Genomic DNA, 57,671 nt, shown 5'->3' with positions numbered 1-57,671 from the left:
ATGCATAGGCAAAAAATTCAGGTTTTAAATTGCCTTGAATGAGTCCATGAATAAACAGAGTCACTAAAAGTGCAAGTGTTGTACTTAGATAGATGACCAGTTTTGTATTTGTCTTCAAAGAATTAATGAAGACTTGCTTATTGAAATGTATTGATAACATCCCCATTCCTCCTGTCTGCTCGACAAAAACCACATTGTTTTAGTCTGGATTGGTTTATTCAGTTGTACCATATCTAATTATTATTTCAAGAGCAAACACCTCTATTATTCAAAATAATTATGACATATTTATTACAAATGATGATTATTTTATAAAAAATGAAAATATGAGTGATTTTTTATATAAATGATGTAATTGTTGTGGAGTTAGTGTGAGCCAGTTATCAAAATAAAATACAATAACTGAATAGGTCTTGGAAGTACTTTCGACTAAAGTTGAAAAAAATTATGCAATATTTATGCAAAAATCGAAAAAAATGACTATTTTTTTCAAAATAATTCGATTTTGACATGGAGAGCGGTTCATTCATGTAAAAAATGCAACAACGCGACTGAATTTATCTGTGTTCAATGAAAATTTAGTTTTAGTATTTTTAGTCAAATGCTTTTTTATACATAGCGCAAAGTTTGATTCGATCTATTCAAGTGCACTGATCACATGCTTGAAGCACTAAGATGGATCAAACAACGCTTTTAAAATTGTGTCGCAAACAATAACGGCCTGTGGGGTAAACATGACAATTATTGATCACTGTTAAAATAAGATTTGGGTAAAATCAAATTTTAAGGATGATAATTAAAAAGCTTTATTTTTTAATTTTATCAATTACGACACAGATGATTAACACGATCAATGATGGGATCACCCATGCTAGATTCTGTTCATTTAACGGTAAGTTTTGAATCATCAAAGGTAAGCTGTCTTTAAAGCTTGTGACTTTAATTCCTTCAATAAGACCAAATAGAAATGCAACGCCAGTAACAGGTGCGATAACCGTGGTTGGTTGATTGAATTTACCCCAAAAGAAGCTTAATAGAATGACCACAATTGCCGGTGGGTAAATTGCACTGAGTACAGGGACTGAAAAAGCTATTAGTTTGGTTAAACCTAGATTTGAAATCACCAATGAAAATAACACTAAAATAATCACTAAAACTTTATATGGGATTTTCGTGAGTTCAGAGAAGTATTCAGCACATGCACAGGTTAAGCCAATCGCGGTAACCATACATGCAATAAAAATCAAACCTGTCAGGAATAAAGAACCTAAGTCACCAAAAGCATGTTGAACATAAGCATGCAGGATCACTGCGCCATTTTCAGCATTTGGAGCAGCATCATGACTGCCTAAACCAAGTTTAAATAAGCTGAGATAAACCAGCGTTAAACCTACACCAGAAATCAAACTTGCAATAATGGCATATTTGGTTACGAGCTTTTTATCTGTTACACCACGAGAGTGGATGGCATGAATAATCACAATACCGAAAACCAAAGCGCCTAAAGTGTCCATGGTTAAATAACCATTCACAAAACCTTCAGAAACAGGGCTGGTAGCGTAATTGTTGATCGCAGGAGAAATTGAACCAGTCGGGATCAGAAATGCTGCAATACCTAAAATTGCCAGTGCAATAATTTTTAGCGGTGCAAGAATATGACCCACTGTATCCAATAATTTATTTGGATAAAGAGAAACTAAAGTTACAAATGCAAAATAGATAACACTATAAATAAATAATGCTGTACCACCATTTCCAAAGTATGAGGAAAAACCAATTTCATAAGAAACAGTTGCAGTACGAGGTGTAGCAAATAATGGCCCAACCGAGAGATAACACACAACCGTCAGTATTAAACTTGCGACTTTACCTAAAGGCGAGCTTAAAATCGCAATAGAACCTTCAGTTTTAGAAAGTGCCATAATGGTAATAACAGGTAAGCCTACAGCTGTGACTAGAAAACCTAGCGCTGCGAGCCATACATGTTCACCGGCTTGTTGAGCAACAATGGGTGGAAAAATAATATTGCCTGCCCCAATAAATAAGGCAAAGGTCATAAAGCCTAAAGCAATAATATCCTTTGTACGGAGATTAGTCATAAACTGTGGTTGAAAAAGCAAAACAGCGATTTTAGTAGAAATAGCTTATTTTTTGTATTTTATTTTATGGATAATATTCCCGTTTTTTATAAATTTTAACCAATTAGTCATATTGATTATATTTATGTGGATGATTCACAGTTAATTTTCAAAAATTGAAAAAATCAAAATTTTCAAAAAATATAGAATAGATAAAATCATCATATGGAAAGATTATACTTATTCTAGAATTTATGTGCTTGATTTTGCATTTTTATTGAATATGATAGGCGGTAAATTGCCCTAAACGTATTGAAAAGGCATATAATATTTTTTCACTTTTGCGGACAGATCCAATGAAAGCTTCTACAGTCACCATTAAAACCGAACAAGACCTTGAAAAATTAAGAGTGTCGGGGCGTTTAGCTGCTCAAGTTTTAGCAATGATTGGTGAATATGTGAAGCCGGGCGTGACGACTGAGTATTTAGACGATATTTGCAATGATTTTATTGTCAATACGCTAAAAGTGATCCCTGCAAATATTGGATATTATGGTTATACCAAAACCACCTGTATTTCTCCAAATGAAGTGGTCTGTCACGGTATCCCATCAAAACATAAGGTTTTAAATGATGGCGATATCATCAATATCGATGTTGCGATTATCAAAGATGGTTATTTTGGTGATACCAGCCGTATGTACTATGTGGGTACAGTTAAACCTGAAGCGAAAAGACTGGTTGAAACGACTTATGAGGCAATGGTGGCTGGGATTCATATGGTCAAACCCGGTGCAACACTCGGGGATATTGGCCATGCGATCCAACAAGTTGGGCAACGTGAAGGGTATACGATCGTTCGTGAATATTGTGGTCATGGGATTGGTAAGATTTATCATGAGCAACCTAACGTATTACATTATGGTCAACCCAGACAGGGCTTAGTGCTTAAAAAGGGTATGGTTTTTACCATTGAACCGATGATTAATGCAGGGAAATCCAGTGTCAAAGAGCTGAAAGATGGCTGGACTGTGGTTACTGCGGATAAGTCATTGTCAGCACAATGGGAGCATATGGTTGCTGTCACAGATACAGGCTTTGAGTTGCTTACTCCTTGGCCTGAAGGCACTGGCAGCTACCCTGAAATTTAATCTTTAGACTTTGGTCTAATGAATGAATTATGCTCGGCGATTTATTGTTTTTTCATCTTTAAAAATGAGATTTTTTTCACTTTATTTACTGGAAATGCGGATCTTTTAGTGAATATTTTCGTTTAAGAAATATTCAATAAGTGTTTTTAAGTATTGGTTTAAATATTAACCAATCGCTAAGATAGCTTCCAGATTCTCGCTGTAGTTTCTATTGTTGTTTCAAGCTTTCTAGCTTACCCATCCTAGGGTAAGCTTTTTTTTTGTCTATCGCTTTTCAATTTGCTTTGATTCGACGATTGCAAATTTAAAATAAGATGAATGAGCCTCCATTCATCTTATTGATCAAAATGCTATTTTTTAAGTTTAAAGTTTAAAATAAACGAAACAGCGAAGCCAAATAGTAGTCCCCAAAAAGCTGAACCAATCCCAAAAAACTGAACACCTGATGCACTGAATAAGAAGGTGAGCAGTGCTGCTTCACGATCTTTGACTTCATGAAATGCAATCGCAATATTATGACTAATCGTACCAAACAAGGCGATCCCCGCTAATGCCACAATAAAAAGATGTGGAAAAGACATCAATAGACTTGTCAGTGTTGCCGCAAATAACCCCATCAAAATATAAAAGAAACCACAGCTCATACCAGCAATATAGCGCTTCGCAGGGTCTGGGTGAACTTGGTCATCCAGACTGACAGCAGCACTGATTGCGGCAATATTCACGGTATAACAGCCAAATGGTGCAAGCAAAGTCTGCGCTGTACCAGTCCAACCAATAAGTTGGTTAACATGGGGTTTATAGCCATAACTTTTAATCATCGCAATCCCTGGTAAATACTGAGATGCCATATTGATCACAAATAAAGGCAGTGCCAATCCGAGAATTGCAGACCATGTGAACTCAGGTGTCATCCATACTGGTTTTGCCAATCCCCAATGTAAGGTTGGAACATGAAACTCCATAAAAAATGGACAAATGATGATTCCAGCGATCACGGTAATCACAATACAATAACGAGCCCATAGCCGTTTAGTGATGATATAAACCGCCAAGAGGCTGAGTATAAATGCCCAGTCATTTTGCATACTGGCAAATAGAGCAATACCAAACTTGAGTAATACGCCTGCCAGCATGGCACTGGTCAAACTCTGAGGAATATACGAAATAATTTTTTCAAATATGCCTAAAAAGCCTAGTGTGGCAGTCAGTAAACCACTCACCAAGAAAGCACCAATCGCTTCATAGAGTGAGTAGCCGCTGGCAGTGGCAATGATGAGTGCAAGTGCAGCGGTCGACCATGAGGTGGCAACAGGATATTTGAATTTCCAAGAAAGAATTAATCCTGAAAGACCTATACCTAAACCGAGTGCCCAAAACCAAGAGGTAATTTGTTCAGGGTTTGCGCCAAGTAATTGAGCCGCTTGTATAACGAGTACAGCCGAAACACTGATACCAATTAAGAAGGTAATGAAACCTGCAAATACAGCAGGTATAGAGAAGTCTTGGAGTAACTTTTGCATGATCCTTTGCTTTTAAATTTGATTGAATGGTTGAAAATGCAACCATCATACATGGATCATTTTAAAGCTTATAGAGTTAATTGGAATTAAATAGCAAAAGGAAAAATAAAATTGAATAAATTATCATTTTGGGAGAATTTGGCTTTTTTAATCTAGAACGGTCTTGGTTGAAAACAATGTATAGTCAAACCACCTAATTATTCATATAAGTGATTTGCATCAATTCATTTTTGGTACTTTTGAATCATAGTTGGTGATCCTATCGTGAGGCGACATGGATGTCGCCGTTGGGCGGGGGTACAGGACGTACCTCTCGCCCAGCAAAAGATTTTTGTCCCTTTTTATCTCTAAAAAGGGAGGCATCGCCTACGCAAAGGTATTTAAACGTTGAATGTAAGGTGTGGCATTGCAAGCTTTTTATAATCAAACATTTTTGTCATGCAGTTGATTTGATTAAAAATATTAATTGAAAGAAGTTGTATTCTTGTGTCTGAGTTTTTTGACAGGTTGACTATAGATTACCCATTGATAAAGGTTAGATATTACCTCGAATAGAAAGCGCAGTTTATCCAAAAGAACGATCCAAAAAGAATGCTTTAATCAGGAGATTTATTGAGCTAAATCAGTTTACATGGTTGAAACGGCAAGCTTGATTCCAAAAGCACAGAACAGTAAGCCTACACAAGCAACACAACCTGCAGCAATTTTGTAGCGTGTATTGAAAAAAGTGGCGAGTTTAACCCCTGAGAAGATCAAGATCGTCAAATAACTCATACTGATGATTTGCAGAATCACTGAAAGTGCCGCAAAACTTAAAGCAGGGTAAGGGTAATCAGGATCAACAAATTGAACAAAGAACGAGAGATAAAATAAAATTGCTTTTGGGTTGAGTAAGCTAATGGTTAGTGCTGTTCGAAATGGATGAAATTGTTCGTGAGTTGCAGTATTCGATGTATTTGTTTGCAGCGTTTGTGGTTTGCTCTGCCAAGTTTTGATACTTGCGATCAGTAAACGAATACCGAGATAAGACAGATAGCTTGCACCTACAACTTTGAGAATGATAAATAACCATGGAAAAGCGTGTAGTAAAGAGGCAGCACCTAAAACAGTGCAGAGAATCAGGATTAAATCTCCTGTAAATACGCCTAAGGCACCGATATAGCCCGTTTTAATCCCAAATCGAGAGGCAATTGACATCACATACAATGAGTTAGGACCGGGTAAAATGACGATAAAAATAGTCCCTAGTATATATGTCACAATATCGGTAATACCAAACACAACATTCTCACTGTATAAGAAAAGCGAAATAAAAAAGCCGAGTGTTTATGATAACAAACTCGGCTTTAGAGTGTGAGCGATTTTAGTGCAATTTTAACCAAAAGCGCATCTACAATTTAGATTTATATAAATCATTCTAAATACATAGATTAGTCAATAAAATCAGCATCTAGGCCAAAAGATTGACGCAATAATAATGCAAGTTGTTCACGCGCTTTGATAAAACCGTCAATCCCGCTTTGCAATAATTGGAATGCCATTAAATCAGCTTCCAATTGTTGTTTAAATTCTGCTTTAGAGATCTCTTGATGTTCTTGAGCAGTCTGGTCCGTGTCTAAGCTGAGTTGAGAAACCACATGACGTTGGTCATTTTTCAATTTTTCAAGCAGACCCGGTGCAACGGTTAAAAGGTCACAACCTGCTAAACCTAAAACTTGGTCAATGCTACGGAAACTTGCGCCCATCACTTCAGTTTTGATTTGATGCTGTTTGTAGTAATGATAAATTTGTTTAACAGACAATACGCCTGGATCTTTCTCAATTGGATAGCTCTCTACATTTTCAGCTTTTTTAAACCAATCTAAAATACGGCCGACAAATGGAGAAATCAAAGTAACATTGGCATCTGCACAGGCTTTGGCTTGGTGTAAACCAAAAAGCAGGGTTAAGTTACAATGAATGCCTTCTGCCTCTAGCACTTTCGCTGCCTGAATACCTTCCCATGTAGAGGCAATCTTGATCAGAATACGGTCTTGGTCGATCCCATATTCTTTATACAATGCAAGTAGCTCTTTAGCCTTGGCAATGGTTTCTTCGGTATTATAGGAAAGGGCTGCATCCACTTCTGTTGAAACACGACCTTCGACAATATTTAAAATTTCGACACCCAGTTTGACGGTGAGAATATCGATGGTGCGTTCGACGAGCGCATCTAATTCATAACCTTCTTTTTTTGCTTGAGCATAGGCATCTTCAATCAGTTCACGACTTTCAGGCTGTTGTGCTGCTGCTGTAATGAGTGAAGGGTTAGTCGTTGCATCCAAAGGGCGAAATTGTTGAATTGCGTTTAAATCACCTGTATCAGCAACGATAGTGGTTAAGCGTTTTAATTGATCTAATGCAGATTGTGTCATTACCGATTATTTCTTAGTTAAAATATTTGTGATTTATTTATAACACAATGCGATTTGAGCAAAAGAGGAAAATGTATTGAAAGGCCTATTATTTTGTATGAATTCTTTGATTTCGAATGTGATTAATCAAAAAACGAGCAGCTGAGCCTAAATTGCTCTCACGACTCCAGACTAAGTCGACAAAATATTCAAATTTTGGTGTGAAATCGAGCAAATCTAAGATTTTTAACTTATGTTTGAGCTCAGGATTTTCATTAAACATTTCCAAGGGAAGTACACCCCAACCCAGTTCTTTTAAAATTAAAGCACATGCTGAGTGGTGATTGTCTGTCCGCCAATAGTTTTTAGAATAAAGCAGTTCGGGTTTAATGGTTCGATCACGACTTGCCACGACAATTTGTCTGGATTGTAGGATTTGTTCAAAAGTAACTTGTTTATGTGCTGATAATGGGTGATGAATAGCTGAAACAGGGACCAAGGCTTCTTTTTTAAATTCGACAAATTGCTCACGGCTTTCAAGTATTTCACGTTCAAACATCAATGCCAGTTGAGCCGTCTGATTCATCAGCATTTTCAGCGCATCTTCTTGTGGTGCGGAGAAGATATTAATTTCTAAAGTTGGAAAATGCTCTCCCAACAGTGCAATGTATTCAGCCCAGTCTGTATGCAGTAATTCTGAAACCACCACGATATTTAATGAGGATTCCAAGCCTTCGCTAAGTGCAATCGCTTGTTGTTTCCACTGATTCATTTCTACCAGTAGTTGTTCAGTTTTTTCATATAAGCGCTGAGCTTGAGGTGTAGGGATTGGTTCACGTCCCACACGATTAAAGAGTTTTAGATTTAAGTCTATTTCCAAGTTGGCGATAGACATACTGACAGCGGAGGGGACTTTGCCAAGCTGGCGGGCTGCTGCTGAAAATGAACCTGTTTCCATCACTGTTTTAAAGATAGTGAGTTGTTCTTGGTTAATATTCATGCGCTTGGCACCATTCTGTTTAGTTTTTCAGTTATTAAATTTACTCCAATTCACGCAACCTTTCAATAAAATTGAAAGAACCTGACTCGATTGATCAATATTATAAAAATATAATGCATCCATCGAATCAAGAAAGAGTAGTTTTAAATGATGATTTCCAAAAGAAGGGTTATTCATGCATTAAGCTATGAAGTCATCCTGTTGGTGATCATAGCGATTGCATTAAGTTTTATTTTTGAAGTGCCAATGGAAGTTACTGGTGTATTAGGTGTTGCAATGGCCGTGACTTCAGTGGTTTGGAATATGGTGTTTAACCATTTCTTTGAACAATTTGAACGTAAGAGAAAACTTAAACGTACCATTGGTGTACGTATTTTACATGCCATTGGTTTTGAGGGTGGTTTGATGTTAGCCACGATTCCAATGGTTGCTTACGCAATGGATATGTCTTTGTGGCAAGCAATTTTATTGGATTTTGGAATGACCACCTGTATTTTGGTGTATACCTTTATTTTCCAATGGTGTTATGACTTGATTGAAGAGCGTATGGGGGCAAAGCCTGTACATTCTTAATTAAGCCTGCAATGCATTTATTTTAAATTTTAGTGAAAATTTCAAATGTGTTGCGATAGAGATCCCCTTAGTTTTATTGAAAAGTAAGGGGATCTTTTTTTATAAAAATTTAATTAAATCAATTTTCTGGAAAATTTGTTTGATTATAAAAAACTGCAATGCCACACCTTACATTCAAAGTTTAAATGCCTTTGCGTAGGCGATGCCTCACTTTTCAGAGATGAAAAGTGACAAAAATCTTCTGTTTGGCGAGGGGTATGTCCTTTACCCCCGCCCAACGGCGACATCCCTGTCGCCCCACGATAGGATCACCATCTATGATTCAAAAGTACAAAAATGAATTGATAACCAATTGTTACTCAAAGTTCATATAAAAACATAAGCTTCATTTATGATCAGTTGCTTGATAGAAGTCACTTGTATAAATAATTAGGTGGTTTGACTATAAGGAATAAAAACTAGGTAAAACATAATCAATAAAATAAAAACCCGTTACACGATCACAGCTCAGTTTAAACAAACTTTTGCAAAAGATAATTGAATTCAATTTGTTTTGTAAAATTGTTCGCCTACAATAGTGACTGTTAACATTTCATAAATGGCTTGCGTTGTCGCAAACATAGAAGAAGTGTCAACAGACCCTAATAAATTCAATATATGTAAGAGATGGATTGAGGCAAATATGGTGCAGACAGTTCAGGAGCAGCTGCCACATAGACACCAGCTTGCTGCTCAAGAATTACTTCAGGTTTCAGCAAATTTAAATAAGATTTATCTTGATCAATTTGACTATTTGTCCGAGATTACTGCGCACAACTTTTTCCAGTTTGATCCACAGCAGCATAAATTCAGTCTGGCAAATCAGTTACTCAATATCTACTTTGATGAAGAAAAGGGTTTAATTTTTGCTTTAAATTTTGAAAAGTTACCACGTTGTTTAGAAAATAAAATCAATATCAATCGTTTTGTTCAATATTTCTCAGAAAATATTTATTTTTATACAACAAAATATCATGAGATACATCCAACTGATTTAAAGACCAAAGCCCAAATCATCCGCCAAACGCTGATTGAGCAGGTTTTCGAGTGGGTGGATGGTGAAAATCGGGTAGAGCAGTATTTATATAATATTAGTGAAGCAGATGCAGAGCGTATTGATCAAATTTTGCTGCACTATGAATATTTTGATTATGCCTATGTTTCTGATTTTGCCAAATATGGTAAAGCGATTCCTTTAAGTGTTGAAATTAACATTAAGCATTTAGTGCTGATTAATTCTGTATTGGGTCAAGAGTTTTTACCGATTCAGTCATTGCTACCCAAATTTCAACAGGCCATTTTTTCTTTAGATCAGTTTATTCCAGCGCATTATTTGCGTATTTTAAAGATTTTTCACCCAGAATCATTACGCTTACACGAAATCAGTCAGTATTTTGCAAGTTATCAACTACTGGCTGTACATGCTCAAGAACAACCGCAAATGCTTGCTTATGCAAAATATATGAAACGGGGCTTTTGGCAATATCAGGATTTATTGAGCAAGCAGCACTTTTTACAAAAAGATGCTGAATATTGGGAACAGGATCAAGTTCCACAATTTCCAATTTGTAGTCTTAAGCGCACTGCAAATTGGCTCTTTAAACAAGATGAACAGGTCAATGATTGGATGAGTCGACATATAAAGGATCCCAATGTCAGGATCACGATCACAGCATTAAGTCTGATTGATACTTCAAAGATTTATCCTGAAGTCACTCTAAGTGTTTTAAAGTATTTTAAAAATATTGCAGCACGGCTATTTTTAATTGAATGCCATTCTTTTGCAATTACAAATGAATGGCAAAATCATCCAAAGAACAATCGTTATGATTTTTTAAAAACAGAGATTGAAAATAAATCGAATAAGAAAATAATTTCTAATTCTTATTTATATATCGAAGAATGGTTGGATTTCGCTGCGTTGATGTTAGCGGATCAACCACAGATGTATAAAAAAATATACCTTAAGATAAATCGTATCATTCAAGCATTTATGCTGTTTGTACAACACATTGCTCAGGGCTTGCCTAAGCAACTGATTAAATTTATTGATCCGCAACGACAACAACATGCTGAATTTTTTATTCAGTTGCAAAAGCACAATATAACAGTCGATGATTTCCGTAAAAAACTGAAACACATGCAGATCGGTCGTGCATCTAACCATAGTATTTACGACAGCTTTGTTTTGGATTATGTGATGCATTTATTTAATGATCATCACGATATTGAGCGGAATGTCACTTGGTCTGGTCTATATCAGCAAGCACAGCGTTGGCATCAACATCATTATTTTGTTGATACCTTGTCGACACTTAAAGAAAAAATAGATGTAGAGCATTGGGATCGCGTTGCACCAATGCAAAAGATTTATTTTGAAGAGTGGTGCTATGAGGAACTGAATAGCTTAAAACGAATTATTCAAGAGTCGTTGGTGTTTAAACACTGTTTGGCATTGTCCTATTGTGCGCGGATCGCAGATCGTGAATATGTAGCATTTCATGTATCGAAAGTTGATGATGCGACTCAGGAAATGACTTTAGGTTGTTATTATAAATTAGGACGTTTGGTCTTTGATCAATTGCGTTTACCCAATAATCATATTCCTGATGAGTTTTATATATTGAAAGCTCAAGCTTTTATTGAAGATGTAAATCAGCATTTAAAATGGAAAAGCAGTATTCAACCCAATGAAGAATTGGGAAACTTATAGTTTGACGTAGATGAATTTTGAGTGAGCGACTTGGCTTTAATTCACTTTTCATGATGCATTTGGCTTAACTTTTTATGTAAAAATCGTTAGGCTATAGCCGTCCCATCCTGTTTAGGTAATTCAAGGCTGTTATGAAACAAGAAACTGCACTCAAACTTATGAAAGCGGGTGAAAATGTCTTTTTGACTGGATCTGCTGGTGCAGGAAAAACCTATACGCTTAATCAGTACATCAATTATTTAAAAGCACGCAAAGTCCCTGTTGCAATTACAGCATCTACGGGGATTGCAGCAACACATATGAATGGCATGACGATTCATACTTGGGCAGGCATTGGGATCAAAGATACGCTGACGGATGATGATTTAAAGCGTATGAAAGAGCGTAAATACTTAAAAGAGCATTTAGAAAATGCCCAAGTCTTGATCATTGATGAAATCTCAATGTTACATGCCAAACAGCTTAATTTAGTCAATCAAGTTTTAAAATATTTTAAAGAATCTGATGATGCTTTCGGTGGTATTCAAGTGATTGCAGCTGGAGATTTTTTTCAGCTGCCGCCTGTAGGAAAAAATAGCGAACTAAATCGAGATAAATTTTGTTTTATGTCAACCGCTTGGGTTGAAGCAAAATTCCGTGTTTGCTACCTGACAGAGCAGCACCGTCAAGATGATTCAGCTTTAAATGATGTACTCAATGCAATTCGTGCCCAGAATATTCAGCCACAGCATATTCAAGCGCTACAAGATACCCGTAATCAAGACATTGGTGATACCTACACACGCTTATATACCCACAATATGGACGTGGATAGTATCAACTTTCAGCATCTCAATGCGATTGAAGGCGATGATCATCAATTTGTAGCGGTCACAGATGGGAATGAAAAGCTGATTGAGACATTGAAATCTTCTGTACGTGCACCTGATGAGTTGACGCTTAAAAAGCATGCCAAAGTCATGTTCGTTAAAAATAACTTCGATATGGGCTATATCAACGGTAGTTTAGGTGAAGTCATTGGATTTGAAGAAGACGATGAACTGGGGATGTTGCCTAAAGTCAAAATGACTGATGGTACAACCTTATTGGTTGCGCCAGAAACATGGTCTGTTGACAATGAAGGTGGTAAAACCATCGCCAGTCTACAACAAGTGCCATTACGGTTAGCTTGGGCGATTACTATTCATAAATCACAAGGGATGACCTTGGAAGCTGCGGAAATCAACTTAAGCCATACCTTTGAAAAAGGTCAGGGTTATGTGGCTTTATCCCGGCTTAAATCGATTCAGGGTTTAAGATTGTTAGGTTTTAATGATCAGGCGTTGGAACTGGATAGTCTTGCAATTAAAGCAGATCGCCGTTTTCAAGAGTTATCCAATGAAGCCGAAGTGCATTATGCAGATTCAGATTTAACCACACAGCACAATGCCTTTATTCGTCATTGTGGTGGTACGTTAAATACCACTGAGATTGAACGTAATGAGAAGAAGCTGGCGCGTAATAGTGGTAAAACCAATTATGCTTCAGCAACACTTGATGAAACGCGTGAATTGTTTGAAAGTGGCTATGAGATTCAGGATATTGCGGTTGAACGTGGATTAACTCCTGCGACAATTATCAATCATTTGGCTCGTTTACATCGAGAACAAGGTTTGGATATCTCGATTGCAAATCCTGGTGAAGAAGTTGTAGAAAAAATTCGTGTGATTTATAAAAAATTAAAGAAACGCCAAGATCCAAGTCATTTTAATGATGATGGTGCGATTAAATTGCGTCCAATCGTTGATTTAACCAGTCCTAAAATGGGCTATGATCAAGTACGTTTGGCATTGTTATTTGTTGAGTGAACCAAATCAAATTTATAAATTATGCATATTTATTGTTTATTTGAAATTGCTGAAATTTCAAACATTCAAGTTGGTCTGCAAATATTTATTCGTAATCATCTTGCTTGATATCATCACTCTTTAAACTTAATCTTTAAGAAGTTAAGCATTATGCACTCAATAATATGGATGTTATTGAGTGTTAAGACTATGTGGTAAATGTTGAGCTCTGTTTTCGATCTTTAGGATTTCATATTTAGAAATTTATAAAATGCATGCAGCATAAAGTATAAATGATAATGTTTTTTACACTAAAATATTGCTGATCTTTATAACCACAGCAACATATGCCGAAACTGAAAAACAAGTCGCCTGTAGTAAATTTAGAGAGATCGCTTATTATTTTGTTAATCAGCAACCAAATGGAAAATCAAAAGCTGAACAAATCGCTTTTGTTGATACTTATGGTGAAAAAACGGGTGATGAAACAGAATACTTAAAAATAATGTTGAATTACATCTATGAAAATATTGAAATAGTCGCAGACATAAACAAACAAGAAAGTATTGCAAATTATTTTGGTGATTTGAATTACGCGCAATGTATTGAAAAAATATAAGCCATATTTCAAACTAATCGCGTTAATTTTACAGTTTTTTTATATGATAATGCTATAATTCTGACCAATATCCAGTACTTTCAAACGGTTAATACGATGCCACAAATGTTTATTGATTATTCTGACAATATTCAGAATTTAGATAAAAAGAAATTGATGTTGGGTTTAAATCATGCATTGTTTGATACAGGCTTAGTGAGTGAAGCACATGATATTAAATCCCGTATTCAATCAGTTTCGGATTATTTGATTGGCTTTGGGGATGAAAGCGGCGAGCAGAGTAATCAAGCATTTATTTTTGTACGTTTACAAGGTCTAAGTGGTCGTACTGAACCACAAAAAGACTTAATGACTGAAAATTTATCGCAATTTTTACAGTCATTTGAAGGTTATTCTGCACAGGGTTTAGAAATTCAGCTCTGTGTAGAGTTTGCTGAAATGCCACGAGAAATTTATAAAAAAGTTTTTGTGCAAAAATAATCAGATTGGGGCTTAAAAATAAGCCCCAATCTTTTACTTATTCACTTCTGAGTTCGCATATTGCTTTAACCAGTTTTGGATATCGCGCTTGTAACTCAGCACCATTGAGTAAATCTCTTTCAATCTCGCCAGCTGCAAAATCATAGTGATGTTCTGGATATTGTAAATATACCGCATCACGAATCTCAGACTCTTCTTCATTTTCATGATGAACGCTATATGCCTCATCAGCAACATAGAGTAGACCCTCAGCCCAAGTATCGCCTATATCAAAACTATATTTTCCGCTAACAAAGTTTTGAATATCTTCTTGTATGTCATCAAAGAATTCCTTACCTTTGAGGATTAACCAACATCTAAAATAAATAAAACCATCATCTGATAGATAAGCATCGAAATTGAAAATACCATCTTTTTCAGTAAAATCAGATTCTAAAATTGTCGAGAGTTCTGCGATTTCAGCACTATAGAGTTGTGAGAGTTTGAGCTGGAGTGTTTTTTCGAAAGTAATCAGTTGTTGTTTATCTAATTGAGATAAATATTGCACAAGATCTTGTAAATGCTGGTCAATATCATAGTCAGACCAGTGAGCATCTTTGTTATGATTCGACTGGTCTATTGCGTCCCAAAACAATTTTTCTTCTTCTCGTAATGACATCAGTGATTCCATAGGTTTAAGCTTAATTTTAATGCTAAAAAGTAAATTTATATGTTTAGTCTAAAGACTTAAAACTTCTATGTCTGCATATTGCCAAATTTTATCTGCACTCATTTGATATATTTCATCTAAAAATGCGACATTAAAGCTTCCAACAGCTTGGGCTTTTTCAAAAGCCAGTTTTCCTGCAATCGCAAAATGGATATGTGCAGAGATTGTTGCAATCGTGGCTGTTGTGACTGCACTATACGCAGCAATTAATGCCCCTAAAGCGCAACCTGTTGCCGTGACTTTAGGCTGTAAATAGCTTCCACCATTGACCTGAATCACGCTATTGAGCTGTTTAGAAAGGATAAAGTCAGATTCACCAGAAATTGCAACACATTCGGTATGGGTTAAAAGTGCTAAAGCCTGTAAATACACTTCATTGCTTGACACAGTACTGTCTACACCTTTGGATTCAACTTGATTACCTGCAAGTGCACTGATCTCTGAGGCATTACCACGAATAACAGTCGGTTTAAGCAAAACCAATTGATCAACCATTTCACTGCGCCATTTGAGAAATGCACCATAACCAACAGGGTCGAGAACCCACGGTGTATTTTTACTTGCTACAGTTTGTGCTGAAATTTGCATGGCCTGCATTTGTTCAGAGGTCGGCGTTCCCACATTGATACTTAATGCCGCAGCAATAGAAGCAAAGCTTTCAGCCTCAAATGGGTTATCAATCATTGCAGGGGAAGCCCCAGCAGCCAGTAAGACATTGGCAGCATAATTTGCTGCAACACTGTTGGTGATACACTGGACTAAGGGCTGTTGAGTTTGTAACTCAGTCCAAGCATCCACAACTTTTTGTAAAATGACATCAGTGTGGGTATGAAGTTGATCCGTTTGAGAATGTGTAATATTTTCAGGATGATTCATAAATGCTCCTTACTGAGTAAAGTAGTGGTCTTGGTGTTTGCAACTGCGACAAAATAATGTCACATAATTTTGTGCATCATACTCAACCGTTAATTCGTTTGAGCCACAATACATACAGCGCTTTTGTGAATAGAAATTTAAGCGTGGTTCAATCTTTTTCCAAGATTTCCACACAGGTTGAAAGAAGATACCTTCATCGTAGCCTAAAAACCGATAAAACAGTATTTCACTCATCCTACTTAATGGAATATTCGGTGGACGTGGCAGGGTTGAGGTTTCCCATTTTTCTGCAATTGCACGTTCTCGATATTGTTGCACTGTTTTTTTGAGAATATTGGTATTAATAAAGTTTTCGTTACGAACTTGTAGCGCCTTTTTTTGATATAAATATTCAAGCGCAGTTTGAATGAGATAGAAAATTTGCCCAACGGCTAATGTGTCGAGTAGGTGATAACAGAAGATTTGGAAGTTTTTATTGCCCGAAATCTGGATACCCCACGTGCGACAATAATGTTGGGTAAACTGTACAATTTCTTGATACAGCACAACATAGAGTGCATTTTTGACTTCTTCGGATGTTTTAAATGGGATACCTTGGCTTAGATTTTCATAGAACCAATGGCGTAGTTGTGTTGCGATACTAAACATACTCGGTTCGGAATAACCATCCAAACGAACATTGATATAGTATTGATGTGCATCATCACTAAAATCTTTGGCAACAAAAACATTGTCTTTAATCAGTTGATTGAGAAGTTGACTTTGAAAATAGTAATTGGGGGTAATGGGATGATATTTAATCACTTCCCAATCAATAAACTCTTGATGGTTGGTATTTTCATGCACCTGATTGTCTAAAATACTCAGTAAAAATAATTTATGTAAAAAACTGAGCTGGTCTAAACCTAATTCAAAATTATCTTTTTTCTTTAGCTTACGAGTTTCTTGCAAGCGAGTTTCTTTAATCAGTTTACGCCGTTTGCTTTGGCATGTTTCACAATGACAGTTGCGTTGATTGTTTTGAAAAACTTGATGATTGCAATGGCTACATTGGTGAAAACTGACTTCTTTCTCAAATTCTTCAGCTTCAACATAATACATACTTGCCTGACAAAGTGGGCAAAATGTACTTTCATCCAGCTGTTTTTGCAGAATTTGAAGCATAGAGATAAATATATAAATTATTAAGGACTTTTCATTATACACATCTATATAGGTGAAAGCTGATTGCTTAAAATGAATGTTTTATAAAATATACATATTTGATGATGATTGAACCCATTGTATGATTATTCAATGATATTCAAAGACTAAATCTCAACGATTGAATCCAGTTGAGTGTAAGTTTAGATGTTTCGGAATGGGATCATTTTTTAATCTTTTCATCTGGACTGTACGTAGAATGCCGTTATGGTATTTTCTTGCTCAAAGCACTTAAAAATATTCAAATTGATCCGATTGAGAGCCGTTATATGGGGCGCTTCGTTGCATCAAAACATATTGACCATTCAGAAGTATTGCAGGATAAAATAGCGCAGTCTGGTTTACATTATCATTTTGAAAAGCAAATATTTATAATCCCTTTGTAAAAGCAACAATGTGGGACTTTGGGGAAATAAAGCTTGTATGGTTTAGCAGTTTAAATGCGGTAAATAGAACGTATCTATTGATTCTATTTACCGATAAAAGGTGATTTAAACAATAATCCTAACGCTTAGCTGCCTTAGTAAGCAGCAGGGCACGGTAATTCAGAATCCTCAAAATGCTCCATTTTAGCTTGAAGCAATGCCTTGGCTTTTTTAGCTGGAACTTTGTGCTGTCCTAGCATTTCATATTGTTTTAAAAGCGCAGTCACTTCACTGGTTTTTAAAGGAATGCCTTCACAAGTCATAAACATCGCAATAACCTGATGATCTAACTTAGCTTTATCCAGCATTTGCATCGTTTTAATGTTTTCAACACGGACTATATGGTCTTTAAAAATCATGTTGCACCTCATTTTTTGTTGAGTATTTTTATTGTGCGATATACACAACATTAAACAAGCAAGAACTGTGCTCAAAATGTAGTCGCTTTGAAAAAAGTGTAATGTTGTGCATCGAGGTGTTTAATGATTTATCGCGCACCTACAGGTTGGTACAATCCATTACCTTTACCAATATGTGATTGATAGATTGGAATCCATGGTGCGAAGAATATATTTTGTTTCCATTCATTTAGCACATTAAAACCGTTACGTGCAATTGCGATACGATGTTGTACATTGGCCAGATTGGTTGCTGTGAATGGTGCGCGTATAATCAGATAGGGAGTGAAAATTAATTTAAATTTATTGATGCCCACAAAGATATCACCACGTAAGCCTAAATTTTCTAAACTGAGTGACAACATAAAATCATTAAGTTTAGCAAAATCACGCATTAATGGCTTATCCCACATCGGTTGTAAAATTTTCTCCTGTTCATGAATGCCAAAGCTAATGGCTGCATTTGTAGCCAGTTTTTTAAATTTTGATGAATAAATACCTGATCTAAGCGCTTCTTCATCCGCGATTTTTTGTAATTGAAATGCTTGTGTCAAGGTAGATCCGTAGCCAGTTAGTTGTTGCGCTAACACCAAAGCATCATAGTGTTGATGCATAATACTGAGTCCACCAATATCTGCCATCACATTGGCTTGCCCATTAATTAATTCATTATTGGCTTGGGCAATAGTGGACTGTAATGTCGGTACATTCATCCCCGCAATAATGACACTTTGACCATTGGTGACATTTAAGGGATCTAAAGCATTGGACAATGAGAAGGTTAATGCATACGTTGAACGGACATCATTGGCTACAAAAATCCCCAGATTTGGCCAGAAAAATTTTGGGTTATTACGACTGAGTGCATCGTAATACATCAAAATAAAGGCATTGGTCGCCAACACTATTTTTTGTTGTGATTGATTACCATAAGTATTTATCGCCAATTGTCTAACTGTAGAAAATTGCTGGCGAATTTTGCTACGAATATTTTCGTATTGTTGAATGGTGGAGGTAATAGACGGATCGTATAAAGTGGTTTGATTATTGGCAATGTTGTAAAGTTGCTGGTACAGATTTTTTTCAGATGTGTTGAGGTTGCGTTGTGCCATATTGGCGTTCATATTGTAGGCAAGTTTTGACAGTTGTGCAGGACTCGCTTGAGTGGCATAGCTGGTTGCTGCCATTGTTTGTGTGGCATAAGGTACGACAAAAACAGTTGTAATACCGATGATACATCTCGTTAATATTGCTTTAAATCTGGATATGGTTTTCTTATTCATGGGGAACATCCTGTTAATTTGTTTTTTAGAATTATGCTTATTTTGAATGTGTGCTATTCAAATGCTGTAGTTATAAATAAGAAAAAATAATTTTAAAATGTGCGTTCAGGACAAGCAGATGAATGGTTTTTCCAGTAAATGATAAAATTATGTGATAAGTAAAATGAATATAGTTTCATTATAAAAATCAGAACAAATCGCCATTGTCATAAAACTGTCATCACGACATTGCATAGTGCAATAAATTTTACATATTTTTGACATAAGAGTAGAGCAATATGGCTTTTAAATACGGCGTTGCTGCATTAGCTTTAATGCTAAGCGGATCAGTTTTTGCAGCAGTCACCTTATCTGCGCCAGAAGAAATTGTAGTATTGGCGGTGAACGATCAAGAAGTGAATTCAGGTTTAATCCGTAAAAAGAATGAATATAAAGTCGATGCAGGTCAAGTTGCGGTAAGTGTTCGTTATCAGCAATATTTTGAACATTTAAATGGTGAACATGACATTTTAAAATCGGGTGTGGTTACAGTGACAGCGCCAGATTTAAAAGATGGTCAAACTTATAAAATTGCTTTAGTGAATCCGCCTCAGCGTTTTGAAGATGCAAAAAAATATGCAGAACAACCAACGATTGCGATTTATGACAATAAAAACCGTCTCGTGGTGCAACAGACTGGTGTAAATACTGAAGCGAAGCCTTGGTTAGGTTCTGGTTTATTTGGCAAAGTGATTGATTTAACTTCAAGTAAAAAAGCGCCAGTAAATCAACCCGCAGCTGTATATGCAACAACGACAAGCCAATCACCAGCAGCAACCACAGTTAGCAAGACCACTCAAACCGTGAGTGACGCTAATTCAGCAGATCGCCAATTGATTCAAATTTGGCAAAATGCAACTAAGGCGGAACGTCAGAAGTTTATGACTTGGTTAGCTGAGCAATAATTTTAAGTAAATCTGAAAGACCATTTCGATGGTCTTTTTTTGTGTTATAACAAAGTGTGTTTTTGAAAAAAAAGAATAAAATGTTTGAAAGTTTTTTGATGTCAGATGATTTTTTTTATACAGCAGCGATCATTTTTACCGTTATTGGTTTATTTGCTTTTAGTTGGATTCCATATCGAGCTTATTGTATTACAGCGAAACTCTTTCAAAATAAAGCTAATATTTTCCATTTTCTAGCTTTCTTTGCTAGTTTAGGTATTTTATATATCTGGTCAATCTCATTTTATAAGCTGATCTTTAAATGTATTGCGGGAACTGCCCAAATGCATTGTTCGGCTAGTCGAAGTGGGGAATTGCTAATTCTCATTGAGGTTGCTTTATCATTGGTCATTTTTGAATTGGTCCTATTTATCTTCAATTTTTTAAAAAGCAAACTGTATGCAGCTTAATTTTAGAACAGCACGAATATCCGACATTACAAATTTAGTTGATCTGATTAATTCTGCTTATCGACAACAAGAAGGTCGTAGTTGGACGAGTGAATCAGAAATTGTCACGGGTGATCGAATCAATGCCAAGCAATTAGAACAAGCCTTGGCTCAGGATAATTTTCAGTTATTTGTTGCTGAATTGGATGAGCAAATTGTCGCATGTATTGGTTTGACTTTTACCCAACATGATGTGGAAATCGGCACATTTTGTATTGCAGCTCAATTACAAAATCAAGGTATTGGCAAATATGTTTTAGATTTTGTTGAACAGTATGTTCATAACAAAGTTCTATCCAACCATTGCCATTTTACGCATTTCGTTATGTGGGTTTTAAGTGTACGTCATGAATTGATTGCTTATTATCAGCGCCGTGGCTATGTACAAACGGGTGTAGTGGAGGATTATCCTTTAAATGCAAATGTAGGCATACCTGTTGTAGATTTGCATTTAATCGAAATGAGAAAGAGTGTTACGAGTAGCATTTCATCCAATTAAAATAAAACCCTGAATAAATCAGGGTTTTATTGTTTCAAATTTTGGACTTAGCTAAAGAACCAAGTGTAATAGCCCCACAGCATGAGTGGCCATGCGACATAGGGGCTAAATAACCATTTCCATAACCAAAACTGTGGTAGGAATCCTACCCCATGTATAAAGCCACCTGAAATACCAATCATCACCATCATGAGCGCACTATGGTTATAGTGACCATTGGCATCAAGCATTGCCCCAGGGTGAATTAACAATACCGCAGCAAGAGGCAATGCCATCAAAAACGAAATGGCCATTGCAAACTTATTCGGCTTTCTTTGTTTTGTTGTCATTGCGATCTCTGTCATGGTTTATTCCTCATCCAAATCTTGATGATGTTCAATATAGAGCGCGCTTAAAACACCTGCAAAACACGCCATCAAGATCCCAAGAATCCAAGCGAAATACCACATAAATATTCTCCTATTTGCTTAGACACAGCCTTAGTACAGGCTGTGTGAGTTATCTTGAACATGTTTGTTGGTGATAACGCCCCACATTTTGTAATAACACCATGTGGTATAGATTAAAATAATTGGCACAAATATAGAAGCAACCACAGTCATTACTGTCAATGTATTCTTACTTGAAACCGCATCCCACATGGTTAAACTTACAGTTGGGTTAATGCTTGATGGCATTAAGAATGGGAACAGTGCAAAACCAGCAGTTAAAATTGAACCCGTCACCGCTAAGGTAGAACCTGTAAAGCTGACGCCAGCTTTGTTTTTACCAGCACCAAAGATAATCAGGATTGCGCCAAAGATTGCAGAAATAGGTGCAAGCATGGTGATTGGGTAAATTGAATAGTTATTCATCCAACCATGATTACCCGTTGTTAATACTTCTTTCGCAAGCGGATTGGCGACAGCATTGGTATTAAATGGTTGTACCAAAGTATATCCTTCAATGCCACCAAAATATAACCAAGCACCAACACCCAAGAAGGTAACTAAGAAGAGTATACCCATCAATTGTGTTGCTTTAGCAGAACGTTGGCGTAGTACACCATCTGTACGCAGCATTAACCATGCGCCACCATGTGCACACAGCATCGACAAACTTACAATACCGCAGACCAATGCAAATGGATTAAGTAGGGCAAAGAAGCTACCTGTATAAGTTGAACGTACAGTCTCATCTAAAGTAAACGGGACGCCCAAGAACATATTACCAAATGCAACACCGAAAACCAGCGCAGGTACAGCACCACCGATACATAGGCCCCAATCCCAAGAATTACGCCATTGGGTATTTTGCAGTTTAGAGCGATAGTCAAAGCCAACAGGTCTAAGGAAGAGTGCAAATAAGACCAGCAACAGCGCCCAATACATACCGGAAAAAGCCGTTGCATAAACCATAGGCCAAGCAGCAAATAGTGCGCCACCCGCAGTCACGAACCAAACTTGGTTACCTTCCCAATGCGGTGCAATGGTATTGATTGCTGCACGGCGTTCATCATCAGTTTTACCTACAAATGGCATCAGTGCCATTGAGCCCATATCGAAACCATCAGTGAGGGCAAAGCCAATCAGTAGAACACCGACTAAAACCCACCAGATAATTTTGAGAAGTTCATATTCGATCATGATTGATTCTCCCCAGTTTGAGCTTGCTGAGCTTCAAGTTTCTCGAAGTGATATTTACCTGTATGTAAAGAGCTTGGTCCTAAGCGTGAGAATTTGATCATTAAATACATTTCGATAATCAATAACACCGTATAGAACGCGGCTAATGCAATGATTGATCCCCATACATCGCCAGTACTTAAACTTGAGGCAGAGAGATGTGTAGGTAAAACTTCACCAATAGTCCACGGTTGACGACCACCTTCTGCTACATACCAACCTGTTTGTGCTGCAATCCAAGGTAATGGTAGTGCAAACAATGCAAATTTAAGTAACCATGGTTTATTTTCTGCATTACGTTTTGCCACAGCAAATGTTGCAAGGATAAACAGGAGTAGCATCAAGAAACCAGAAGCGACCATTGCACGGAAAGAGAAGAACAATGCGGTTACATTTGGAATGGTATCTTTTGTTGCTGCTTGAATATGTGCTTCAGAAGCATCTGTTACATTTTCAGTATATTTTTTAAGAAGTAAGCCATAACCTAAATCTTTTTGGTTTTTTTTGAACGATGCCATCAGTTCAGGCGAACGGTCACCAGCACGAAGTTTTTCGAGTTCGCTATATGCCACCATACCATTACGGATACGTGCCTCATGTTGAACCATCAAGTCTTTAAGTCCTGTGACTTCTTTATCGAGTGAACGTGTGGCAATAATACCCATTGCATACGGGATTTTTATGGCATAGTCAGTACGTTGTTCTTCCTGATTTGGAATACCAAATAAAGTAAATGGTGCAGGTGCTGGATGTGTTTCCCACTCAGACTCAATTGCAGCCAACTTGGTTTTTTGAACATCACCAAGCTCATAACCAGATTCATCACCCAATAAGATGACTGAAAGTGTAGACGCTAAACCAAAGATTGCAGCGATGGCGAAAGAGCGACGCGCAAATGGTAAATCACGTTTTTTCAATAAGTAATAACTTGAAATGGCGAGAACAAAGATTGCACCAGTGACATAACCAGCAGACACCGTGTGAACAAATTTCACTTGAGCGACTGGGTTAAAAATCAAAGCACCAAAATCGACAAGTTCCATACGCATGGTTTCAAAATTAAATTCTGAACCGACAGGATTTTGCATCCAACCATTGGCAACTAAAATCCATAATGCGGATAAATTCGAACCCAGCGCAACTAACCATGTCACACTTAAATGTTGAACTTTTGAAAGGCGATCCCAGCCAAAGAAGAATAAACCAATAAAAGTTGATTCTAGAAAGAATGCCATCAATCCTTCAATGGCAAGTGGCGCACCAAAAATATCACCCACATAGTGAGAGTAGTACGCCCAGTTTGTACCGAACTGGAATTCCATGGTCAGACCAGTGGTTACACCTAAAGCAAAGTTAATACCGAAAAGTTTGCCCCAGAATTTGGTCATGTCTTTATAAATTTCTTTACCAGAAATCACATAAGTGGTTTCCATAATGGCAAGAATAAAAGCCAGACCTAGAGTAAGTGGTACAAATATAAAGTGATACATCGCGGTCATTGCAAATTGGAACCGCGAAAGATCGACCACGCTTTCAGAAATCATCAACGTGTCTCCTTGATTTGGGAAGGACTGCCAGCAATACGCTCAGCAACTTGGTTATCAAAATCTTTAGGAATAGTCGGTGCATCAAACCAGATATGTTTGATCGTCATTAAAAGGGCAATCTTAATTATTAATATGACTGCAATTTCTCTGACAAGCCGACGGTTTAAATCGTTAGGTTTTAAGCTCATGCGTTAAGCCTATTATTTAAATATGCTTATATTATTAAACAAAACGCAACAAGAAATAAATAGATAAAACAGTTAAAATAAAAATATATTATTAAATTTAAATTAAACAATAACTTAAAAATTTGTGTTGTTAAAAAATATACTAATTTGTATTGATTTTAAAGTTGATTAAAACACTTGTAATTAATAAAAATAAAACCTAGTAAAATAGTATTGTTTAGATTTTATTAAACCAACTAAATTAGTTTGAATTAAATTTGATGAAAAATTATTCCGATTAAAAAGGTTGGTTTAAATTTTTGTTGAGTTTATTATTTTAGAAAAATTCCAATTGAGTAACAAATATGGGGGGAACAATAATCGTGATTTATGCTTAAATTTTAGTCATAATTAAAAGTTAAAAGATGTTTCTATTTTGATAGTTGGGTATTTATTTGATTATGTACAACTTCATCTATATTTGGATTTTTGCTAAAGTTCAATGATTTAAATTCTTGTTCATTTTATCTAATAAGTTATAACTGATTGAGCTGAAAGGAAATCACCATGAAATGTTTAGTTGTTATTGCTCACCCTGTAACTGATAGTCTTTGTCATAGCTTGGCGAAGACCGCAATAGCGACTTTAATTGCCAATGGTCATGAAGTTGTGGTTGAAGATCTGTACGCCTCTGGTTTTTCACCCGCACTGACAGATGAGGAACGTCAAAGTTATTACAGTCCTACATTTGAACAAACTGCTGTCAAAGAGAATATAGATGATTTACTTTCCGCAGAAGCTTTAATACTGGTCTTTCCGACTTGGTGGTTTGGTTTTCCTGCAATATTGAAAGGCTGGTTTGATCGTATTTGGGCTCCTGGAGTTGCTTATGATCATGCAAACGATTTGGGTGCAATTCAACCTAAACTCGATAACCTCAAATACACATTGGCGATTACTTCATTGGGTTCAGCTTGGTGGGTAGATCGTTTGGTACTTTGGCAACCCGTAAAACGCATATTGAAAATCGCATTATTGAGTACCTGTGCACCAAAATGCCATTTTCAAATGTTGTCACTGTATAAAGCTGAATCGCTTACTCAAGTTCAAATTGCGTCATTTTGTGCACGGATTGAAGCTAAAATTGCAAGTTGGCCAAAATGAGGGCAAGTTATGATTAGATTCAGCTGGAGACGTAATAAAGGTATTGGATGTACTCAACCGAGTCAGACTTTTAATACTGATCTGAACTAAATAGATGATTTGAGATCGAAATTTTCTTGGCAATATAATGTGATTTTCTAAAACGTATTAAGATGATTTGCGATTGAAATTCTAATTCACCAAATTCTGGTTCGACTTGGATATAGTGCAGTTGTCCATTTTCATCACGGACCCGTGCTTGAGCTGAAAACCCAGGTCGTGCATTACCACTAGAGACTGTGGCCAATCGTCCAAGCAAGTCAACTTGATTCAACGTAACTTTAGGTTTTATCACCTGATCCAAACAATGAATCATAAACACGGTGAAGAAGATTGCAATTACCAATGCGGGTAAAACTACATAATACCAAGCGGCAAATACTTGTTTGCTTGCAAAGATAGAGAGCTGTAAAAAATAGCCTGCAAAACTAAAATTCAATAATAAAAAAACGAAAATAAGTACTTTGGAAAATTTAACTTGTAACAGGGGCGACTCAATGAGCCAATCTGGTGAAATTTTTTTCAGAAAGGTACTTGGCCGTAAGCCGATATAGTAGCCAAAAGTTTCTGCCATACTCAGCAAAATTAAAGCCAAGACACTGAGGTGAAAGGGCATTAATTCATGTTCAAATAAGAATCCAAGCATGGCAGTTTCCAACCTTATTCGTCCTCGATGTAGATACCACCATCTGAATGGACTGAAATATTTACTTTTTCAAGTTTATCACCCAGACATGGTCCTGAAATACATTCACCTGTTTCAACTTCAAACAAAGCACCATGCGTCGAGCATTGAATATATTCGCCGTCTTGATCTAAAAACTGATTTTCCAGAAATTCCAGTTCAGTTTGTAGATGAGGGCAGACATTTTGGTAGGCATAAAATGCGCCATCACGTTGAGTGATAAAAATGGTATCGCCAGTCATTGTGTCAAACGCACGTGCCTTACGCTCTTCAATTTCATCGGTCATTGCAATTTTTTCAGACATTTATGCACATTCCTTTTTGAACGTTTCGAGTAGATTTGCGTATTCTGCAACGTCTAGGCGTGGTCCAAACTTAGACACCACTTCACTTGAAATAAGAATAGCAAGTTGTGCCGCGGTTTGTAAATTTTCACCATTATTTAAAGCATATAAGAAAGCACCTGAGAATGCATCACCAGCGCCATTTGCATCTACTGCATTTACTTTACGACCTTGAACATAAAAATGTTGTTTTTGATCTGCGACTAATGCACCTTTTTCACTGAGTGTAATCACCACATCAGTGCTTAGTGTTTTTAATTTATTCAGCGCAGCTTCTACAGAGTCAGTTTCTGTATACATCATGGCTTCTTGTTCATTACAGAAAATTAGATCCACACCATCATCGATTAATTCATTTAGACCTTGGCGTGCATATTGCACCATTGCCGGGTCAGATAGGGTTAATGCGATTTTAACCTTGTGATCACGAGCAATTTGACGTGCTTGTTTTACGGCTGCGCGTGCTGAATCACTTGTAGACAAGTAACCTTCGATATATAACCATTGCGCTGTTTTTAAAGGTTCAAAATCCATTTGTAGATCTGAAAGTTCTGCAGTAATGCCGAGATAAGTTTGCATCGTACGTTCTGAGTCTTCACTGACCAGAACCATACATGTACCCGTAACACCTTCACTGATTGATTTTTTCGACGTTTTGATGCCTGCATCATTTAAACCATCGAGATAAATTGTGCCTAGATCATCATTTCCAACACGGCACGCATAAAATGCTGAAGAACCTAATGCACTGAATGCCACTGTGGTATTGGCAGCTGAACCGCCAGATGCTTGACCTTTATAATTTTGACTGGCTTTTAAATTATTGTATAGCCGAGTTTGAGATTCACCATCTGCGAGTTGCATGGTGCCTTTTTGCAAATTTTGTTCAGCTAAAAAGAGATCTGATACTTTAAATTCTTGGTCAATGAGCGCGTTACCAATTGCAAAAAGGTCAACTGTAGCCATGTTCTTCATCACATCAATGTTAAAAACATAAAGTTTACACGAATGCTCAGCTTTACAGTAGTTTGTTGAAAAAATTTCAATTACATTTGTCAAATATGGTTTGTTGGAATTTTACAACTTGCTGGTGTGCTGAACAAAACCAGTTTTTGAGACGATTATTGCGTAGTTTAAGCCATTGTGTTGATCAGTGTGCGTGATTAAATTAGATTGTTTCAATGTGATTGATTGAGATCGCTCGGCTAGGTTTTGTTGAGAAATAAACATAGGCATTAAGTTAAAACTGTCTACAAACCCTAAACATATTGGAGGTTGAGTGAATATTTTAATTCAACAGGTAGATCAATTGCCTGCGCAAATTCAAGATTTAGCCGTAGTTGCTGAAAAAGAAGGGTTTCATTTTATTCAACGTTTGGTTGATGAGTTTCAGCAAGGCAGCAATAGATTTAATCGACATGGTGAATTTTTATTGGTTGCATTTGATGGAGATAAACTGGTTGCATGCGGTGGTTTAAATATTCAAATCAGTGAGGATGGTGATACAAAGCAGAACTCAGAAACTCAGCATAAAATTGGTCGGGTACACCGTTTCTATGTATTGCCTGAATATCGCAAAACTGGATTGGGTAAAAGTTTATTGCTCGAACTTGAAAAAAGAGCAAAATCTAATTTTTCTGCATTGTGCTTAAGTAGTGAAAAAGATGCAGCGCCATTTTATCAAAAGCAAAATTATGTTTTTGTCTCAAATCACCCAAATTATAATTACTTTAAATATTTAATTTAGTGAATTTGGAAATCCCTTGGTCTATACCTCTAACTCTGAGTAACAGCATCATTTGAAAATGGTGCCGCTGAATTACAACGATAAGCTTTAAGGTTATGTTTATTTTTGGAAATGAATCCGTGTTGGTCTGCAAAAAAGTTTTCTTGATAAAAATACTAAAAAATAGCCTAAGCAATTCTTTTCTATAAAAATTCTCAAGCTACATCAGACATACATCCGCTTTAGTGAAGTTTTGATAAGCGCTAAATACAAATGATGACTCAGTTTTTAACAGGGTAAAGTGACTTTTATCACGTTTTTAATTCTATTTTAAGTCGAAGCATAGAATATAGCTTTTAACGCATAATTGCTGAATAAATCAAATGAAGCAAAATGATTTAGATGTACTGATTTCTAAAGTTCCGCAAGTCACATTACTGTTTTGGATCACCAAAATCTTTGCAACCACTTTTGGTGAAACGGCTGGCGATGCTGTTTCAATGTCACTTAATTTAGGGTATTTGGTCGGTACCTTTATCTTTGCTTTTATCTTTATCGCTTTTGTCTATTTTCAAATTCGTGCTAAAGCTTTTCACCCCTATTTATATTGGTTTACCATTATTGCAAGTACGACAGTGGGGACGACACTAGCAGACTTTGTCGATCGTTCACTGGGTATTGGTTATTTAGGTGGAAGTACGTTATTACTCAGTTTGGTATTGTTGACTTTATATGCTTGGTACAAAGTCGAAGGAACAATTTCACCACATATCAATCAGCCTCGTGCAGAACTGTTCTATTGGTTAACCATTACCTTTTCACAAACTTTAGGTACTGCATTGGGGGATTGGTCATCAGATACAGCAGGACTGGGTTATAGCGGTGGGATTGTGCTGTATGTGGTTTTGATTCTCATCGTCATCGCCTTGTATTTATGTACAAAAACTTCAAGGGTTATTTTGTTCTGGAGCGCATTTGTGCTTACTCGACCATTAGGCGCTGTGGTTGGTGATTTTCTGGATAAACCGATTGATCATGGTGGATTAGCCCTGAGTCGTTTCACTGCATCGGCTGTATTATTGATTGCGATTTTCATCTGTATTTTTATCGCTCAGCGTTGGGATACAGAAAAAACATAAGTATTACTAATTTAAAAATATTGAGTTAAAAAGTTAAGTTTTACAGTGATGATCGAATCCTTTGATCATCACTTTTTTTATTTATCGCATTGCGTATTCTTGATATTTCAGCAGCAAGTCACGGTTAATCCTGATTGATTTACTAAGAATTAGTGTTAGGAATGAATCGCATTTATTTAAGTTTCGGTTATACTTGAACGTATAGATAAACATTTAATATTGGAGATCGCATGACTGTAGATGTCACTGAAACCTTATCTCAAACTGTTCATCCTGCGTTTCAGCTGGTACGTCAACACCATGTAGAAGCTTTAGACATTTTAGTGTCTGAATATAAACATAAAGTGACTGGTGCAATGCACTACCATTTAGCAACTGATCACGACGAAAATGTGTTCCTTGTTGCTTTCCGTACTCAACCAATGGATTCCAAAGGTGAGGCACATATTCTTGAACATACAGCATTGTGTGGTTCAGAGAAATTCCCAGTACGTGATCCATTCTTTTTGATGATTCGTCGTTCATTAAATACTTTTATGAATGCGTTTACAGCAGCTGATTGGACCGCTTATCCATTTGCAACCCAAAATAAAAAGGATTTCCAAAACCTTTTGGAAGTCTATTTGGACGCGGCTTTTGCAGCCAATTTAAATCCATTGGATTTTGCTCAAGAAGGTATTCGTATTGAGTTGGAAAATGGTGAGCCTGTTTATAAAGGCGTGGTATTTAATGAAATGAAAGGGGCAATGAGTTCACCTTCAGATCAGCTTTACCATCAGCTTGCACATCATTTGTTCCCGAAAACGACTTATCATTATAATTCTGGTGGTGATCCGAAGGATATTCCTGACTTAACTTATGATGAGTTAGTGGCGTTCTATAAATCACATTATCATCCAAGTAATGCGGTATTTATGACCTTTGGTGATGAACCTGCTTATAAATTGCAAGAACAATTTGAAAAGTTGGCGCTGTCTAAATTCAGTAAAGGCGAAACGATTTACTCTAAAGAAGAGCAAAGACTAACAGCACCGATTGAAGTACAAGAAACCTATGCTGTTGATGCAGAAGATTTAACAGACAAGACTTATCATATTTTGTCTTGGTTATTGCCAAAAACCAGTGATGTTAAACTTCGCCTAGGTATGCGTTTGGTTGAAGGGATTCTTTTAGAAAACTCTGCTTCGCCGTTGCGCCATTATTTAGAAACTTGTGGTTATGCACAGTCTACAGGTCCAATCATGGGTGTAGATGATTCTAACTATGAAATGACATTCTATTGTGGAGTTCAAGGTTCAAATCCTGAGCATACTGAAGAATTTAAAAATGGCGTGCTTAATATTCTTCAAGACGTTGCTTCAAAGCCTATCGATAAAGACATGGTCGATGCAATTTTGCATCAAATTGAATTACATCAACGTGAAATCAGTGGTGATGGTACGCCGTATGGTTTAACACTGATTCTCAATGGTTTGGGCAATGCAATTCATCATAATGATCCAATCCATGCTTGGGATGTGGATACTGCCATTGCAGAAGTTAAAGAAGAACTCAAAGATCCGATGTGGTTATCCAACTTGATTCAAGTTCATTTATTGGATAATCCGCATCGTGTACAAATGACTTTAGTTCCAGATGCAAATAAATCTGCTCAAGAAGCAGAAGATGAAAAAGCACGTTTGGCGAAAATTGGTGAGGCTTTGTCAGAAGCAGATAAAGCTGAAATTATTGCTCAGACAGAAGCTTTAAAAATTCGTCAAGAAACTCCAGATGATTTGAGCTTATTGCCTAAAGTCGGTTTGGAAGACATTCCAGCTGAATTGGCCATTGTTCAAGGCCAATTGCGTGAAGTGATTTGCAATGGGGTAGATACACCATTGAATCTGTACCATGCAGGCACAAATGGAATTTACTACCAACAAGTATTGATTCAAATTCCAGATCAAATTGTAAAATCGCCTTATTTTAACTTACTGTCTGTTCTCATGGGAGAAGTGGGTGCGGGCGAATATGATTATCTTGAACTTCAACAGTTACAGACGGCAGTCAGTGGCGGTTTGGGAATGGGTGCTTCGCTTCGTTCTAAAACCGATGACAAAGGTCAAATTAGTGCATGGTTGACGTTAACAACCAAATCTTTAACGGATAAGTTTGATGCGATTCAGTTGCTTAAATTGGCTTTTGAGCAATTACGTTTTGATGAAAAAGATCGTATTATCGAACTTTTACAACAACGTAAAACACGTTGGGCTTCTCGTTTATCGGGTTCTGGACATAGTTATGCCATGCAAATTGCCTCACGTCATATGAGTGCGTTGGCAAAACGCGATTATGATAATACCGGCCTAGGCGCATTGAATTGGCTAGGTGATTTGATCGCAAAAATTGAAAAAGATGATGCGGCATATGATGCGTTTATAGATGAGTTAAAATCAATTCATAAGGGCTTAATGCTTGCACCAAAACAATTTTTATTGGTGTGTGAAGAGCATCATTCAGAGCGTTTAGTTGAAGAAGTGCAAACGGTTTGGGATAAACTTGCAGTTGATCAATCTCCTGTCTATTTAACGCAAGTGGCTATGGATGAGAGCGATGCAGATCAAGCATGGTTAATTCAAGCCAATGTTCAATTTTGTGCTTCTGCTTACCAAGCTGTAGATGTTGCCCATCCAGATGCGGCGCCGTTGATGGTGCTTGCAGGCTATTTACGCAATGGTTTCCTGCATAGTGCTATTCGTGAAAAGGGTGGTGCATATGGTGGGGGCGCAAGTTATGATGGCAATGCTTGCTCGTTCCGATTCTATAGTTATCGTGATCCACGCCTTGCAGAAACTTTCCAAGACTTTGAAGCAAGTTTAGATTGGTTGTTAAATAAAGAGCAGCATGATTATCAGCTTGAAGAAGCCATTCTTGGTCTGGTTTCTAGTATGGATAAACCTGGTTCACCCGCAGGTGAAGCCATTACTGCATGCTATGCATTGCTTCATGGACGCACACCTGCGTTTAGAAAGCAATTACGCGAGCGCTTATTAAACGTTACTATTGACGATCTTAAGCGTGTCACACAAACTTATTTACTTGAGCAAAAGCCTGTAAGAGCTGTAGTCGCTCCAGTTGCCAAAAAAGAAGTGTTGGAACAATTAGGTTTTGAAATTAAGAAAGTAAATTAACCCTATAAATTCTTTCTGGAGAATTCTATGTCGTTCAAAAATTTTGAACGTACACCATTGAATCTGAGCATCTTAATGATGCTCAGTTTTGGTTTGGTGACCATTGCTCATGCAGATGATACTGCACAAGTGAATCCTGCAAGTACGCAAGCCTGTGTTGCGCTCGAATCTAATGCTGACCGTTTGGCTTGTTACGATAAAATATTTAAAACACCTACCGTTGCTCCGCAAGTCTTGGTGTCAGAGCAACGTGCTGCTTTAGATATTCAAAAAGCCAATGTTGAACCTGAAACACTCAAAGATAAAATTACCCAAAAAGCAGAAAATTTATTTGCCATTCATGGTGATAAAATTGATCCAAATACCTCATTACTTGATCGACGTTGGGAACTTTCTCAAGACAGTAAATTAGGTACGTGGAATATTCGCGCGAATCAACCGGTTTATTTGCTTCCTGCATTTTGGACCAGCAAGAAAAATGAATTTCCGCAGAGTCCAAATCCTCAAAACACCGTGGATGAAGATCAAAATTTAAAGTCAATGGAAGCTAAATTTCAGATTTCTTTAAAAACCAAAGCTGCCGAAAATATTTTTGGAAACAATGGTGATGTTTGGGTTGGTTATACCCAATCGTCTCGCTGGCAAGTTTATAACAGTGAAGAGTCTCGTCCATTTCGTGAAACAAATTACGAACCTGAAGCAAGTTTGATTTTTAGAACCAATTATAATTTATTGGGCTTAAATGGTCGCTTATTGGGTTTGACTTTGAATCATCAGTCAAACGGGCGTTCTGATCCGCTATCACGTAGTTGGAATCGGGTTATTTTAAATCTTGGTTTTGAAAAAGATAATTTTGCCTTGATGGTGCGTCCGTGGTATCGCATCGAAGAAGATTTTAAGGATGACAATAACCCTGACATTAAAAATTATATCGGTCGTGGTGATTTGACTGCATTCTATCGCTGGAATGACAATGATTTTTCTTTGATGCTACGTCACTCTTTAAAAGGTGGGGATGACTCGCATGGTGCAATGCAATTTGATTGGGCATTTCCAATTAAGGGCAAGTTACGTGGACATTTTCAATTGTTTGATGGTTATGGCGAAAGCTTAATTGATTATAATCACCGCGCGACTTATGTCGGTCTAGGTGTTTCATTAATGAATTGGTATTAATCATTTAAAATAGCGTTGATTGGCTAGATTTAAATAAGAAGCTGTCTTTATACAAGGCAGCTTTTTTGCTTCTGATTATTGAGTTATAGGGAATAGCTGTAGTTTTATTTGGGTAAATAAAGGGAGATCCTATAGCACTATTTTTATACTAGATTAAGTATGGCAACAATCTAAGTACGAATGATGGAGGGCACTTAATTGTAGCGAAACAACCACTTCTGTTGCCTCATGAAGCCGACTAGTTCTTGTTTCAATAAATATAATCATAGAACTGTATACAGTACCTAAAATATATCCAGATAAAGCTATGCTTGATGAAATAAGCGCTTAATCAATAGAATAGACGCAATAAAAAACCACGCTATTTTTAACGTGGTTTTTTATAATTTGACTATTTAAAGGCTTTATTTACGAAGTGCTGACTGTTGAATCTTCATCCTCTGAGGCTTTTTGTTCAGGTTCAACTAAAAAACCACCTGTCTGTCTATGCCATAAGTGTGCATAAATACCATTTTGTGCGATCAGTTCCTCGTGAGTACCTTGTTCTGCAATTTGACCTTGATCTAACACAATCAAACGATCCATTTGAGCAATGGTTGAAAGACGGTGAGCAATCGCGATCACAGTTTTATTTTGCATTAACTCATCTAAGCTCGATTGAATTGCAGCTTCAACTTCGGAGTCTAAAGCACTGGTTGCTTCATCCAAGATTAAAATAGGCGCATCTTTTAAAAATACACGTGCAATGGCAATGCGTTGACGTTGACCACCAGAAAGTTTTACCCCTCGCTCACCAACATAAGCATCATAGCCAGTACGACCTCTTAAGTCTGAAAGTTGCGGAATAAACTCATCTGCTTTGGCTTTTCTTACTGCTTCATACATTTCTTCATCAGTCGCATCAGGGCGGCCATATTTGATATTTTCCGCAACTGTACGATGTAATAAAGAGGTATCTTGGGTCACAAGCGCAATATTTTTTCTTAAGCTGTCTTGAGTGACTTCTTCAATATTTTGACCATCAATGGTAATTTTTCCATTATTGATGGTGTAAAAATGTAGAAGTAATTGAATTAATGTGGATTTTCCAGCGCCTGAACGTCCAACAATCCCAATTTTTTCACCCGGTTGAATGTTTAAATTAAAGTGATCAATGACTTTTTTGCTGTTATAAGCAAATGTGACATCGCTAAATTTAATATTACCTTGAGTCACAACAAGTGGTTTGGCATCTTCTTTGTCTTGGATATTGATCTGACGACCTAAAGTTTGCATACCATCTTGAATTGTGCCGACATTTTCAAATAGGGCAGAGGTTTGCCACATCATAAACTCAGCCATACTGTTAAGTTTAAGAATCATGGCGGTTGTTGCTGCAATCACACCAATCGCTGCTTGACCCTGTAACCATAACCAAACAGCAGTACCTAATACCCCAAAGAATAAAACGGCTGTCAGTAAATTGATACAAAGTTCATATGCAGTGCCTAAACGCATTTGTTTGAACACTGTACGCATAAACTCTTTCATTGACTCTTTTGCATACTGGCTTTCGCGGCCTGCATGTGCAAAAAGTTTTACTGTCTGAATGTTGGTATAGGCATCGGTTACACGTCCAGTCATCACCGCACGCGCATCGGCTTGTTCTTTGGAAATTCGTCCTAATCTTGGAATGTAATATAATGCCGCACTGACAAACAACGCCAACCATAATAAAAGTGGAATCAAGAGAATAGGAGAAATTGATCCCAACACGATACTGATGGTAATGAAATAGATGACAACATAAGTCACCATGTCGCCCAAAATCACCCAAAACTCACGTACCGCTAGCGCAGTCTGCATGACTTTGGCAGATAAACGTCCAGCAAAGTCATTATGGAAGAAGTCTAAGCCTTGGCGTAGCATTAGATTATGAAATCTCCAACGCAAACGCATTGGAAAACTACTGTATAAAATCTGATGTCTGATAATGGATTGCATACTGGCAAAAAAGATATTTGCCAACAGAATACAGCTTAAAAAGATCAAATTTTCACGATGATTTACTAAAAAGTCTTGAGGTTTAGACTGTGTCAACCAATCGACTAAATGTCCGATTTGTGAAAAAAATAAAGCTTCAAAACTTGCTGTTGCAGCAGTGAATAATATTAAAATCAATAAATAACGCTTAACACCAGTCGCAGCTTGCCAAACAAATGGAAAGAACTTGGTGGGTAATGGTTCGTTTAAACCTTTCGACGGATATGGATCTACTAACTTTTCAAACCATTGCAGCAACATAAAATCCTCGTGGAAATTTTATAGATTGATTAAATTGTAAAATATTGAAATGAACTTACAACCTGAACAGCTTAAATTATTTTAAGGCAAATTCAGCAGAAATTGGGAGAATAGTGGGGTAATGTAGATTGTATAGTTTTCGTGGAAATTACACCAGTTATTTATATCGAATAAAAACGATTTATAGTATAGCCAAAGATAATTAAAAAATTATTGTACTTTAACAATCTAATCGTAAATTGAACATTAATCTTCTAACACTTTAACAATCATAAGAAAGTAAAAACACTGCTCGAATGTTTTTTACATGAGCGTTCAATTCTTAAAAGAAACTTTGCCTTTCTATAAGTACTATATTAAAATATAGATTACAGTCTATATTTCTAGGTTTCGCATGTGGACAGTCATTACAACGGATTTGTTTAATGAATGGCTTGAACAGCAAGATGATTCAACACAGGAAAAAGTCTTAGCTGCATTGGTCGTTCTACAACAGCTGGGGCCAAGTTTAGGTCGCCCTTTAGTTGATACCGTAAATGACTCGAAATTCAGGAACATGAAAGAATTACGTGTTCAGCATAGAGGTAAACCACTAAGAGCCTTTTTTATATTTGATCCATTACGACAGGCTATTGTGCTTTGTATTGGTAATAAGGGCGGTAAAAAGCGTTTTTATAAAGAGATGTTAGATATTGCAGAACAGCAATACGAACTTCATCTTTCAACCCTAGGAGATCAATCTAATGGCTAAAACCTTACAGGAACTATTGGCTGGTCGCTCTCCAGAGAGTCAAGACCGAATTCAAAAAATGGCTGATGAACTACGTTTACAAACGCAGCTGCATCTTATTCGAGAAGAATTAGAGATTTCGCAAAAAGAATTAGCTGAGATACTTGGAATCAAGCAGCCTTCACTTTCAGCAATTGAAAATCGTGGTCATGATCTTAAAATTTCAACGATAAAGAAATATGTTGAAGCAATGGGGGGGAAGCTTCGCATTGATGTAGAGCTTCCAACAGGAAAACATATTGAATTTAATGTTTAACTGTTGAAAATGGAAACGATAAGCTTCCATTTTTTGATAGGAATGAGCACGATTATGCTGAAAATTATCTAAACTTAAATTTAATCTAGAGCTGTGTTCAAACGCTAGATGTCTACTTTTTTATTTTTGGTTTTAAATCATTTACAAAGAGTATCAATCCAAACAGTATTGGGCTACTCAGTATACATAAGGCCACAAAAGAGATGCTATTGCCATAATTTACACTAAATAAAAATAAAGCCGAGATGATCAACGTAAACGCGATAACTTTTACTAATTTCACATGTTGTACTAAAACAGACAATTTACTTTTCTGAGTCTTGGTGATCTGCTTTGAGCTGATCAAATATAAGCTATAACTGGCAATCAGGATCAGGAGGAATGCTAAGATCAATATCATGACACAGACTCCTGCGCTTGTTTTTGTTCCAGCTTTTTCTTGATCTTCGCCACAGCTTTGTTTTGAATCGGTGTGATTCTTTGATGTAAAAAAATCGCTAAAATGGCAAATAACCAGATCATTAAGTCTACACGTAAAAATAACCAATAGTCCTGTAATGAATGAATATATTGATTAGAAATCAGATAATAGATATTTAAAATAGGCAAAGCTAATGTCATAGCAATCAGCAACTTGAGCTGAGTTTTCCAGAGATATTGTTGTTTTGTGCAGAGCGCAATAATAAAACTGAATAACCACAAAGTAAAAAATGTATAGACTTCATAATTCGGTGTATCTGCTTGAAGTTGCACAAAACGATTGGCATATAAATAGCCTAACATTGCAATGGGTAAACCAATAATCATCGTGGTATTGAGTCGATTGACCAGATAATGTCCAAAGTGAAAATGCTCATTTTTCTTTTGTAATTGTCGTTTTAGACTCCAGAGCAATAAGCCCGAAGCAATCATTGCACAGCCCAGAAGACCAGAGAAAAATAAGCCTAAACGCAATAAAGGTTGGGCAAAATTCGCCATATGCAGCCCGTACATACTGGCATTTAATGTTGCAATTGCACTGTTATTACGGGTATTCCCAATTAAAGCACCTGTAGCGCCATTAAAGCTAAGTTGTGCTTGATTACGTGTAATCGAATGATCTTCTAAGGCAGTAATCGTGAGCTTGGCAAGCTGTGTATTGGGTTGATCTACGGTAATGTTATCAATATTCGTTTTCCCCCATTGCTGTTGGGTTTGTTGCAGGAAATGTTGAATAGATAACATATTCTTCGGCTGTGCTTGTTGAGACTTGTTTGCAGTTGAAACATGACGAATTTCATCAAAATACTGATATGGATTATCTGGATAGGCTTTTTTCATCCCTGCGGGGAAAAGCAGATAGAAAAAGATCGCTAAGCCGGTAAATGTAATGGTTAAGAAAAAGGGCAATGCGATTACCGAACTTACATTATGAAAATCTAAATATGAACGCTGACCTTTAAATGCTCTTAAGGTAAAGAAATCGGTAAATATCTTTTTATGGGTAATAATGCCTGAAATCAAGGCTATAAACATAATTAACGCGGCAAAGGTGACAATCAAACGTCCAATAGAATAAGGCATTCCATAAAGTTGGTAATGAAACCCATAGAAGAAATCACCGCCTTGTGTGGCAGAAAGACTCAATTCTTTACCTGTATTGGCATCTAGAGTTTTACTTTCATAACCACCATCGGCTTTTTGCCAATAAACTTTATTTGCAGGGGTATTCTGATTTGCAACGCCGATATACCAACTTTTTGCATCTGGCGCATTTTTTTGCAAATAAGCAAATGCAGACTGTATAGCGGATTCCTGTTTGATTTGCATACTCGCGAATTGTGGTTGCATCCACATACTAATTTCATGGCGATAATATGTTGCAGAACCTGTCAAAAAAATTGCAAATAACAGCCAGCCGAAAGTAAGCCCGATCCAAGAGTGTAACCATGCCATAGATTGACGAACAGATTTATGCATGAGTTAACCTATAAACTTGGAAAATAGGAAAAAAGTAGCGACCAACGCTAGGCTGATCAGCGTAAGTTTCTTTAAAGAATGAATACAAAAGCTTAGAATCACAAAAATAATGTAAAAAATAAGTGCACTAAATGCCGCCAAATAAATAGATTCAGCTTTGGCAAAATAAGGATAAAACACATCAATTAAAGCTAAGGATACTAAATAACTGCACACATAGCCCATACCAAAAGCCAGTATAAAACGATAGAGCACTGATAAAGGGTAGAGCATAAGCTGCATAACGATCACTTTCTTGCAATTGAAAACGCCTTAATCCTAAAAGATTAAGGCGAATTCAGATTAGTATTTAAATTTCACTGCAACATTATAGTTTGTAGATGGGCCATAAAATGCCTGACCATCTGGAAAGCTATATAAATATTTTTTGTCTGTTACATTGTTTGCATTTGCTTGAAGCGAAATATGCTTATTCAACTCATAGCTGGTCATCAAATTCACTAAAGCATAAGCATCTTGGGTAATTGTACTCTTTACAGTAGAGTCATACAGCTTGGTTGCATCTTGCCATTGTAAGGCTGCGCCAATTTTCAGTTTAGGTATAGCTGGAATGGTATAGGTGGTTAAAAGATTAATGGTTTGGTTGGGGTTGTAAGTACGTGCCTCTCCACCATTTTTTAAATCTTTTAAGCTAAATTGGCTATAGCCAAATGCCAGATTCAAATGATCTGTTAATTGTCCAGCCAGTCCAACTTCTACCCCTTGAGAGCGTAAGTCACTGGTTTCAACTTTTCGATTGAGAATATTTCCATCAGAGTTACGTAAAGGGTAATTACTTTGTTCTGTTCGAAACACCGCCAAAGTTCCAGTGAGTTTGTCATCTAGCCATGAACTTTTAATACCTGCCTCATAGCTTTCACCTTCAACTGGTTTGAGTGCTTTATTATCAGTACCCACTCCAGATTGTGGGCGGAAAATAGAGGTATAGCTTAGATAACCTGTGTATTCAGGATTAAAGTTATAGGTAATGCCAGCATAAGGAGATACTTTGTTTTCGTCATAGGCCATTGATGAACCGTAACTTTCACCTTCACTTTTAGCTTGAACATAATTTAAACCAAGCAAAAGTTTCAAATCATCGTTTAAGTGTAGTCGTGTTGCTGCATATACAGAATTGAGCTTTTGCGTATAGTTTGCCGCATCACTAAACGCTGACCAAGTAACTGATTGAGGTGTCCAGCTTGCCCAATCCGTGGTCTTATTATTATTGATATTGCTGTCATTAATTGTGCCTGAGGTCTGTTGATCATACTGTTTATTTTGTAGATAACTATAACCTAGCGTCGCTTCGTGTTCACGGCCAAATAATGAATATGAGCCTTGTAGATTTAAGTCGGCAAAATGACTTTTTAGATTTTCTTTTCCGCCCCAAGCGGTAAGGGCTATACCCGCTCCATTTTGATCAGGATAACCATAATAATAGAGTAAGTTACTGTTGTGGTCAGTTTGGGTGTAGTTATAGCTCAGCTTTGCTGTCCACTTGTCATTAATTTTTTGCTTTAACTCAGCAAAAGCATTTTGTGACTTATTATCCCAATATGCCCAATCTGGATTGGGATTATAATTACGCTCATAGGAAAGTTGTTTCCCATCTGCACCGAGAAGTGGTAAGGCACCCCAATTATTTGCATTAGGTTTGTTCTGTTGTTGGCTATAACCGACAGTCAATAACGTGCTATCACTTAAATCCGCATCAATGATGCCAGAAAATCCATTTTTCTCAGATGAATAACGATCTAGATAAGAATCTCCAGTTTGCTCATAACCCATCAAACGTCCGCGGATGCTGCCTTCTTTGTTGAGTGCACCTGAAACATCTGCTTCATAGCGTTGGGTATTCCAAGAGCCATAACTTAGCCCAGCATTGGCTTGAAATTCTTGGGTAGGGCGTTTACGGATATAATCGATTGTTGCGCTTGGATCACCAAAAGCATTGGTTAAAGCATCTGCACCTTTAATCACGTCAATACGATCATAAAAATATGTATCAGGATTGGTATTATTATAATTGTAGCTGCTAGAAGGGAAGCCGACGCCATCAGTTAAAATATTTGAGATTTCAAAACCACGAGCGGTGTAGGTTGAACGTTCAGTTTCCTGATTGCTGACAGTAATACCGGGAGTATTACTTAAAGCCTCACGTGCACTATTGAGCGCAAAATCATTTAATTGCTGACGTGTCACTACATTCACTGTTTGTGGTGTTTCTTTGACAGGAATATTCAGCTTGGCCGCACTTGCTGATTTTTTAACGATATAAGATTTTGATTGTTCAGAGCTTAATTCAGTTTGATCAGTTGTGGCTTGAACTGAAATCGTGGGTAGATTTTCAATATTTTCAGCAAAACTTTGCTGAGCACTGAATACTGCTAAACTAAGAATAGAGAACTTAAAACTGTGTGGGAGAGAATTCAACATCGTTTATCTTAAATGATAATAATTATCGCTTAGTTTATTGTTTGTAAGAAGTGCTTACAAGCGTCGTGCAATTGAAAATATAAATAGAAAATAAAATAATGATAGAAAATTAGATGAATTGTTTTATAAATTTACCTATTTGCCATACTAGTATCCGGTTTTGACTATTCACAATTAAATCTGATGAATATGCTATCATGCAGTTATAGTGCTGATCAGGAAGAATATCTTGCAAAATCGAAAGCTTAAAATTGGAATTGTCGTAGGTGAGGTATCAGGGGATACTTTAGGCGCAAAACTTATTCGTCGTTTTCGTGAACAGGGTATTGATGCTGAATTTGAGGGGATTGGTGGTCCTCAAATGATTGCAGAAGGATTTAACAGTTTTTATTCAATGGATATTTTATCTGTGATGGGAATTGTTGAAGTGCTTAAAGATTTAAAAAAATTATTTGCTGTACGTGATGGTCTAGTCGAGAAATGGACTGCCAATCCTGTAGATGTTTTTATTGGTATTGATGCGCCAGACTTTAACTTACGCCTTTCAAAAAGTATAAAACAGAAAAACTTGCCGATTAAAACGGTGCAATATGTCAGTCCATCTGTATGGGCTTGGCGACAAGGACGGGTGCATGGTATCAAAGCCAGTATAGATTTAGTGCTTTGTCTATTTCCTTTTGAAAAAGGCTTTTATCAACGCTATGACGTACCAGCAGCCTTTGTTGGGCATCCACTGGCAAGTCAATTGCCATTACAAAATCCAATTTTGGATGCAAAGCAAGAGCTTGGTTTAGATATCAGTCAAAAGCATATTGCCTTGTTACCAGGAAGTCGGCGTGGTGAGATTGAACGACTTGGACCGTTGGTTCTGGATGCAGCAAAAATTCTTTATCAAAAATATCCAGATTATCAGTTCTTGATTCCTGCCATTAATGATTTACGCAAACAACAAATTCAAGAATTATTAAAGCATTATCCAAGTGACTTGGTCGCAAAAATTCATTTACTGGAAAATACCGATAAAGAATCAAAAATTGGTCGTCAGGTCATGAATGCTGCCAATATTGTAGCTTTGGCATCGGGGACAGCGACACTTGAAGCATTATTGTTGCATCGTCCAATGGTGACTTTTTATAAGTTGAATTGGTTAACCTATGTGATTGCTAAATTTTTAGTGAAAATTCCGTATTATTCATTGCCGAATATTATTGCGGGCAAAAAAGTGATTCAAGAGCTTATCCAACAAGATGCCACAGCAGAAAATTTGGCCAATCAAATTGAAAAATTAATGAATATTGAAACTGCACAAATTCAGGTGATGCAATTAATCACCATGCACAAGCAACTTTTGGCTGGAAATAGTGAAGATCCAGTTCAGGCGATTTTAGCAATTTTAACAGCTTGATTTTCAATGCTAACAACCGATTAAGTAAATATCCGTTTGCTTATCGAGCTGCTGGAATACTTTGTAATCAGTTTAGAAAACCTTTAACCAATAAAAACTCCTCTAAATCTAAGATAAAGAGGAGTATGTATAAATCAATTTCTGGGTTTGAGTGTGAAACCTATTCCGCCCGAACTTTAAGTTCATAACCTGTATATTTACGAATATTGATGACACCCGTATCCATAATCAGATATTGACCTTTGATTCCTTGTAGCTTGCCGCGAATGATTGGGGTTTTATCTAAATTGTGCGATTTAACTTTTTCAGGATAAATATCGACAGGGTAGATAAATTCACGGGGTAATTCATTTTCTAACAATTCAACCGTTTCATTAAACTCAAGATTTTGCGCAAACTCATCGCGAATGCTTTGAATCTTTGGGGAAAACTCTTGAACCAATTCATTACGAATTTCAATTAGATCAATCGGTTCAGCTTCACCCTTAAGTAGTTTTCGCCAATCCGTTTTATCCGCAACCTGTGTACCAAACATGACTTCAAGTTGACCTGAAAGACGGCGCGAACCGACTTTTAAAATAGGCAATGCTTGGGTCGCACCTTGGTCTAACCAGCGTGTTGGCATTTGACCTAGACGGGTAATCCCCACTTTTAAAGCACTTGAATTTGCTAGATAGACAATATGCGGTTGAAAGCAAACCTCATGAGCAAAATCATCTTCACGGCAAGTACCTAAATGATAATGGCAAGTTTCAGGCTTCATGATACATATGTCGCAAGATGCCTTGGTTTTCATGCATTTAAAGCAATGGCCTTGCGAATAAGACTTTGGTGTTTTTGCGCCACAAGAAACACAATAAATATTTCCTGTCGCTTCAATCTCAATTTCCTGGCCTAAACTAAATGGTAGCTCGGTTTCTGAGCGATCTAATATAAATTTATATTCAACATTTGCCTTATGTGTTTGTTGATCAGTTACACTAAGGTCTTTAAGACCTGCATGCATTTTATGACAAATGCCTTGTAGTTCCATGTTTAATTACTCGCTTCAAAAAAGGTGCAGTTATGGCTGAGCAAAATGTCATCACTTCAATGCTAGACGATTTATCGCAAGAACAGCCAATTCAAACTGCATTGTGTATTGGGCAAAATTTGGCGCAATACCCTACAAATTATTCAATTCAATGGTCCTATTTTAACGTATCTGAGTTTTTAAGTCTGCCTTTTACGCAACGATATGATTTAGGATTTGTACTTTTAGATACAGATGAAATGTCTGGGATCACCGATTTACAAAAATCCCAGTTATTGGTCAAGTTGCGTGATTTACTGGCAAAACGAATCGTCGTGGCATGTCAGCTAAAAGATGAGCAGTTACTCAGATCGCTTGGTTTTACCCAACTTATTGATAAAACTTTACATCAAAATGATTTTGCACTTTGGCAGTTTAATATTTTGACCTATAAACATGTACCAGATTGGTTTAATTCTAAGTTTTGGGCCAATCCAGAAAACTGGAATAAATTTCGTTGGTAGTGATTTTATTTTGGTTATAAACCAGTCTTAAGCTATTGCAAAATTTAACAATTCCAATTTTGGTGAATAGGATAAAGCCAAGTATGCTGTACTTGTCTCATAAAACTTAAAAAAGGAAAACTCATGACAGATTTAACCAATATTGTGGAAATTCTGGCAAAACAAGCACTTGGCGGACAACAACAATCACAAGGCGGGCTAGGTGGTGGATTGGGCGGGGTACTTGGTTCAGTACTCGGTGGCTTGGGTGGGCAGCAACAACAATCACAAGGTGGATTGGGTGGCGTGCTTGGTTCAGTTTTAGGTGGTTTGACAGGTGGACAACAACAACAAGCACCGCAAGCGGGTGGTTTTAATGCCTCTTCTTTATTGATTGCAGTTGTGCCATTGGTCTTGGGTTGGATTCAACAAAATGGTGGTCTACAAGGTGCTTTAGCTAAATTGCAAGGCGCAGGCTTAGGTGGGCAGGTTCAAAGTTGGGTCGATCCGTCACAAGGAAATGGTGCTGTAAATGTAGAGCAAATCCAGAGTTTATTTGGTGGTCAGCAAGTTGAACAAGTTGCTCAACAAGCCAATGTTCCGACCAATGAAGTATATGGTGCAATCTCTACAGTATTACCGCAAATTATTGATTCACTCACACCACAAGGTGATGCAACAGATCACACTGAAGCCAATGGTGATATTCAAAATGTCATGAATTTGGTATCAGGCTTTTTAAAGTAAAATCGAATATAAAAATGATCAAAGCCAGTCAATAGATGTTGACTGGCTGATTTAAATTAAGGCTGTGGGTCATCGCCAATTGCTTCGCTACTTTTTACGTCGCCATTCTGTTTCTTTTTAATGTATTTAATTTGCCCATATCCTTCAGCATACCATTCATCCAATGTTTCATCTCCGATTTGAGAAATGAAATGACATGCATTATCAAACTTTAAAGTATTGTCATCATTGTCAATTAAAGTCAGATCTTCAAATCCTACAAATACTAAGTCAATCGTCTTATTATTTTCAGACTTATCATTGTTATCCATTTGCGATTCAATGACTGCGTTATAGGTCATTTGGAATTTTTGCTGTGGTTTAAGATTGGATGGGAATGTTGGAAGCGGGGCTTGATAGGTGGTTTTTACCAGCACATCATTTGGATTTGATCCGAGCGCAGCAATACCATAGTCCAAGTTTGCAAGCATGGTGCGGCCAGTTAAATCGTAGATATAATCTGTACGCACACCTGCGCCTTGTCTAACGATTGCTATTGCATTCTGATTGTTGAAGGTTGTAGGAACAATCTGTATTTGTGTTTCTTCATTGTTGTTCAGGGTAAACTGTTTGTTGGGTTCTAACTTAAAACAATCATCTGAATTGGCTGCTTTATGTGCTTTTTTAACCGCTGGGGCTTCTGCTTGATGTTCAGAACTGTCATGCGGTTTATTTTTAGAGCAAGCAACACTAAAAATAGAGAGTAAGCTAATTACAACAACAGTTTTCTTCATTTTTACCCTAGACGATAAAGTTTAAATTTCACGAGGCTATTTTTCACTATGAGCCAATAAAAAACAACCATATTCTTACGAAATATGGTTGGAGTAAACTTTATATTTATGAGTTGCTTATTATTCAGCTAAGACAGTTTTGTCTTCCTCTTCATCATCTTCAGCAGAATCCATACCTAATTCTTTGAGTTTGCGGGTTAAAGTATTACGCCCCCAACCTAAAAGTTCAGCAGCATGACGTTTACGACCACGGGTTTGTTGAAGTGCTGCGATGATCAAAGTACGTTCAAACATTGGGGTGGCAATGTCTAAAATTTTCATTTCACCATTTTTAAGCTTTTGAATTGCCCATTGCGCCAGTAACTCATCCCAATGATGTAATGCAATACGATCAATACCAGCTTGCGCTTGACCCTGATCATCAGATTTGTTGATTGGAATTTGTTTTAATTCAGACGGCAAATCTTCTGGATAAACTTCACGCCCTGTGATCATTACAGTTAACCAGCGGCAGGTATTCTCGAGTTGACGTACATTGCCTGGCCAAGGCAGTTTTTGAATATACTCTTGCGTTTCTGGGCGTAAAATTTTCGGACTAACCCCGAGTTCTTTACCCGCGCGTGCCAAGAAGTGTTGCGCCAACATCGGAATATCTTCAGAACGATGAGCAAGTTTAGGGATGTGAATACGAATGACATTTAGGCGATGATATAAGTCTTCACGGAAACGCCCATCATTGACCAACTTTTCTAAATCTTGATGTGTTGCTGCCACGATACGAACATCAACACGAACTGGAATATGACCACCAACACGGTAGAACTCACCATCTGCCAAAACACGAAGTAGACGTGTTTGGGTTTCAAAGGGCATATCACCAATTTCATCTAAGAATAAGGTTCCGCCATTGGCTTGTTCAAAACGACCTTGGCGTTGAGTATTGGCGCCAGTAAATGCACCTTTTTCATGGCCAAATAATTCAGTTTCAATCAAATCTTTTGGAATAGCGGCCATGTTTAACGCAATAAATGGTTTACTGCTTCTTGGTGAGTGGCGATGTAAAGCGTGTGCAACTAACTCTTTACCTGTTCCAGATTCACCGTTGATCAATACAGTAATATGCGATTGAGATAGACGTCCAATGGCGCGGAAAACTTCCTGCATTGCAGGGGATTCACCAATAATTTCCGTAGATTGAATCGGGGTAACTTTTGCGGATTCTTGTTGTTGCAGTTTGTTGATATGCAAAATCGCACGATTCACCAACGCAAGTGCTTCATCAATATCAAACGGTTTTGGTAGATATTCAAAAGCACCTGTTTGATAACTCGATACTGCAGATTCTAAATCTGAATGTGCTGTCATAATAATCACAGGCAGATCAGGATAGCTTCCTTTGACTTTTCCTAGGAAGGTTAAACCATCAATGCCGGGCATACGAATATCAGTGAGAATGACATCTGGCGCATTGCTTGGAAGTTGATCTAAAGCAGATTGTGCTTCTTCAAAACTGGTGACATCGAAGCCTTCTTCTTTAAATGTTTTTTCCAAGACCCAACGCATAGCACGGTCGTCATCGATCACCCAAATTTTATTATGCGACATGGTTAGACTCCCAAGGTAGATATAAGCTAAATACTGTTTTTCCAGGAACGGATTGGCATTCAATCATTCCGTTGTGTTGATGCATGATATTTTGTGCGATGCTTAAGCCAAGCCCTGTTCCTTTGGCACGGCCAGTCACAAGTGGATAAAACACGGATTCTAAAATTTCTTCAGGAACACCGGGGCCATTGTCTTCAATATCAATACGAATGGCTGATTTATTCAGTACGCCATTAATCGTCACCAAACGTTGGATGCGTGTACGCAACATCAGTTCAGGTTGATGATCAATAAAAAACTCACGATTCTCAGTCATCGCCTGTACTGCATTGACACTGATGTTGAGCATCACTTGAATCAGTTGGTCGCGATCCGCTTTGACATCAGGCAATGAAAGGTCATAGTCTCGTGTGATTTTAATTTTTTTCTTGGTCTGATTTACAATTAATGAACGAACACGTTCAAGCGGTTCATGCACGTTGACCAATTCGTAGCTCGGGAGCTGACGTGAACCCAGCATGGTATCAGCAAGGTTTCTTAAGCGATCGACTTCACTGATAATAATATCGGTGAACTCTGCGTACTGTGGATCATTTAAACTACGAGCAAGCAGTTGAGTTGCACCACGAATTCCACCTAATGGGTTTTTGATTTCATGTGCAACACCTCGAATCAGCTGTCGTGCAACTTGGTGTTGTTGAATCAGGTTTTCTTCTTTAGAAATTTTAAGCATCCGATCAATCGGATTTAATTCAATTAATAGTAATGGGTGATAGGGTCTTCCTGTATTTAACTGCGACACAGAATAATCAACATGCATGTCTTTAAAGTTAACATTGATAATCGCTTCACGGCGTGTATAGGCTTGACCTGTTTTTATTGAGTTGTTTAATGCTTCCAAGGTATTAAAGCTATCATTTGGTGCATGTAAAATATTAATTACTGGCTGACCTGCCGCACGAAGCAAGCTAATATCAAACAATGCTTCGCATGATGAATTAAGATAAAAAATATTTAAATTACAATCGACCAAAAGAATTGCAGTGGTTAAATTATCCACAAGCAATCTATAATCAATTGTTGGGTATTGATCCATTAGCAGAGCTTTCCTGTCTTTAAATAGCGCAATGGCATCTGCACCTCGTTTTCTATTTTCCCGAACATGGGTGATTGAATCGGTTAAATCGTCCTGATATAAAGCAAGATGCACGCCAACTTTTATATACTGCGCAGTTTTCTTACATGAATGATAAAAATTGCGCATTTACTGCGCTTTATTCACGTGTAAAAACCAGCATTCATATTACGCTATCATTATATTGTTCCAAAATGGTGCATTGTAGTAATTTAATTATTTGATTGGATGTATTTTGGTGCATTATACAAAGAGTGCAGTTTCCACCTGTTTTTATCTCTTGAAAAGTCATACAATACGCGGATTATAGTGGAGCGCAGATTCATGAAGTCCCCCAAAGTCGGTTTTGTATCTTTAGGTTGTCCTAAGGCATTGGTAGATTCTGAACGCATTTTAACGCAGTTAAAGACTGAAGGTTATGATGTTGCATCAGATTATGAAGGTGCTGATTTAGTTGTTGTGAACACCTGTGGTTTTATTGAATCTGCAGTACAAGAGTCTTTAGACGCAATTGGTGAAGCCATGAGCGCCAATGGTCGTGTGATCGTCACAGGCTGTTTGGGTAAAGATGAAGATAAAATTCGCCAGATGCATCCAAATGTCTTAAAAGTGACAGGTGCTGCGGCGTATCAAGATGTGATGGAAGCTGTCCATCAGTATGTTCCAGAACCACCGAAACACAATCCTTTTGTAGATCTTGTACCTGAACAAGGTATTCGTTTAACACCTAAACATTATGCTTATTTAAAAATATCAGAAGGCTGTAACCATCGTTGCACATTCTGCATTATTCCAAGCATGCGTGGTGATCTTGTGTCACGCCCTGTTGGCTCTGTATTAAATGAAGCACAGGCGTTAAAAAAAGCGGGTGTAAAAGAAGTCTTGGTGATTTCTCAAGACACCTCCGCTTATGGTGTAGATACCAAATATAAGCTTGATTTCTGGAATGGTCAGCCTGTTAAAACCAAATTCTATGACATGTGCGAAGCGCTTGGTCAGTTAGGGATTTGGGTGCGATTACATTATGTTTATCCATATCCACATGTGGATGCGGTGATTGACTTAATGGCACAGGGTAAAATTCTTCCGTATTTAGACATTCCTTTTCAACACGCCAGTCCGCGCATCTTAAAATTGATGAAGAGACCAGCTCATAGTGAAAACACCTTGGAACGTCTAAAATTATGGCGTGAAAAATGTCCTGAATTGGTTATTCGTTCAACATTTGTCGTGGGTTTCCCTGGTGAAACTGAAGAAGATTTTCAAGTGTTATTGGACTGGTTACAAGAGGCGAAACTTGATCGTGTAGGTTGCTTTACCTACTCACCTGTAGAAGGCGCAACAGCCAACGATTTGCCTGATCATGTTCCTGAAGAAATTAAGCAACAACGCTATGAACGTTTTATGGAAGTTCAACAAGAGATTTCTGCTGAAAAACTGCAAAGTCGTATTGGTCAAACCATGACGGTTTTAGTAGATGATCTTGAAGAAGAATTCCCAGTCGCAGTTGCACGCTCTTATGCAGATGCACCTGAGATTGATGGTAATGTTTTTGTTGAAGATATTGATAAGTCAGTGATTAAAGCTGGTGATTTACTTGAAGTCGAAATTACAGATGCAGATGAATACGATTTGTTTGCCAAGTTGATTCGTGTTAAATCAGCTTAAGTGTTGCCGATTTCGATTTGATTAAATACGAATAAAATTGTAGATATAAGTATTGGAGTTTTGTGATGTTAGATTCTAAAAAGCCGCGCTATGAGCGAATTTTGCTGAAACTTTCAGGTGAAGCGCTTGCGGGTAATAAAGACATGGGGATTGATGCCCAAGTCTTAGATCAAATGTCTTTATCCATTGCTCACTTGGTTGGTTTGGGTGTGCAAGTGGGTATTGTGGTTGGTGGTGGTAACTTATACCGTGGTAGTCAATTACAAAAAGATGGTTTGGTTGGCCGTGTAACGGGTGATCAAATGGGTATGCTTGCTACGGTAATGAATGGTTTGGCATTACGTGATGCTTTGGTTCGCCGTAACATCAAAACCCGTTTAATGTCAGCATTGCCAATTGGTGCAGTAGTTGAAGCATATTCAAGCCGTGATGCAATTCGCCACTTAACTCAAGGTGAAGTGTGCGTATTTGTTGCTGGAACAGGTAATCCGTTCTTTACAACGGATACAGCAGCATGCTTACGTGGTATTGAAATTGAAGCAAACCTTATTTTAAAAGCCACTAAAGTTGATGGTGTCTACAATAAAGACCCAAGCAAATATGATGATGCTGTTAAATATGACCATTTAAGCTTTGATGAAGTTTTAGATGAGAAACTTGGTGTCATGGATTTAACTGCAATTTGCTTATGCCGCGATCACAATGTGCCACTTCAAGTATTTGATATGAACAAGTCTGGTGCTTTGCTTTCTGTGGTAATGGGCGAAAAAGAGGGCACTCACGTTACAAACTAATGTACGTGGGTAGTAAAGCTCTTTATACTACTGCAATTTTAGATTAGGGTGTATTGACACTTCGCCTGTTTATGAAATGTCATTAGACCCCATACACATTTAGATAAATAAGTAAGGAAGATCATATGATTAACGATCTTAAAAAAGACGCAGAAGACCGTATGAATAAGTCATTGGAGTCTTTGGAACATGGTTTTGCAAAGGTTCGTACAGGTCGTGCGCATCCATCCATCCTAAATGGAGTTATGGTTCCTTACTATGGTTCTGACGTGCCGTTAAACCAAGTGGCTAACGTGGGTGTTGAAGATTCACGTACTTTGTTAGTTCAACCATTTGAACGTTCAATGGTTTCTGCAATTGATAAAGCAATCCGTGAATCAGATTTGGGCTTAAACCCAGTAACTGCTGATGCGATTCGTGTGCCAATGGCAGCTTTGACAGAAGAAACACGTAAAGATATGCAGAAAGTTGCACGTAACGAAGCAGAAAATGCCAAAGTTGCGATTCGTAACATTCGTCGTGATGTTTTAGGCGATATCAAATCATTATTAAAAGATAAAGAAATTTCTGAAGATGATGAACGTCGTGCAGGCGATGATATCCAAAAAATTACCGATAAATTTGTTGCTGAAGTGGAAAAACGTCTTGCTGCGAAAGAAGCTGAATTGATGAAGGTCTAAGATTTAAATGACCACATCTGAAGACAACCATCTTCCAAAACATGTTGCCATCATCATGGATGGCAACAATCGTTTTGCAAAAAAGAAACAACTGCAAAAAGGTGATGGACACCGTGAAGGTAAAAATGTCCTTGATCCGATTGTAGAGCATTGCCGTAAAGTTGGCGTTCAGGCGCTTACTGTGTTTGCTTTCTCAAGTGAAAACTGGAACCGACCGCAGTATGAAGTTGATTTGTTAATGAAATTGTTAGAAGACACAATTCATGAACAAATTCCACGGATGGAAAAATTCGAAATTTCGTTGAGATTTATTGGTGATCGTAGTCGGCTTTCTCCAGAGCTACGTGAATTAATGTTGCATGCTGAACAAAGGACTGCTAAGTTCAGTAACATGACTTTAACAATTGCGATTAGTTATGGTGGTATGTGGGATATCGCAGATACTGCACGTAAACTTGCGCAACAGGTTAAAGATCAACAAATTGATGTGAATCAAATCAATACTGAGTTATTTGCACAACAAATAAGTTTGGGGGATTTGCCACCCGTGGATTTATTGATTCGTACAGGCGGTGATTACCGACTGTCTAATTTCTTACTGTGGCAGGCTGCATACGCTGAGTTATATTTTACTGAGACATTATGGCCAGAATTTACAGTGCAAGAGTTGGATCATGCGTTCAATATTTTTTCAGGGCGTGAAAGACGTTTCGGAAAAACCTCTGAACAAATTCAACAAGAACATATAGAGAATTTATAATGTTAGAGCGGATTATAACCGCATTGGTATTGGTGGCAGTTGTAGTGAGTTGTATGTTTGCAACAAAATCTCAATATCCAATGTTAGTGTTAATGATTATCGCAGCTGGGGCAGCAGGTTATGAGTGGTTTAAACTCATGCCACATGAATCTGACCATGTGAAGAAAATTAAAGCTGCTGGATTCGGTGTATTGACCGCTTTTTTTTCAGGGTTAGCATTATATTTTAATGATTTGGCGCTTATTCTTTGGAGTGCCTCTATTCTCACTTGGTTGTGTAGTCTGTATTGGGTAAAACATTATCCTGAATATGATGGCTGGTACAATATCACTTTAAATATTGTTGGCTTGGTTTTAATCAGTGCCGCAGTTACCGCTATTTTTGAAGTTTGGAAAAGCTCTCCTTGGTGGTTGATGTACCTGTTCCTGTTGGTTTGGGGCGCGGACAGTGGTGCATATTTTGTTGGGCGTAAATTTGGTAAGCGTAAACTTGCGCCAGATGTGAGTCCAAACAAATCAATCGAAGGCTTAATTGGTGGGATTGTCACTGTTGCGATTGTGATCATCGTGGTTCAATCGATTTACCTACATTTAACGCTTCCACAACATATTCTTTTCCTAGTTTTGTCTATTGTGACTGTGTTTAGCTCTGTGCTTGGCGACTTGTTTGAATCTATGATCAAACGTCGTGCAGGAATTAAAGACTCAGGTCGTATCCTTCCAGGACATGGTGGGGTGCTTGATCGTATAGATTCATTGCTTGCTGCGGCTCCATTTTTTGCGGCTGGCATGTATGTTTTAAAACTTATTGGTGTAGATTTATAGATGTCACAATCTGTTTGTATATTAGGTGTTACAGGTTCTATTGGGCGCAGTACTTTAAAAATTTTACAACAGCATTCGGACCAGTATTCAGTTTTTGCAGTGACTGGATTTAGTCGAATCAAAGAACTCAGTGAAATATGCAAACAATATCGACCGAAATGTGTTGTTGTACCATCGGATAAAGTAGATGAGTTACAACAGCTACTTGCTATACATCATATTTTTGATATCGAAATCCTTACAGATGAAGCAGGGCTTATCACCGTATCGGAACATCCTGATGTAGATGTGGTGATGGCAGCAATTGTTGGTGCAGCAGGATTGTTGCCGACTTTAGCTGCAGTGAAAGCAGGTAAGCGCGTTTTACTTGCCAACAAAGAAGCCTTGGTGATGTCTGGCGATATTATGCTTCAAGCAGCTAAAGATCATCATGCTTTGTTACTGCCTGTTGACTCTGAACATAATGCTATTTTCCAATGTCTTCCGCAAAATTATTTACAGATTCAACCCAATGGTGAGCCTCAATTGGGGGTCAAGCAAGTTTTGTTGACTGCTTCAGGTGGCCCATTTTTAAACTTTAGCTTAGAACAATTAAAAACCGTAACACCAGCACAAGCCTGTAAACATCCAAATTGGTCGATGGGACAAAAAATTTCGGTAGATTCTGCAACCCTGATGAATAAAGGTTTAGAATTGATCGAAGCATGTCATTTATTTTCAATTAAAGAACAATTTGTTACAGTTGTTGTTCATCCACAAAGTATCATTCATTCAATGGTTCAATATGTGGATGGTTCAACTTTGGCTCAAATGGGTAATCCTGATATGTGTACGCCGATTGCGCATGCACTTGCATGGCCTGAGCGGATTCAAACACATGTCCCGCCTCTAGATTTATTTGTCCATTCACAACTCGACTTTCAAGCACCAGATATTACGCGTTTTCCATCGCTTAAACTGGCTCGACATGCTATGCAGGCGGGCGGATTGGCACCGTCTATTCTCAATGCTGCCAATGAAATTGCTGTAAGTGCTTTTTTACAGCAAAAAATTGCATTTTTACAAATTTCACAAGTGGTTGAACATACCTTAAATCACGTTCAAAATGGTTTGGCAGATTCGATTGACACGATTTTGCAGACAGATCAACTTGCGCGCCAAGTTGCTTCACAACGCATTACACAATTGGGAAGCTGATCATGAGTGTTCTATTTATCATTGTTGCTGCCATATTCCTACTTGGTCCGCTGATTGCGATTCATGAATTTGGGCATTATTGGGTTGCACGTAAACTCGGTGTAAAAGTACTGGTTTATTCGATTGGTTTTGGTCCAACTTTGTTGAAGTGGACATCGAAAAAATCAGGCATCCAATATCAACTTTCTGCATTACCACTGGGTGGTTATGTCAAAATGTTGGATGAGCGTGAGGGGAATGTTAGTGCGGAAGATTTGCCGTTAGCATTTAACCGTCAGCCACCATGGAAGCGTATTGCGATTGTTGCTGCTGGTCCATTGATCAATTTGATTTTTGCAATCGTCCTATTTTGGATTCTATTTCTGCCTGCACAAGAGCAATTAAATACTCGTGTTGGTGCAATTCTACCCAATACACCTGCTGCAACAGCTCAAATGCAGATTGGCGATAAAATTGTTGCTGTAGATGGAACAGATGTTAGCACTTGGGAAAAACTCAACTATGCCATCGTTGATCGTGTTGGTGAAACAGGTCATATCGATGTTCAGGTTGAGCGTAATGGTCAGCCGCAGAGTTTTGCTTTACCAATCAAGAATTTCTTAAAAGACCAAAGTCAGTCACCATTTGATGTACTAGGTTTTACCCCATATCGTCCACAGATTCCTGCAACTGTTTATAAGTTAAGTAGTGATGGCGCTGCGATTCGTCAAGGGATGAAAGAAGGTGACCAAATCATTTCAATCAATCAGGTGAAAATGAAAGATTGGTTTGATGTGGTAGATGTGGTACAAAAATCACCTGAAAAGTTACTTAAAGTTGATGTGTTGCGCCAAGGGCAAATTGTACATTTACAAGTAATGCCGCAAGGTAAACGCGATAATATGGGAAATGTAACAGGTATGTTGGGTGTGCAAGCACAGACTGATAAACTGACAATTCCTACTGAATATAAACAAACAATTCAATATAATCCTGCTGAAGCTTTTGTTGTTGCTGTTGAAAAGACCGGGCAACTTTCAGCAATGATTTTGAATTCGATGGTGAAGATGGTACGTGGTTTAATTGGCTTAGATAATTTATCAGGTCCAATTACCATTGCAAAAGTCGCCGGTCAAAGTGCTGAAATGGGGTGGCAAACATTCATTTCATTTATGGCTTTGATGAGTGTGAGTTTGGGGATTTTAAATTTATTGCCTATCCCGATGTTAGATGGCGGTCATTTGGTTTATTACATTGTTGAAGCAATTCGTGGTAAGCCTGTTTCTGAACAAATACAATTGGTTGGGTTAAAAATTGGTATGGTACTGCTTGGTAGCATGATGCTTCTTGCAATATTTAATGATTTTATGCGTTTATAACGCAATTGTGGATTAACTTACTGGAAAATAATAGGCATGCAGCACTCACATTTATTTATGCCATTAGCGCTCGTTAGTGCGATGGCAGCTGTACAGCAAGTACAAGCGGCAGATGAGTTCATTGCACGAGATATCCGTGTGGATGGCTTGGTTCGTTTAACGCAACAAAATGTTCTTGCACTTTTACCAATAAATAGTGGTGACCGTGTCAATGATCCTGCAATTGCGGATTCAATTCGTGCTTTGTACGCTTCAAATCTTTTTGATGATATCCAAGCATCTAACCAAGACGGTGTCTTGGTGTTTAAAGTGATTGAACGTCCAGTAATTTCAAAAATTAATTTCAAAGGCAATAAACTAATTCCGAAAGAAGCTTTGACGGATGGTTTAAAGAAAATGGGCTTGGCCGAAGGCGAAGTGCTTAAAAAATCTGCCTTACAAACCTTAGAAACTGAGTTAGAACAACAATATGCTCAACAAGGTCGTTATGATGCAGATATTAAAGTTGAACAAGTTGCTCAACCTAATAACCGCGTTGAATTGAATATCAATTTTAATGAAGGTAAGCCTGCAAAAGTTTTTGATATCAATATTATTGGTAATACCGTATTTAAAGAAGACGACATTAAACAGGCGTTTGCGGTAAAAGAGAGTGGCTGGTTATCGGTTATTTCTCGAAATGACCGTTATGCACGTGAAAAAATGTCTGCAAGTCTAGAGTCGTTGCGTGCGTTATATCTCAATAAAGGTTATATCAATTTTGATATTAACAGTTCAAATTTAAATCTTAGTGAAGATAAAAAACATATCTTTATTGAAGTTTCAGTCAATGAAGGCGAGCAGTTTAAATTTGGCGAAACTAAATTTTTAGGTGATGCACTTTATAAAACTGAAGATTTAAAGGCGCTACAAATCTATAAAGATGGCACAACGTATTCTCAAGAAAAAGTCAATGCTGTAAAACAGTTATTACTTCGTAAATATGGTAATGCGGGTTACTACTATGCAGAAGTAAATGTCGTCCCTGAAATCAATAATGAAACTCATATTGTTGACTTAAATTACTATATTAATCCTGGTCAACAAGTAACCGTGCGTCGTATTAACTTTACCGGTAATACCAAAACTGCGGATGAAGTATTACGTCGTGAAATGCGTCAAATGGAAGGTGCTTTAGCAAGTAACGAAAAAATCGACTTGTCTAAAGTTCGTTTAGAACGTACTGGTTTCTTTAGTAAAGTTGATGTTAAACCTGTTCGTGTACCGAACTTGCCAGATCAAATGGACTTGAATATTGATGTTGAAGAACAACATTCTGGTACCAGTACATTGGCTGTAGGTTATTCTCAGAATGGTGGTATCACATTCCAAGCAGGTTTAAGCCAAACCAACTTTATGGGTAC

General features: G+C 37.4%; 55 protein-coding genes (2 of these 55 running past the window's edge). 28 read left to right on the top strand and 27 right to left on the bottom strand.

All coding sequences use genetic code 11. The features are described 5' to 3' along the window. Positions 1 to 160, bottom strand: the 5' portion of a protein-coding gene (locus tag ACZ5QH_RS12810; RefSeq protein ID WP_004719635.1) for a hypothetical protein. Its footprint begins 77 nt before the window's first position; only the first 160 of its 237 coding nucleotides appear in the window; the start codon lies at positions 158 to 160; the stop codon falls past the left edge of the window. Between the two features lie 646 nt (positions 161 to 806). Next, the gene (gene brnQ, locus ACZ5QH_RS12805; protein ID WP_303576815.1) at positions 807 to 2,099 is read right to left on the bottom strand and encodes a branched-chain amino acid transport system II carrier protein; all 1,293 of its coding nucleotides are present in this window, start codon (positions 2,097 to 2,099) and stop codon (positions 807 to 809) included. A 335-nt stretch (positions 2,100 to 2,434) separates the two neighbouring features. On the opposite strand from brnQ, the gene map reads away from it, so the two are divergent. Next, entirely contained in the window at positions 2,435 to 3,229 is a 795-nt protein-coding gene (gene map, locus ACZ5QH_RS12800; RefSeq protein ID WP_303576816.1) for a type I methionyl aminopeptidase, read from the top strand. A 350-nt stretch (positions 3,230 to 3,579) separates the two neighbouring features. Here the strand turns inward: map and ACZ5QH_RS12795 are convergent, their stop codons facing one another. From ACZ5QH_RS12795 to aceR, 4 genes are all read right to left on the bottom strand, one after another. Then, on the bottom strand, positions 3,580 to 4,752 hold the full coding sequence (locus ACZ5QH_RS12795) for a benzoate/H(+) symporter BenE family transporter (protein WP_034617575.1): 1,173 nt from the start codon (positions 4,750 to 4,752) through the stop codon (positions 3,580 to 3,582). Positions 4,753 to 5,379: 627 nt separating this feature from the next. After that, on the bottom strand, positions 5,380 to 6,033 hold the full coding sequence (gene leuE / locus ACZ5QH_RS12790) for a leucine efflux protein LeuE (protein ID WP_034618364.1): 654 nt from the start codon (positions 6,031 to 6,033) through the stop codon (positions 5,380 to 5,382). 149 nt (positions 6,034 to 6,182) lie between these two features. Then, positions 6,183 to 7,166: a transaldolase gene (tal, locus tag ACZ5QH_RS12785; protein ID WP_034618363.1), complete on the bottom strand. Its 984-nt coding sequence runs from the start codon at positions 7,164 to 7,166 to the stop codon at positions 6,183 to 6,185. An 88-nt stretch (positions 7,167 to 7,254) separates the two neighbouring features. Further along, the gene (gene aceR / locus ACZ5QH_RS12780; RefSeq protein ID WP_034618362.1) at positions 7,255 to 8,145 is read right to left on the bottom strand and encodes an HTH-type transcriptional regulator AceR; all 891 of its coding nucleotides are present in this window, start codon (positions 8,143 to 8,145) and stop codon (positions 7,255 to 7,257) included. 147 nt (positions 8,146 to 8,292) lie between these two features. Here aceR and aceI point away from each other — a divergent pair, with 147 nt between their 5' ends. From aceI to ACZ5QH_RS12755, 5 genes are all read left to right on the top strand, one after another. Beyond that, positions 8,293 to 8,718: a chlorhexidine efflux PACE transporter AceI gene (gene aceI / locus ACZ5QH_RS12775; RefSeq protein ID WP_004822192.1), complete on the top strand. Its 426-nt coding sequence runs from the start codon at positions 8,293 to 8,295 to the stop codon at positions 8,716 to 8,718. Between the two features lie 682 nt (positions 8,719 to 9,400). Next, positions 9,401 to 11,470: a hypothetical protein gene (locus tag ACZ5QH_RS12770; RefSeq protein WP_303576817.1), complete on the top strand. Its 2,070-nt coding sequence runs from the start codon at positions 9,401 to 9,403 to the stop codon at positions 11,468 to 11,470. Between the two features lie 131 nt (positions 11,471 to 11,601). Beyond that, complete coding sequence (locus ACZ5QH_RS12765) at positions 11,602 to 13,317, top strand: AAA family ATPase (RefSeq protein WP_004822190.1); 1,716 nt, start codon at positions 11,602 to 11,604, stop codon at positions 13,315 to 13,317. Between the two features lie 298 nt (positions 13,318 to 13,615). Continuing rightward, complete coding sequence (locus ACZ5QH_RS12760; RefSeq protein WP_303576818.1) at positions 13,616 to 13,915, top strand: hypothetical protein; 300 nt, start codon at positions 13,616 to 13,618, stop codon at positions 13,913 to 13,915. 96 nt (positions 13,916 to 14,011) lie between these two features. Then, a complete protein-coding gene (locus ACZ5QH_RS12755) occupies positions 14,012 to 14,395 on the top strand; it encodes a 5-carboxymethyl-2-hydroxymuconate Delta-isomerase (RefSeq protein ID WP_303576819.1) in 384 nt (127 codons plus the stop codon). Positions 14,396 to 14,432: 37 nt separating this feature from the next. On the opposite strand, the gene ACZ5QH_RS12750 is transcribed toward ACZ5QH_RS12755, so the two are convergent. From ACZ5QH_RS12750 to ACZ5QH_RS12740, 3 genes are read right to left on the bottom strand one after another with little or no spacing between them, the layout of a single operon-like run. Beyond that, positions 14,433 to 15,053, bottom strand: coding sequence for a DUF4240 domain-containing protein (locus ACZ5QH_RS12750; RefSeq protein ID WP_303576820.1), 621 nt, complete (start codon positions 15,051 to 15,053; stop codon positions 14,433 to 14,435). Positions 15,054 to 15,113: 60 nt separating this feature from the next. After that, positions 15,114 to 15,980 carry a hydroxyethylthiazole kinase gene (gene thiM, locus ACZ5QH_RS12745; RefSeq protein WP_303576821.1) on the bottom strand — a complete coding sequence of 289 codons (867 nt, stop codon included), beginning with the start codon at positions 15,978 to 15,980 and terminating at the stop codon, positions 15,114 to 15,116. Positions 15,981 to 15,989: 9 nt separating this feature from the next. Continuing rightward, positions 15,990 to 17,144 (bottom strand): hypothetical protein, encoded by a 1,155-nt coding sequence (locus tag ACZ5QH_RS12740; RefSeq protein WP_004719663.1) that lies wholly within the window; start codon positions 17,142 to 17,144, stop codon positions 15,990 to 15,992. A 170-nt stretch (positions 17,145 to 17,314) separates the two neighbouring features. On the opposite strand from ACZ5QH_RS12740, the gene ACZ5QH_RS12735 reads away from it, so the two are divergent. Further along, positions 17,315 to 17,569 (top strand): DUF6678 family protein, encoded by a 255-nt coding sequence (locus tag ACZ5QH_RS12735; protein ID WP_303576822.1) that lies wholly within the window; start codon positions 17,315 to 17,317, stop codon positions 17,567 to 17,569. Positions 17,570 to 17,703: 134 nt separating this feature from the next. Here the strand turns inward: ACZ5QH_RS12735 and ACZ5QH_RS12730 are convergent, their stop codons facing one another. Continuing rightward, entirely contained in the window at positions 17,704 to 17,967 is a 264-nt protein-coding gene (locus ACZ5QH_RS12730) for a hypothetical protein (RefSeq protein ID WP_004719666.1), read from the bottom strand. Between the two features lie 128 nt (positions 17,968 to 18,095). Continuing rightward, positions 18,096 to 19,289, bottom strand: a complete 1,194-nt coding sequence (locus ACZ5QH_RS12725) for a hypothetical protein (protein WP_303576823.1) — start codon at positions 19,287 to 19,289, stop codon at positions 18,096 to 18,098. Positions 19,290 to 19,567: 278 nt separating this feature from the next. On the opposite strand from ACZ5QH_RS12725, the gene ACZ5QH_RS12720 reads away from it, so the two are divergent. The 3 genes from ACZ5QH_RS12720 to ACZ5QH_RS12710 all read left to right on the top strand — a co-directional run bounded on the left by ACZ5QH_RS12720 (position 19,568) and on the right by ACZ5QH_RS12710 (position 21,220). Continuing rightward, positions 19,568 to 20,233 (top strand): DUF2057 domain-containing protein, encoded by a 666-nt coding sequence (locus ACZ5QH_RS12720; RefSeq protein WP_303576824.1) that lies wholly within the window; start codon positions 19,568 to 19,570, stop codon positions 20,231 to 20,233. 62 nt (positions 20,234 to 20,295) lie between these two features. Continuing rightward, positions 20,296 to 20,682, top strand: coding sequence for a hypothetical protein (locus ACZ5QH_RS12715; RefSeq protein WP_303576825.1), 387 nt, complete (start codon positions 20,296 to 20,298; stop codon positions 20,680 to 20,682). Continuing rightward, a complete protein-coding gene (locus ACZ5QH_RS12710; protein WP_303576826.1) occupies positions 20,672 to 21,220 on the top strand; it encodes a GNAT family N-acetyltransferase in 549 nt (182 codons plus the stop codon). The genes ACZ5QH_RS12715 and ACZ5QH_RS12710 overlap by 11 nt, the downstream gene beginning before the upstream one ends. Before the next feature lie 47 nt (positions 21,221 to 21,267). On the opposite strand, the gene ACZ5QH_RS12705 is transcribed toward ACZ5QH_RS12710, so the two are convergent. The 5 genes from ACZ5QH_RS12705 to cydP are packed head-to-tail and all read right to left on the bottom strand — an operon-like array spanning position 21,268 to position 24,619. Beyond that, positions 21,268 to 21,564: a cyd operon YbgE family protein gene (locus ACZ5QH_RS12705; protein ID WP_004719673.1), complete on the bottom strand. Its 297-nt coding sequence runs from the start codon at positions 21,562 to 21,564 to the stop codon at positions 21,268 to 21,270. A gap of 3 nt (positions 21,565 to 21,567) precedes the next feature. After that, entirely contained in the window at positions 21,568 to 21,669 is a 102-nt protein-coding gene (gene cydX, locus ACZ5QH_RS12700) for a cytochrome bd-I oxidase subunit CydX (RefSeq protein ID WP_002120988.1), read from the bottom strand. A 30-nt stretch (positions 21,670 to 21,699) separates the two neighbouring features. Continuing rightward, complete coding sequence (gene cydB / locus ACZ5QH_RS12695) at positions 21,700 to 22,845, bottom strand: cytochrome d ubiquinol oxidase subunit II (protein ID WP_303576828.1); 1,146 nt, start codon at positions 22,843 to 22,845, stop codon at positions 21,700 to 21,702. Then, positions 22,842 to 24,428 carry a cytochrome ubiquinol oxidase subunit I gene (locus ACZ5QH_RS12690; RefSeq protein ID WP_303576829.1) on the bottom strand — a complete coding sequence of 529 codons (1,587 nt, stop codon included), beginning with the start codon at positions 24,426 to 24,428 and terminating at the stop codon, positions 22,842 to 22,844. Before ACZ5QH_RS12690 ends, cydB begins: the two co-directional genes overlap by 4 nt. Beyond that, positions 24,428 to 24,619, bottom strand: coding sequence for a cytochrome oxidase putative small subunit CydP (gene cydP, locus ACZ5QH_RS12685; RefSeq protein WP_004719678.1), 192 nt, complete (start codon positions 24,617 to 24,619; stop codon positions 24,428 to 24,430). The genes ACZ5QH_RS12690 and cydP overlap by 1 nt, the downstream gene beginning before the upstream one ends. A 546-nt stretch (positions 24,620 to 25,165) precedes the next feature. On the opposite strand from cydP, the gene ACZ5QH_RS12680 reads away from it, so the two are divergent. Next, positions 25,166 to 25,762 (top strand): NAD(P)H-dependent oxidoreductase, encoded by a 597-nt coding sequence (locus ACZ5QH_RS12680; protein WP_303576830.1) that lies wholly within the window; start codon positions 25,166 to 25,168, stop codon positions 25,760 to 25,762. Positions 25,763 to 25,832: 70 nt separating this feature from the next. On the opposite strand, the gene ACZ5QH_RS12675 is transcribed toward ACZ5QH_RS12680, so the two are convergent. From ACZ5QH_RS12675 to ACZ5QH_RS12665, 3 genes are read right to left on the bottom strand one after another with little or no spacing between them, the layout of a single operon-like run. Continuing rightward, a complete protein-coding gene (locus tag ACZ5QH_RS12675; RefSeq protein ID WP_004822174.1) occupies positions 25,833 to 26,447 on the bottom strand; it encodes an OB-fold-containig protein in 615 nt (204 codons plus the stop codon). Positions 26,448 to 26,461: 14 nt separating this feature from the next. After that, positions 26,462 to 26,773, bottom strand: a complete 312-nt coding sequence (locus tag ACZ5QH_RS12670; RefSeq protein ID WP_162242519.1) for a Rieske (2Fe-2S) protein — start codon at positions 26,771 to 26,773, stop codon at positions 26,462 to 26,464. An 18-nt stretch (positions 26,774 to 26,791) separates the two neighbouring features. Next, positions 26,792 to 27,796: an adenosine kinase gene (locus ACZ5QH_RS12665; RefSeq protein ID WP_004822172.1), complete on the bottom strand. Its 1,005-nt coding sequence runs from the start codon at positions 27,794 to 27,796 to the stop codon at positions 26,792 to 26,794. 313 nt (positions 27,797 to 28,109) lie between these two features. On the opposite strand from ACZ5QH_RS12665, the gene ACZ5QH_RS12660 reads away from it, so the two are divergent. The 4 genes from ACZ5QH_RS12660 to ACZ5QH_RS12645 all read left to right on the top strand — a co-directional run bounded on the left by ACZ5QH_RS12660 (position 28,110) and on the right by ACZ5QH_RS12645 (position 34,041). Then, on the top strand, positions 28,110 to 28,577 hold the full coding sequence (locus ACZ5QH_RS12660) for a GNAT family N-acetyltransferase (protein ID WP_303576831.1): 468 nt from the start codon (positions 28,110 to 28,112) through the stop codon (positions 28,575 to 28,577). A 362-nt stretch (positions 28,578 to 28,939) separates the two neighbouring features. Next, complete coding sequence (locus tag ACZ5QH_RS12655) at positions 28,940 to 29,695, top strand: COG4705 family protein (RefSeq protein ID WP_303576832.1); 756 nt, start codon at positions 28,940 to 28,942, stop codon at positions 29,693 to 29,695. 230 nt (positions 29,696 to 29,925) lie between these two features. Next, positions 29,926 to 32,865 carry an insulinase family protein gene (locus ACZ5QH_RS12650; RefSeq protein WP_151803402.1) on the top strand — a complete coding sequence of 980 codons (2,940 nt, stop codon included), beginning with the start codon at positions 29,926 to 29,928 and terminating at the stop codon, positions 32,863 to 32,865. A gap of 27 nt (positions 32,866 to 32,892) precedes the next feature. Next, positions 32,893 to 34,041 (top strand): phospholipase A, encoded by a 1,149-nt coding sequence (locus ACZ5QH_RS12645; RefSeq protein WP_004822164.1) that lies wholly within the window; start codon positions 32,893 to 32,895, stop codon positions 34,039 to 34,041. A 408-nt stretch (positions 34,042 to 34,449) separates the two neighbouring features. On the opposite strand, the gene ACZ5QH_RS12640 is transcribed toward ACZ5QH_RS12645, so the two are convergent. After that, on the bottom strand, positions 34,450 to 36,321 hold the full coding sequence (locus tag ACZ5QH_RS12640) for an ABC transporter ATP-binding protein (protein WP_224963712.1): 1,872 nt from the start codon (positions 36,319 to 36,321) through the stop codon (positions 34,450 to 34,452). A 397-nt stretch (positions 36,322 to 36,718) separates the two neighbouring features. Here ACZ5QH_RS12640 and ACZ5QH_RS12635 point away from each other — a divergent pair, with 397 nt between their 5' ends. Continuing rightward, positions 36,719 to 37,075: a type II toxin-antitoxin system RelE/ParE family toxin gene (locus ACZ5QH_RS12635; protein WP_303576833.1), complete on the top strand. Its 357-nt coding sequence runs from the start codon at positions 36,719 to 36,721 to the stop codon at positions 37,073 to 37,075. After that, positions 37,068 to 37,370, top strand: a complete 303-nt coding sequence (locus ACZ5QH_RS12630; protein WP_004719697.1) for a helix-turn-helix domain-containing protein — start codon at positions 37,068 to 37,070, stop codon at positions 37,368 to 37,370. The genes ACZ5QH_RS12635 and ACZ5QH_RS12630 overlap by 8 nt, the downstream gene beginning before the upstream one ends. Positions 37,371 to 37,766: 396 nt before the next feature. On the opposite strand, the gene ACZ5QH_RS12625 is transcribed toward ACZ5QH_RS12630, so the two are convergent. The 3 genes from ACZ5QH_RS12625 to ACZ5QH_RS12615 are packed head-to-tail and all read right to left on the bottom strand — an operon-like array spanning position 37,767 to position 41,807. Continuing rightward, positions 37,767 to 39,329 carry a PepSY-associated TM helix domain-containing protein gene (locus ACZ5QH_RS12625; RefSeq protein ID WP_303576834.1) on the bottom strand — a complete coding sequence of 521 codons (1,563 nt, stop codon included), beginning with the start codon at positions 39,327 to 39,329 and terminating at the stop codon, positions 37,767 to 37,769. A 3-nt stretch (positions 39,330 to 39,332) separates the two neighbouring features. Continuing rightward, a complete protein-coding gene (locus ACZ5QH_RS12620) occupies positions 39,333 to 39,611 on the bottom strand; it encodes a hypothetical protein (protein ID WP_303576835.1) in 279 nt (92 codons plus the stop codon). 60 nt (positions 39,612 to 39,671) lie between these two features. Next, positions 39,672 to 41,807: a TonB-dependent siderophore receptor gene (locus ACZ5QH_RS12615; RefSeq protein ID WP_303576836.1), complete on the bottom strand. Its 2,136-nt coding sequence runs from the start codon at positions 41,805 to 41,807 to the stop codon at positions 39,672 to 39,674. Positions 41,808 to 42,036: 229 nt separating this feature from the next. On the opposite strand from ACZ5QH_RS12615, the gene lpxB reads away from it, so the two are divergent. Next, a complete protein-coding gene (lpxB, locus tag ACZ5QH_RS12610; RefSeq protein ID WP_270386076.1) occupies positions 42,037 to 43,212 on the top strand; it encodes a lipid-A-disaccharide synthase in 1,176 nt (391 codons plus the stop codon). 160 nt (positions 43,213 to 43,372) lie between these two features. Here lpxB and ACZ5QH_RS12605 read toward each other — a convergent pair whose 3' ends face one another. Then, a complete protein-coding gene (locus ACZ5QH_RS12605) occupies positions 43,373 to 44,245 on the bottom strand; it encodes a DUF2797 domain-containing protein (RefSeq protein ID WP_303576837.1) in 873 nt (290 codons plus the stop codon). A 32-nt stretch (positions 44,246 to 44,277) separates the two neighbouring features. On the opposite strand from ACZ5QH_RS12605, the gene ACZ5QH_RS12600 reads away from it, so the two are divergent. Together ACZ5QH_RS12600 and ACZ5QH_RS12595 are read left to right on the top strand one after the other, a co-directional pair. Then, a complete protein-coding gene (locus tag ACZ5QH_RS12600; RefSeq protein ID WP_004822152.1) occupies positions 44,278 to 44,748 on the top strand; it encodes a DUF6231 family protein in 471 nt (156 codons plus the stop codon). 123 nt (positions 44,749 to 44,871) lie between these two features. Continuing rightward, entirely contained in the window at positions 44,872 to 45,474 is a 603-nt protein-coding gene (locus ACZ5QH_RS12595; RefSeq protein ID WP_004719714.1) for a YidB family protein, read from the top strand. Positions 45,475 to 45,530: 56 nt separating this feature from the next. On the opposite strand, the gene ACZ5QH_RS12590 is transcribed toward ACZ5QH_RS12595, so the two are convergent. The 3 genes from ACZ5QH_RS12590 to glnL form a co-directional block, all read right to left on the bottom strand. Then, complete coding sequence (locus ACZ5QH_RS12590) at positions 45,531 to 46,247, bottom strand: hypothetical protein (protein ID WP_004822149.1); 717 nt, start codon at positions 46,245 to 46,247, stop codon at positions 45,531 to 45,533. Positions 46,248 to 46,367: 120 nt separating this feature from the next. Beyond that, positions 46,368 to 47,852, bottom strand: coding sequence for a nitrogen regulation protein NR(I) (gene glnG, locus ACZ5QH_RS12585; protein WP_004822147.1), 1,485 nt, complete (start codon positions 47,850 to 47,852; stop codon positions 46,368 to 46,370). Continuing rightward, positions 47,842 to 48,948: a nitrogen regulation protein NR(II) gene (gene glnL / locus ACZ5QH_RS12580; RefSeq protein WP_034613940.1), complete on the bottom strand. Its 1,107-nt coding sequence runs from the start codon at positions 48,946 to 48,948 to the stop codon at positions 47,842 to 47,844. Before glnL ends, glnG begins: the two co-directional genes overlap by 11 nt. 363 nt (positions 48,949 to 49,311) lie before the next feature. On the opposite strand from glnL, the gene rimO reads away from it, so the two are divergent. The 8 genes from rimO to bamA form a co-directional block, all read left to right on the top strand. Next, complete coding sequence (gene rimO, locus ACZ5QH_RS12575) at positions 49,312 to 50,655, top strand: 30S ribosomal protein S12 methylthiotransferase RimO (protein WP_303576838.1); 1,344 nt, start codon at positions 49,312 to 49,314, stop codon at positions 50,653 to 50,655. Between the two features lie 65 nt (positions 50,656 to 50,720). Next, positions 50,721 to 51,449, top strand: coding sequence for a UMP kinase (gene pyrH, locus ACZ5QH_RS12570; RefSeq protein WP_004719725.1), 729 nt, complete (start codon positions 50,721 to 50,723; stop codon positions 51,447 to 51,449). Positions 51,450 to 51,574: 125 nt separating this feature from the next. Next, positions 51,575 to 52,129, top strand: coding sequence for a ribosome recycling factor (frr, locus tag ACZ5QH_RS12565; protein ID WP_303576839.1), 555 nt, complete (start codon positions 51,575 to 51,577; stop codon positions 52,127 to 52,129). A gap of 7 nt (positions 52,130 to 52,136) precedes the next feature. Continuing rightward, a complete protein-coding gene (gene uppS, locus ACZ5QH_RS12560; RefSeq protein ID WP_004719730.1) occupies positions 52,137 to 52,889 on the top strand; it encodes a polyprenyl diphosphate synthase in 753 nt (250 codons plus the stop codon). Next, positions 52,889 to 53,713 carry a phosphatidate cytidylyltransferase gene (locus ACZ5QH_RS12555; RefSeq protein WP_303576840.1) on the top strand — a complete coding sequence of 275 codons (825 nt, stop codon included), beginning with the start codon at positions 52,889 to 52,891 and terminating at the stop codon, positions 53,711 to 53,713. The genes uppS and ACZ5QH_RS12555 overlap by 1 nt, the downstream gene beginning before the upstream one ends. After that, a complete protein-coding gene (ispC, locus tag ACZ5QH_RS12550; RefSeq protein ID WP_034613919.1) occupies positions 53,714 to 54,910 on the top strand; it encodes a 1-deoxy-D-xylulose-5-phosphate reductoisomerase in 1,197 nt (398 codons plus the stop codon). 2 nt (positions 54,911 to 54,912) lie between these two features. Continuing rightward, complete coding sequence (gene rseP, locus ACZ5QH_RS12545) at positions 54,913 to 56,268, top strand: RIP metalloprotease RseP (protein WP_034613921.1); 1,356 nt, start codon at positions 54,913 to 54,915, stop codon at positions 56,266 to 56,268. 36 nt (positions 56,269 to 56,304) lie between these two features. Further along, on the top strand, positions 56,305 to 57,671 hold the 5' portion of the coding sequence (bamA, locus tag ACZ5QH_RS12540) for an outer membrane protein assembly factor BamA (RefSeq protein WP_303576841.1). The gene runs 1,162 nt beyond the window's last position; the window shows 1,367 of its 2,529 coding nt (coding positions 1-1,367); it begins with the start codon at positions 56,305 to 56,307; its stop codon lies beyond the right edge, outside the window.

The organism is Acinetobacter sp. Ac8 (genome assembly GCF_055392545.1).
This window is presented reverse-complemented; position numbering and strand designations above follow the sequence as displayed.

Coding starts and splice junctions, on each gene's coding strand:
- brnQ (WP_303576815.1), bottom strand. CDS start 2,099: ATGACTAATCTCCGTACAAAGGATATTATTGCTTTAGGCTTTATGACC.
- map (WP_303576816.1), top strand. CDS start 2,435: ATGAAAGCTTCTACAGTCACCATTAAAACCGAACAAGACCTTGAAAAA.
- ACZ5QH_RS12795 (WP_034617575.1), bottom strand. CDS start 4,752: ATGCAAAAGTTACTCCAAGACTTCTCTATACCTGCTGTATTTGCAGGT.
- tal (WP_034618363.1), bottom strand. CDS start 7,166: ATGACACAATCTGCATTAGATCAATTAAAACGCTTAACCACTATCGTT.
- aceR (WP_034618362.1), bottom strand. CDS start 8,145: ATGAATATTAACCAAGAACAACTCACTATCTTTAAAACAGTGATGGAA.
- aceI (WP_004822192.1), top strand. CDS start 8,293: ATGATGATTTCCAAAAGAAGGGTTATTCATGCATTAAGCTATGAAGTC.
- ACZ5QH_RS12770 (WP_303576817.1), top strand. CDS start 9,401: ATGGTGCAGACAGTTCAGGAGCAGCTGCCACATAGACACCAGCTTGCT.
- ACZ5QH_RS12765 (WP_004822190.1), top strand. CDS start 11,602: ATGAAACAAGAAACTGCACTCAAACTTATGAAAGCGGGTGAAAATGTC.
- ACZ5QH_RS12755 (WP_303576819.1), top strand. CDS start 14,012: ATGCCACAAATGTTTATTGATTATTCTGACAATATTCAGAATTTAGAT.
- ACZ5QH_RS12750 (WP_303576820.1), bottom strand. CDS start 15,053: ATGTCATTACGAGAAGAAGAAAAATTGTTTTGGGACGCAATAGACCAG.
- thiM (WP_303576821.1), bottom strand. CDS start 15,980: ATGAATCATCCTGAAAATATTACACATTCTCAAACGGATCAACTTCAT.
- ACZ5QH_RS12740 (WP_004719663.1), bottom strand. CDS start 17,144: ATGCTTCAAATTCTGCAAAAACAGCTGGATGAAAGTACATTTTGCCCA.
- ACZ5QH_RS12730 (WP_004719666.1), bottom strand. CDS start 17,967: ATGATTTTTAAAGACCATATAGTCCGTGTTGAAAACATTAAAACGATG.
- ACZ5QH_RS12725 (WP_303576823.1), bottom strand. CDS start 19,289: ATGAATAAGAAAACCATATCCAGATTTAAAGCAATATTAACGAGATGT.
- ACZ5QH_RS12720 (WP_303576824.1), top strand. CDS start 19,568: ATGGCTTTTAAATACGGCGTTGCTGCATTAGCTTTAATGCTAAGCGGA.
- ACZ5QH_RS12710 (WP_303576826.1), top strand. CDS start 20,672: ATGCAGCTTAATTTTAGAACAGCACGAATATCCGACATTACAAATTTA.
- ACZ5QH_RS12705 (WP_004719673.1), bottom strand. CDS start 21,564: ATGACAGAGATCGCAATGACAACAAAACAAAGAAAGCCGAATAAGTTT.
- cydX (WP_002120988.1), bottom strand. CDS start 21,669: ATGTGGTATTTCGCTTGGATTCTTGGGATCTTGATGGCGTGTTTTGCA.
- cydB (WP_303576828.1), bottom strand. CDS start 22,845: ATGATCGAATATGAACTTCTCAAAATTATCTGGTGGGTTTTAGTCGGT.
- ACZ5QH_RS12690 (WP_303576829.1), bottom strand. CDS start 24,428: ATGATTTCTGAAAGCGTGGTCGATCTTTCGCGGTTCCAATTTGCAATG.
- cydP (WP_004719678.1), bottom strand. CDS start 24,619: ATGAGCTTAAAACCTAACGATTTAAACCGTCGGCTTGTCAGAGAAATT.
- ACZ5QH_RS12680 (WP_303576830.1), top strand. CDS start 25,166: ATGAAATGTTTAGTTGTTATTGCTCACCCTGTAACTGATAGTCTTTGT.
- ACZ5QH_RS12675 (WP_004822174.1), bottom strand. CDS start 26,447: ATGCTTGGATTCTTATTTGAACATGAATTAATGCCCTTTCACCTCAGT.
- ACZ5QH_RS12670 (WP_162242519.1), bottom strand. CDS start 26,773: ATGACCGATGAAATTGAAGAGCGTAAGGCACGTGCGTTTGACACAATG.
- ACZ5QH_RS12665 (WP_004822172.1), bottom strand. CDS start 27,796: ATGGCTACAGTTGACCTTTTTGCAATTGGTAACGCGCTCATTGACCAA.
- ACZ5QH_RS12655 (WP_303576832.1), top strand. CDS start 28,940: ATGAAGCAAAATGATTTAGATGTACTGATTTCTAAAGTTCCGCAAGTC.
- ACZ5QH_RS12650 (WP_151803402.1), top strand. CDS start 29,926: ATGACTGTAGATGTCACTGAAACCTTATCTCAAACTGTTCATCCTGCG.
- ACZ5QH_RS12645 (WP_004822164.1), top strand. CDS start 32,893: ATGTCGTTCAAAAATTTTGAACGTACACCATTGAATCTGAGCATCTTA.
- ACZ5QH_RS12635 (WP_303576833.1), top strand. CDS start 36,719: ATGTGGACAGTCATTACAACGGATTTGTTTAATGAATGGCTTGAACAG.
- ACZ5QH_RS12630 (WP_004719697.1), top strand. CDS start 37,068: ATGGCTAAAACCTTACAGGAACTATTGGCTGGTCGCTCTCCAGAGAGT.
- ACZ5QH_RS12625 (WP_303576834.1), bottom strand. CDS start 39,329: ATGCATAAATCTGTTCGTCAATCTATGGCATGGTTACACTCTTGGATC.
- ACZ5QH_RS12620 (WP_303576835.1), bottom strand. CDS start 39,611: ATGCAGCTTATGCTCTACCCTTTATCAGTGCTCTATCGTTTTATACTG.
- ACZ5QH_RS12615 (WP_303576836.1), bottom strand. CDS start 41,807: ATGTTGAATTCTCTCCCACACAGTTTTAAGTTCTCTATTCTTAGTTTA.
- ACZ5QH_RS12605 (WP_303576837.1), bottom strand. CDS start 44,245: ATGGAACTACAAGGCATTTGTCATAAAATGCATGCAGGTCTTAAAGAC.
- ACZ5QH_RS12600 (WP_004822152.1), top strand. CDS start 44,278: ATGGCTGAGCAAAATGTCATCACTTCAATGCTAGACGATTTATCGCAA.
- ACZ5QH_RS12595 (WP_004719714.1), top strand. CDS start 44,872: ATGACAGATTTAACCAATATTGTGGAAATTCTGGCAAAACAAGCACTT.
- ACZ5QH_RS12590 (WP_004822149.1), bottom strand. CDS start 46,247: ATGAAGAAAACTGTTGTTGTAATTAGCTTACTCTCTATTTTTAGTGTT.
- glnG (WP_004822147.1), bottom strand. CDS start 47,852: ATGTCGCATAATAAAATTTGGGTGATCGATGACGACCGTGCTATGCGT.
- glnL (WP_034613940.1), bottom strand. CDS start 48,948: ATGGATCAATACCCAACAATTGATTATAGATTGCTTGTGGATAATTTA.
- rimO (WP_303576838.1), top strand. CDS start 49,312: ATGAAGTCCCCCAAAGTCGGTTTTGTATCTTTAGGTTGTCCTAAGGCA.
- pyrH (WP_004719725.1), top strand. CDS start 50,721: ATGTTAGATTCTAAAAAGCCGCGCTATGAGCGAATTTTGCTGAAACTT.
- frr (WP_303576839.1), top strand. CDS start 51,575: ATGATTAACGATCTTAAAAAAGACGCAGAAGACCGTATGAATAAGTCA.
- uppS (WP_004719730.1), top strand. CDS start 52,137: ATGACCACATCTGAAGACAACCATCTTCCAAAACATGTTGCCATCATC.
- ACZ5QH_RS12555 (WP_303576840.1), top strand. CDS start 52,889: ATGTTAGAGCGGATTATAACCGCATTGGTATTGGTGGCAGTTGTAGTG.
- ispC (WP_034613919.1), top strand. CDS start 53,714: ATGTCACAATCTGTTTGTATATTAGGTGTTACAGGTTCTATTGGGCGC.
- rseP (WP_034613921.1), top strand. CDS start 54,913: ATGAGTGTTCTATTTATCATTGTTGCTGCCATATTCCTACTTGGTCCG.